The organism is Mesorhizobium muleiense, assembly GCF_900099905.1.
In the GTDB taxonomy this organism is placed as follows: domain Bacteria; phylum Pseudomonadota; class Alphaproteobacteria; order Rhizobiales; family Rhizobiaceae; genus Mesorhizobium; species Mesorhizobium muleiense.
Genome location: NZ_FNEE01000013.1, coordinates 1 through 54,233, shown reverse-complemented (window position 1 = coordinate 54,233; position 54,233 = coordinate 1). Strand labels below are relative to the sequence as shown.

At 62.9% G+C, this 54,233-nt stretch carries 61 protein-coding genes and 1 tRNA gene; 21 read left to right on the top strand and 41 right to left on the bottom strand.

From position 1 onward, the window contains the following. Positions 1-70 precede the first annotated feature (70 nt). The 4 genes from BLT09_RS21325 (at position 71) to BLT09_RS21310 (ending at position 2,680) form a co-directional block, all read left to right on the top strand. A complete protein-coding gene (locus BLT09_RS21325) occupies positions 71-868 on the top strand; it encodes a transporter substrate-binding domain-containing protein (RefSeq protein ID WP_091596308.1) in 798 nt (265 codons plus the stop codon). Between the two features lie 21 nt (positions 869-889). Next, on the top strand, positions 890-1,558 hold the full coding sequence (locus BLT09_RS21320) for an amino acid ABC transporter permease (protein ID WP_091596306.1): 669 nt from the start codon (positions 890-892) through the stop codon (positions 1,556-1,558). Then, entirely contained in the window at positions 1,555-2,202 is a 648-nt protein-coding gene (locus BLT09_RS21315) for an amino acid ABC transporter permease (protein WP_027152165.1), read from the top strand. Before BLT09_RS21320 ends, BLT09_RS21315 begins: the two co-directional genes overlap by 4 nt. A gap of 112 nt (positions 2,203-2,314) precedes the next feature. Next, entirely contained in the window at positions 2,315-2,680 is a 366-nt protein-coding gene (locus BLT09_RS21310; RefSeq protein WP_091596518.1) for a hypothetical protein, read from the top strand. Positions 2,681-2,714: 34 nt separating this feature from the next. On the opposite strand, the gene BLT09_RS21305 is transcribed toward BLT09_RS21310, so the two are convergent. After that, positions 2,715-4,118, bottom strand: a complete 1,404-nt coding sequence (locus BLT09_RS21305) for an MATE family efflux transporter (RefSeq protein WP_091596304.1) — start codon at positions 4,116-4,118, stop codon at positions 2,715-2,717. Between the two features lie 246 nt (positions 4,119-4,364). Between BLT09_RS21305 and BLT09_RS21300 the strand changes: the two genes are divergently transcribed. Continuing rightward, positions 4,365-4,943 (top strand): histidine phosphatase family protein, encoded by a 579-nt coding sequence (locus tag BLT09_RS21300; protein WP_091596302.1) that lies wholly within the window; start codon positions 4,365-4,367, stop codon positions 4,941-4,943. Between the two features lie 25 nt (positions 4,944-4,968). Here BLT09_RS21300 and BLT09_RS21295 read toward each other — a convergent pair whose 3' ends face one another. Genes BLT09_RS21295 through BLT09_RS21285 form a run of 3 tightly spaced genes read right to left on the bottom strand, consistent with a single transcriptional unit; the run spans position 4,969 to position 8,754 of the window. After that, positions 4,969-6,555: an FGGY-family carbohydrate kinase gene (locus BLT09_RS21295; RefSeq protein ID WP_091596300.1), complete on the bottom strand. Its 1,587-nt coding sequence runs from the start codon at positions 6,553-6,555 to the stop codon at positions 4,969-4,971. Continuing rightward, positions 6,552-7,235 (bottom strand): HAD-IA family hydrolase, encoded by a 684-nt coding sequence (locus tag BLT09_RS21290; protein ID WP_091596298.1) that lies wholly within the window; start codon positions 7,233-7,235, stop codon positions 6,552-6,554. Before BLT09_RS21290 ends, BLT09_RS21295 begins: the two co-directional genes overlap by 4 nt. A 40-nt stretch (positions 7,236-7,275) precedes the next feature. Further along, on the bottom strand, positions 7,276-8,754 hold the full coding sequence (locus tag BLT09_RS21285) for a mannitol dehydrogenase family protein (RefSeq protein ID WP_091596296.1): 1,479 nt from the start codon (positions 8,752-8,754) through the stop codon (positions 7,276-7,278). Positions 8,755-9,050: 296 nt separating this feature from the next. Here BLT09_RS21285 and BLT09_RS21280 point away from each other — a divergent pair, with 296 nt between their 5' ends. Next, entirely contained in the window at positions 9,051-10,031 is a 981-nt protein-coding gene (locus tag BLT09_RS21280; protein WP_167366490.1) for an IS5 family transposase, read from the top strand. 164 nt (positions 10,032-10,195) lie between these two features. Here BLT09_RS21280 and BLT09_RS21275 read toward each other — a convergent pair whose 3' ends face one another. The 6 genes from BLT09_RS21275 to gcvA all read right to left on the bottom strand — a co-directional run bounded on the left by BLT09_RS21275 (position 10,196) and on the right by gcvA (position 16,454). Next, positions 10,196-10,966, bottom strand: a complete 771-nt coding sequence (locus BLT09_RS21275; protein WP_091596292.1) for an L-iditol 2-dehydrogenase — start codon at positions 10,964-10,966, stop codon at positions 10,196-10,198. Beyond that, on the bottom strand, positions 10,963-11,967 hold the full coding sequence (locus BLT09_RS21270) for an ABC transporter ATP-binding protein (RefSeq protein WP_091596290.1): 1,005 nt from the start codon (positions 11,965-11,967) through the stop codon (positions 10,963-10,965). The genes BLT09_RS21275 and BLT09_RS21270 overlap by 4 nt, the downstream gene beginning before the upstream one ends. Positions 11,968-12,017: 50 nt before the next feature. Continuing rightward, positions 12,018-12,842: a carbohydrate ABC transporter permease gene (locus BLT09_RS21265; RefSeq protein ID WP_023801521.1), complete on the bottom strand. Its 825-nt coding sequence runs from the start codon at positions 12,840-12,842 to the stop codon at positions 12,018-12,020. A 208-nt stretch (positions 12,843-13,050) separates the two neighbouring features. Continuing rightward, complete coding sequence (locus BLT09_RS21260; protein WP_091596287.1) at positions 13,051-13,923, bottom strand: carbohydrate ABC transporter permease; 873 nt, start codon at positions 13,921-13,923, stop codon at positions 13,051-13,053. 121 nt (positions 13,924-14,044) lie between these two features. Further along, positions 14,045-15,355, bottom strand: coding sequence for an ABC transporter substrate-binding protein (locus BLT09_RS21255; RefSeq protein WP_023801519.1), 1,311 nt, complete (start codon positions 15,353-15,355; stop codon positions 14,045-14,047). Positions 15,356-15,545: 190 nt separating this feature from the next. Beyond that, complete coding sequence (gcvA, locus tag BLT09_RS21250) at positions 15,546-16,454, bottom strand: transcriptional regulator GcvA (RefSeq protein ID WP_091596285.1); 909 nt, start codon at positions 16,452-16,454, stop codon at positions 15,546-15,548. A 214-nt stretch (positions 16,455-16,668) separates the two neighbouring features. Here gcvA and BLT09_RS21245 point away from each other — a divergent pair, with 214 nt between their 5' ends. Further along, complete coding sequence (locus BLT09_RS21245) at positions 16,669-16,854, top strand: hypothetical protein (protein WP_027152175.1); 186 nt, start codon at positions 16,669-16,671, stop codon at positions 16,852-16,854. Between the two features lie 21 nt (positions 16,855-16,875). Here the strand turns inward: BLT09_RS21245 and BLT09_RS21240 are convergent, their stop codons facing one another. Continuing rightward, a complete protein-coding gene (locus BLT09_RS21240; RefSeq protein WP_091596283.1) occupies positions 16,876-17,832 on the bottom strand; it encodes a sugar-binding transcriptional regulator in 957 nt (318 codons plus the stop codon). A 225-nt stretch (positions 17,833-18,057) separates the two neighbouring features. On the opposite strand from BLT09_RS21240, the gene BLT09_RS21235 reads away from it, so the two are divergent. Next, the gene (locus tag BLT09_RS21235) at positions 18,058-18,690 is read left to right on the top strand and encodes an HAD family hydrolase (protein WP_091596281.1); all 633 of its coding nucleotides are present in this window, start codon (positions 18,058-18,060) and stop codon (positions 18,688-18,690) included. A gap of 41 nt (positions 18,691-18,731) precedes the next feature. Here the strand turns inward: BLT09_RS21235 and BLT09_RS21230 are convergent, their stop codons facing one another. The 7 genes from BLT09_RS21230 to ureC all read right to left on the bottom strand — a co-directional run bounded on the left by BLT09_RS21230 (position 18,732) and on the right by ureC (position 24,358). Then, on the bottom strand, positions 18,732-19,499 hold the full coding sequence (locus tag BLT09_RS21230) for a class II aldolase and adducin N-terminal domain-containing protein (protein WP_023801516.1): 768 nt from the start codon (positions 19,497-19,499) through the stop codon (positions 18,732-18,734). An 86-nt stretch (positions 19,500-19,585) separates the two neighbouring features. Beyond that, a complete protein-coding gene (gene ureG, locus BLT09_RS21225; protein ID WP_091596279.1) occupies positions 19,586-20,227 on the bottom strand; it encodes an urease accessory protein UreG in 642 nt (213 codons plus the stop codon). Next, positions 20,224-20,664, bottom strand: a complete 441-nt coding sequence (locus tag BLT09_RS21220) for a DUF3995 domain-containing protein (protein WP_091596277.1) — start codon at positions 20,662-20,664, stop codon at positions 20,224-20,226. Before BLT09_RS21220 ends, ureG begins: the two co-directional genes overlap by 4 nt. Then, on the bottom strand, positions 20,661-21,332 hold the full coding sequence (locus BLT09_RS21215; RefSeq protein WP_091596275.1) for an urease accessory protein UreF: 672 nt from the start codon (positions 21,330-21,332) through the stop codon (positions 20,661-20,663). Before BLT09_RS21215 ends, BLT09_RS21220 begins: the two co-directional genes overlap by 4 nt. Then, a complete protein-coding gene (locus BLT09_RS21210) occupies positions 21,325-21,894 on the bottom strand; it encodes an urease accessory protein UreE (RefSeq protein WP_091596273.1) in 570 nt (189 codons plus the stop codon). The genes BLT09_RS21215 and BLT09_RS21210 overlap by 8 nt, the downstream gene beginning before the upstream one ends. A gap of 157 nt (positions 21,895-22,051) precedes the next feature. Further along, entirely contained in the window at positions 22,052-22,540 is a 489-nt protein-coding gene (locus BLT09_RS21200; RefSeq protein ID WP_091596515.1) for a DUF29 domain-containing protein, read from the bottom strand. 105 nt (positions 22,541-22,645) lie between these two features. Continuing rightward, positions 22,646-24,358: an urease subunit alpha gene (gene ureC / locus BLT09_RS21195; RefSeq protein WP_091596512.1), complete on the bottom strand. Its 1,713-nt coding sequence runs from the start codon at positions 24,356-24,358 to the stop codon at positions 22,646-22,648. Positions 24,359-24,537: 179 nt separating this feature from the next. Between ureC and BLT09_RS21190 the strand changes: the two genes are divergently transcribed. After that, on the top strand, positions 24,538-24,921 hold the full coding sequence (locus tag BLT09_RS21190) for a hypothetical protein (protein WP_091596271.1): 384 nt from the start codon (positions 24,538-24,540) through the stop codon (positions 24,919-24,921). Positions 24,922-25,047: 126 nt separating this feature from the next. Next, complete coding sequence (locus BLT09_RS21185) at positions 25,048-25,542, top strand: hypothetical protein (RefSeq protein WP_091596269.1); 495 nt, start codon at positions 25,048-25,050, stop codon at positions 25,540-25,542. A 68-nt stretch (positions 25,543-25,610) separates the two neighbouring features. Here the strand turns inward: BLT09_RS21185 and BLT09_RS21180 are convergent, their stop codons facing one another. The 4 genes from BLT09_RS21180 to BLT09_RS21165 all read right to left on the bottom strand — a co-directional run bounded on the left by BLT09_RS21180 (position 25,611) and on the right by BLT09_RS21165 (position 27,494). Further along, positions 25,611-25,916 (bottom strand): urease subunit beta, encoded by a 306-nt coding sequence (locus BLT09_RS21180; RefSeq protein WP_091596267.1) that lies wholly within the window; start codon positions 25,914-25,916, stop codon positions 25,611-25,613. Between the two features lie 114 nt (positions 25,917-26,030). Beyond that, positions 26,031-26,288: a DUF1272 domain-containing protein gene (locus BLT09_RS21175; RefSeq protein ID WP_091596265.1), complete on the bottom strand. Its 258-nt coding sequence runs from the start codon at positions 26,286-26,288 to the stop codon at positions 26,031-26,033. Positions 26,289-26,306: 18 nt separating this feature from the next. Next, positions 26,307-26,609: an urease subunit gamma gene (locus BLT09_RS21170; protein ID WP_023801505.1), complete on the bottom strand. Its 303-nt coding sequence runs from the start codon at positions 26,607-26,609 to the stop codon at positions 26,307-26,309. Between the two features lie 42 nt (positions 26,610-26,651). Next, positions 26,652-27,494, bottom strand: a complete 843-nt coding sequence (locus BLT09_RS21165; RefSeq protein WP_091596263.1) for an urease accessory protein UreD — start codon at positions 27,492-27,494, stop codon at positions 26,652-26,654. Between the two features lie 198 nt (positions 27,495-27,692). On the opposite strand from BLT09_RS21165, the gene BLT09_RS21160 reads away from it, so the two are divergent. From BLT09_RS21160 to BLT09_RS34350, 4 genes are all read left to right on the top strand, one after another. Next, a complete protein-coding gene (locus tag BLT09_RS21160) occupies positions 27,693-27,950 on the top strand; it encodes an acyl carrier protein (RefSeq protein WP_023801503.1) in 258 nt (85 codons plus the stop codon). Next, complete coding sequence (locus BLT09_RS21155) at positions 27,951-29,159, top strand: beta-ketoacyl-[acyl-carrier-protein] synthase family protein (RefSeq protein ID WP_091596261.1); 1,209 nt, start codon at positions 27,951-27,953, stop codon at positions 29,157-29,159. Between the two features lie 80 nt (positions 29,160-29,239). Further along, complete coding sequence (locus BLT09_RS21150; RefSeq protein ID WP_091596259.1) at positions 29,240-29,944, top strand: glutathione S-transferase family protein; 705 nt, start codon at positions 29,240-29,242, stop codon at positions 29,942-29,944. A 15-nt stretch (positions 29,945-29,959) separates the two neighbouring features. Further along, positions 29,960-30,415, top strand: a complete 456-nt coding sequence (locus BLT09_RS34350; protein ID WP_167366489.1) for a hypothetical protein — start codon at positions 29,960-29,962, stop codon at positions 30,413-30,415. Between the two features lie 50 nt (positions 30,416-30,465). Here the strand turns inward: BLT09_RS34350 and BLT09_RS21140 are convergent, their stop codons facing one another. After that, complete coding sequence (locus BLT09_RS21140; protein WP_091596255.1) at positions 30,466-31,086, bottom strand: nucleoside triphosphate hydrolase; 621 nt, start codon at positions 31,084-31,086, stop codon at positions 30,466-30,468. A gap of 310 nt (positions 31,087-31,396) precedes the next feature. Continuing rightward, a complete protein-coding gene (locus tag BLT09_RS21135; RefSeq protein ID WP_091596253.1) occupies positions 31,397-32,497 on the bottom strand; it encodes a hypothetical protein in 1,101 nt (366 codons plus the stop codon). A gap of 457 nt (positions 32,498-32,954) precedes the next feature. Between BLT09_RS21135 and BLT09_RS21130 the strand changes: the two genes are divergently transcribed. The 5 genes from BLT09_RS21130 to BLT09_RS21110 all read left to right on the top strand — a co-directional run bounded on the left by BLT09_RS21130 (position 32,955) and on the right by BLT09_RS21110 (position 36,010). Further along, the gene (locus BLT09_RS21130) at positions 32,955-33,839 is read left to right on the top strand and encodes a D-alanyl-D-alanine carboxypeptidase family protein (RefSeq protein WP_091596251.1); all 885 of its coding nucleotides are present in this window, start codon (positions 32,955-32,957) and stop codon (positions 33,837-33,839) included. Positions 33,840-34,050: 211 nt separating this feature from the next. Continuing rightward, a tRNA-Arg gene (locus BLT09_RS21125) sits at positions 34,051-34,127 on the top strand. Positions 34,128-34,461: 334 nt separating this feature from the next. Beyond that, complete coding sequence (locus BLT09_RS21120; RefSeq protein WP_091596249.1) at positions 34,462-35,025, top strand: hypothetical protein; 564 nt, start codon at positions 34,462-34,464, stop codon at positions 35,023-35,025. Between the two features lie 446 nt (positions 35,026-35,471). Beyond that, positions 35,472-35,603 carry a hypothetical protein gene (locus BLT09_RS35530; RefSeq protein WP_268931486.1) on the top strand — a complete coding sequence of 44 codons (132 nt, stop codon included), beginning with the start codon at positions 35,472-35,474 and terminating at the stop codon, positions 35,601-35,603. After that, on the top strand, positions 35,585-36,010 hold the full coding sequence (locus BLT09_RS21110) for a recombinase family protein (protein WP_091596245.1): 426 nt from the start codon (positions 35,585-35,587) through the stop codon (positions 36,008-36,010). Before BLT09_RS35530 ends, BLT09_RS21110 begins: the two co-directional genes overlap by 19 nt. Before the next feature lie 305 nt (positions 36,011-36,315). Here the strand turns inward: BLT09_RS21110 and BLT09_RS21105 are convergent, their stop codons facing one another. The 4 genes from BLT09_RS21105 to BLT09_RS21090 are packed head-to-tail and all read right to left on the bottom strand — an operon-like array spanning position 36,316 to position 40,414. After that, positions 36,316-37,668 (bottom strand): 5-methylcytosine restriction system specificity protein McrC, encoded by a 1,353-nt coding sequence (locus BLT09_RS21105; protein ID WP_091596244.1) that lies wholly within the window; start codon positions 37,666-37,668, stop codon positions 36,316-36,318. A gap of 2 nt (positions 37,669-37,670) precedes the next feature. Further along, on the bottom strand, positions 37,671-38,651 hold the full coding sequence (locus BLT09_RS21100) for an McrB family protein (protein WP_091596241.1): 981 nt from the start codon (positions 38,649-38,651) through the stop codon (positions 37,671-37,673). Continuing rightward, the gene (locus tag BLT09_RS21095) at positions 38,644-39,297 is read right to left on the bottom strand and encodes a hypothetical protein (RefSeq protein WP_091596239.1); all 654 of its coding nucleotides are present in this window, start codon (positions 39,295-39,297) and stop codon (positions 38,644-38,646) included. Before BLT09_RS21095 ends, BLT09_RS21100 begins: the two co-directional genes overlap by 8 nt. Beyond that, positions 39,281-40,414, bottom strand: a complete 1,134-nt coding sequence (locus tag BLT09_RS21090) for a DNA-methyltransferase (RefSeq protein ID WP_091596237.1) — start codon at positions 40,412-40,414, stop codon at positions 39,281-39,283. Before BLT09_RS21090 ends, BLT09_RS21095 begins: the two co-directional genes overlap by 17 nt. Positions 40,415-40,941: 527 nt before the next feature. Between BLT09_RS21090 and BLT09_RS21085 the strand changes: the two genes are divergently transcribed. Continuing rightward, entirely contained in the window at positions 40,942-41,175 is a 234-nt protein-coding gene (locus BLT09_RS21085) for a hypothetical protein (RefSeq protein WP_091596235.1), read from the top strand. 156 nt (positions 41,176-41,331) lie between these two features. On the opposite strand, the gene BLT09_RS21080 is transcribed toward BLT09_RS21085, so the two are convergent. The 5 genes from BLT09_RS21080 to BLT09_RS21060 form a co-directional block, all read right to left on the bottom strand. After that, positions 41,332-41,658 (bottom strand): helix-turn-helix domain-containing transcriptional regulator, encoded by a 327-nt coding sequence (locus BLT09_RS21080; RefSeq protein ID WP_091596233.1) that lies wholly within the window; start codon positions 41,656-41,658, stop codon positions 41,332-41,334. 2 nt (positions 41,659-41,660) lie between these two features. Then, the gene (locus tag BLT09_RS21075) at positions 41,661-41,855 is read right to left on the bottom strand and encodes a type II toxin-antitoxin system RelE/ParE family toxin (protein WP_236473623.1); all 195 of its coding nucleotides are present in this window, start codon (positions 41,853-41,855) and stop codon (positions 41,661-41,663) included. Between the two features lie 180 nt (positions 41,856-42,035). Then, positions 42,036-42,869 (bottom strand): protein NO VEIN domain-containing protein, encoded by an 834-nt coding sequence (locus BLT09_RS21070; RefSeq protein ID WP_091596509.1) that lies wholly within the window; start codon positions 42,867-42,869, stop codon positions 42,036-42,038. Positions 42,870-43,356: 487 nt separating this feature from the next. Then, complete coding sequence (locus BLT09_RS21065; RefSeq protein ID WP_091596231.1) at positions 43,357-43,668, bottom strand: hypothetical protein; 312 nt, start codon at positions 43,666-43,668, stop codon at positions 43,357-43,359. 182 nt (positions 43,669-43,850) lie between these two features. Then, positions 43,851-44,354, bottom strand: a complete 504-nt coding sequence (locus BLT09_RS21060; RefSeq protein WP_091596230.1) for a MarR family winged helix-turn-helix transcriptional regulator — start codon at positions 44,352-44,354, stop codon at positions 43,851-43,853. A gap of 131 nt (positions 44,355-44,485) precedes the next feature. On the opposite strand from BLT09_RS21060, the gene BLT09_RS21055 reads away from it, so the two are divergent. Continuing rightward, positions 44,486-44,974 carry a methyltransferase family protein gene (locus BLT09_RS21055; protein WP_091596228.1) on the top strand — a complete coding sequence of 163 codons (489 nt, stop codon included), beginning with the start codon at positions 44,486-44,488 and terminating at the stop codon, positions 44,972-44,974. Between the two features lie 30 nt (positions 44,975-45,004). Here the strand turns inward: BLT09_RS21055 and BLT09_RS21050 are convergent, their stop codons facing one another. From BLT09_RS21050 to BLT09_RS21010, 8 genes are all read right to left on the bottom strand, one after another. After that, positions 45,005-46,837: an ABC transporter ATP-binding protein gene (locus BLT09_RS21050; RefSeq protein ID WP_091596225.1), complete on the bottom strand. Its 1,833-nt coding sequence runs from the start codon at positions 46,835-46,837 to the stop codon at positions 45,005-45,007. Then, on the bottom strand, positions 46,834-47,778 hold the full coding sequence (locus BLT09_RS21045; RefSeq protein WP_091596223.1) for an acetamidase/formamidase family protein: 945 nt from the start codon (positions 47,776-47,778) through the stop codon (positions 46,834-46,836). The genes BLT09_RS21050 and BLT09_RS21045 overlap by 4 nt, the downstream gene beginning before the upstream one ends. Continuing rightward, on the bottom strand, positions 47,768-49,354 hold the full coding sequence (locus BLT09_RS21040) for an ABC transporter substrate-binding protein (protein WP_413468422.1): 1,587 nt from the start codon (positions 49,352-49,354) through the stop codon (positions 47,768-47,770). The genes BLT09_RS21045 and BLT09_RS21040 overlap by 11 nt, the downstream gene beginning before the upstream one ends. Positions 49,355-49,455: 101 nt before the next feature. Then, the gene (locus tag BLT09_RS21035; protein WP_091596221.1) at positions 49,456-50,376 is read right to left on the bottom strand and encodes an ABC transporter permease; all 921 of its coding nucleotides are present in this window, start codon (positions 50,374-50,376) and stop codon (positions 49,456-49,458) included. Next, positions 50,373-51,281, bottom strand: coding sequence for an ABC transporter permease (locus BLT09_RS21030; protein ID WP_091596219.1), 909 nt, complete (start codon positions 51,279-51,281; stop codon positions 50,373-50,375). Before BLT09_RS21030 ends, BLT09_RS21035 begins: the two co-directional genes overlap by 4 nt. Next, positions 51,259-51,858 (bottom strand): ANTAR domain-containing response regulator, encoded by a 600-nt coding sequence (locus BLT09_RS21025; RefSeq protein ID WP_091596217.1) that lies wholly within the window; start codon positions 51,856-51,858, stop codon positions 51,259-51,261. The genes BLT09_RS21030 and BLT09_RS21025 overlap by 23 nt, the downstream gene beginning before the upstream one ends. After that, complete coding sequence (locus tag BLT09_RS21020; protein WP_091596215.1) at positions 51,855-52,982, bottom strand: transporter substrate-binding protein; 1,128 nt, start codon at positions 52,980-52,982, stop codon at positions 51,855-51,857. Before BLT09_RS21020 ends, BLT09_RS21025 begins: the two co-directional genes overlap by 4 nt. Before the next feature lie 975 nt (positions 52,983-53,957). After that, positions 53,958-54,233, bottom strand: a 276-nt coding sequence (locus tag BLT09_RS21010) for a group II intron maturase-specific domain-containing protein (RefSeq protein WP_280141205.1), incomplete at its 5' end; no start/stop codon positions are given.

The window sequence follows — 54,233 nt, the reverse complement described above, 5'->3', positions numbered from 1 at the left end:
CCAAGGCGAGCGCCGCGCTGGAGCCGGCGGCCGCATTCAAACAAAACAAGCTTCCAGCAGGGGAACGACAATGGCACTTCACATGAAATCATCCATCGCCGCCGTGCTGATGCTCGCCGGCCTCGGTCTTGCCACCCAGGCCGCGAATGCCGACGCGCTCGACGACATCACCAAGGCCGGCGCGATCAATGTCGGCATTTTCTCCGACTTTCCGCCCTTCTCCTCGGCCAGTGCCGATATGAGCATCAAGGGCTATGACATCGACGTGGCGCAGTTCATCGCCGACCAGCTCAAGGTCAATCTCAACTTGGTCAGCGTGACCGGGCAGAATCGCATCCCGTATCTTACCGACAAGCGCGTCGATATCCTGATGAGCGTCGGCTACTCCAAGGAGCGCGAGCAGGTGATCGATTTCGCCGCCGCCTACGCGCCCTATTATATCGCCGTCATCGGCCCGGCCGCGCTCAAGGTCGAAGGCAAGGACGATCTCGCCGACAAGTCGATCGCCGTCAACCGCGGCACGCTGGAAGATACGTCACTGACCGAGGCAGCACCCGCCTCGGCCGACATCCGCCGTTTCGACAACTACAACTCCGTCATACAGGCCTTCATCTCGGGTCAGACCCAGCTGATGGTCGTCGGCAACGATGTCGGCGCCCAGGTGCTCGCCCGCCAGGAGGCACTGAAGCCGGAGCAGAAGTTCCAGCTTCTCACCTCGCCCTCGCATATCGGCCTCAACAAGAACGAGGACCGCCTGAAGCAGGCGGTCAACGACGCGGTCGCCAAGATGCTGGCCGACGGCAAGCTGGACGAAAGCTCGAAAGCCTGGCTCAAAACACCGCTCAATCCCGACAACCTCAAGGATTGATCTCCGAGGTAAGGACCTATCATGGGCTACAGCCTCGACTTCGGCTGGCTTGCCGATGCGACAGGTGCGATCGCGCGCGGGGCGGCCATGACGATCCTTTTGATCGCCGTGACCACGCTGGCGGGAACGTTCCTCAGCATCCTCGGCGCAGCAGGGCGGCGAAACGGCCCCTTGCTGCTCAAGCGGGCAATCGGCGTCTATGTCGAAATTATCAGGAACACGCCGTTCCTTGTGCAGCTGTTCTTCATCTTCTTCGGGTTGCCCAGCATCGGCGTGAGGCTCGATCCGCTGCTGGCCGCCATCCTGGCAATGACGCTCAACATGGCGGCCTACACGATCGAGATCGTCGGCGCCGGGCTCGACGCGGTGCCGCGCGGGCAGACGGAAGCAGCCCTTGCGCTTGGGCTCAGGCTGCGTCAGGTCTTCGTCAAGATCGTGCTGCCGCAAGCGCTCAAGGTGATCTTTCCGGCGCTGACCAGCCAGATCATCATCATGATGCTGGAGTCCGCCGTGGTGTCGCAGATCGCGGTGCGCGAACTGACCTACGAGGCCGACATGCTGCAGGCGCGCACCTTCCGTGCTTTCGAGACCTATTTCGTGGTGACGATGGTCTATCTCGTCCTGTCGATGGGGCTGCGCCGGCTGCTGGTCAGCGGCGGCCGCCGCGCTCTGGGAGCCGGCGTGTCATGATCGAATTCACCTTCTGGGATATCGTCCGCAACCTCCTGCTCGCCGCGCGCTGGACGGTGCTTCTGTCACTGGCGGCCTTCGTCGGCGGCGGCGTGGTCGGCATGCTCGTGCTGTTCTTCCGGATCGCCAAGAATAAATGGGCGCGGCGGCTGGCCTCGGGCTACATTGCGCTTTTCCAGGGCACGCCGCTGCTCATGCAGCTCTTCCTGATGTTCTTCGGCCTGCCGATGCTGGGCTTGCGCATCGAGCCGTGGACCGCTGCAGCGCTTGGCCTGACCTTCTTCGCCAGCGCCTATCTCGCCGAGATCTGGCGCGGCGGCGTCGATGCGCTGCCGCGCGGCCAGTGGGACGCCGGCGCCAGCCTCGGCCTTCACTATCTGCAGGAACTCAGGCTGATCATCCTGCCGCAGGCGTTTTCGATCACCCGCGCCCCGACCGTCGGTTTCCTGGTGCAGCTGATCAAGTCGACCGCGCTGACCTCGATCATCGGTTTCGAGGAACTGGTCAGGACATCCAACGCCATCAACAATGCGACCTTCGAGCCGTTCACCGTCTATGGGCTGGTCGCCTTGATCTTCTTCGTCATGTGCTTCCCGCTGACGCAATATGCACGTTCGCTTGAACGACGGGCGACTTCAAACTAGCAAGCCGCCTCTGCGCTTGGCGTTCGAACGCCTTCTTCACTTCTTCGGAGCTATCTCCTTGTTGGAAGAAGAGTTCTGTGTACTCTCACAATGCGTTATCAAGGGCTTGGGGATGAGAATTGCAATGTTCGTCGCGTTGGCCGCGACAGCGGCTGGATGCGCGACCTCTCCGGTCGACTATGGAGCGTCGCTTTCGAAGCAGGACCGGAAATGGGCGTCGCCGGAATGCCAGCAAGCCCGCATGGAGGCTTCGGACTACGACGCTCGCGAAAAAAAGCAGCCGGGCTGGGGGACCGGCGTCTTTCTTGGCCCGTACGGATTAGGGCTCGCAGCAGCCATCAAGGAGCACCAGCAGAAGCAACGAAAATTGTTCGCCCGCGCGGTGCACTTGCGGTGCTCAAGCCTTCCCCTGCCAAAGCAGTTGCAAAGCGACTTAAGCCCGCAGGCCGCGCGTGCAAATCAGACGAAATATCCATAGACGACTCGCCCTCCTCGGGACGAAGCCGCTTTCGTCAATGCCCAAAGGTGAGCGGCGGCGCGATCCTGTCGCGCCGCAGCCAGCGCGCCAGGAGCAGCACCGCCACCACCGCCAGCCCCAACGACAGGCCGATCCAGATGCCGACGCCGTCGAGCCCGGAATGGAAGGCGAGCAGCACGCCGAGCGGCAGGCCGATGCCCCAATAGCCGATCGCGGCATAGATCATCGGCACCTGGGTGTCGTGCAGGCCGCGCAGCATGCCGGCGGCCACGGCCTGGGCGCCATCGAAAATCTGGAACAGCGCGGCAAAGGCCAGGAACGACACGGCAAGCCCGATCACAGTGGCATTGGCCGGGTCGCCGAGATCGATGAAGGCGCTGATCAGCAATTGCGGCCACAGGATCATCACCAGCCCCATCAGCGCCATGAACGAGACGCCGATGACAAAAGCGGTCCAGCCGGCACGGGAAACCCCTTCCGGATTGCCGGCGCCATGGGCGAGCCCGACGCGTACCGTCGCCGCCTGGTTGAGGCCGAGCGGCACCATGAAGCTGATCGAAGCGATCTGGATGGCGATCGCATGCGCCGCGAGCGAGGCGGCGTCGATCAGCCCCATGAGAAGGGCCGCCGCGTTGAAGATCGTCACCTCGAAGGCAAGCAGGCCGGCGATCGGCAGGCCGAGCCGCAGCAGGCCCTTGAAGCGCGGCCAGTCGGCCCGCCAGAAGCGCCCGAACAGCTGGTAGCGGCGAAATTTTTGCTCAAGCATCACCACCGCCGCCATGCCGGCGAACATCAGCATGCTGGACAGCGTGGTGGCGAGACCCGAGCCGGCGATACCCATCGAAGGGGCGCCGAGATTGCCGAACATGAACACCCAGTTGAAGAACACATTGCAGGCGACGGCAACGAAGACGATGACCAACGCCCAACCCGGCCGCTCCAGCGCCGAGATGAACGAGCGCAGGACGATATAGCCGTAGAACGGCAGCACCGCCCATTCGAGCCAGCGCAGGTAGATGCCGGCCTGATGCGCCAGCGCCGGTTCCTGGCCCATGGCCAGCAACACGGCCTCGCCGTACCAGAGAAATATCCAGATCGGGATTGAGATGAGGATCGCCAGCCACAGCCCCTGCCGCACGGTGCGACGCAGATCGCGCACCGAGTGGCGACGGCGGCCGAGTTCCGTGGCGATCATCGGCGAGGTCGCCAGCATCAGGCCGAGCCCGAAGATCAGCGGCATGAAATAGAGGTTGGCCCCGAGCGCGCCGCTGGCCAGCGTGTCCGGACCCAGCCGCCCCATCATCATGACATCGGTGGCGGTCATCGCGGTCTGGCCGAGATTGGTGAGCACCATCGGCCAGGCGAGCGCCAGCGTCGCCTTGATTTCCCGACGCCAAAGATTTTCCGGCGCGCGCGCGCCGGCTTCGATCGCAGACATTATTTCGCCTATCCGATTGCGGCGCGTCGGCAAAAAGGGCCGGAAGCCGCGTCTCAGCGCGGAAAATGGCCGTGATCGGCCCGCATTCCGCATTATCCGCACGGCTTGTCCACGAAATGGGCAGCTATGGCAAGGGGGCTGGCTCAGGGGAAGAGTTGAGCCAGAGAGCGCAGAAGCCGCTATGATCGCGTCGTTGCCCGATCTCACGAGCGGGCATCACATCGGATTCCATCGAAAGGCATGCGGATGAGCGCGTTTCCCGAAATCTACCTGGTTCGGCATGGCGAGACGGAATGGAGCGCGTCGGGAAAGCACACCGGCCTGACCGACATACCATTGACGCCAGCCGGCGAGGCGGCCGCCGGGCGGGTCGCCGAGCGGTTGCAGGGGCTTTCGTTCCAGGCTGTCTGGTCGAGCCCGTCGCAGCGCGCCTTCAAGACTTGTACACTGGCCGGCTTCGGTTCGGCCGGCGTGAAGAAGGCCGATCTGGCGGAATGGGATTACGGCGCCTACGAGGGACTGACCACGAAGCAGATCCTCATCGAGCGCCCCGGCTGGCGTCTGTTTCGCGACGGCTGCCCTGACGGCGAGATGGCAGAGGATGTCGGCGCGAGGGCCGATCGGATCGTCAATGAATTGCGCGCCGTCAACGGCAATGTCCTGGTGTTTTCAAGCTCGCATTTCCTGCGGGTGCTGGCCGCGCGCTGGCTCGGCCTGCCGCCGCAAGATGGCGCCTTGTTCGTGCTGGACACCGCCAGCACAAGCGTGCTCGGTTATGAGCACGACCTTGGCGAGCCAATTATCCGGCGATGGAATCAGAGATAGCAGACGCATTGCAGGCCATTCGAGACTACCTGATCGCATCCAGCGCCTGCCGCTGCCGGTGCATCTCCAAAAACACCCGGTAGTCGCGGTCGAACCGGCCGGCGGCCGTCGAATTGGGCTCTCGCGTCTTGCCGCCTTGCTGCATGGCGACGCAGGCGGCGTTCAAATCGGGAAAAAGTCCGGCGGCGGTGGCGGCGATCATGCCGGTGCCGAGCAGCACCGCCTCATCGGCCAGCGGCTCGACCACCGTGCAGCCGGTGGCGTCGGCATAAAGCTCCATCAGCAGCGGGTTCTTGGTGTGACCGCCGGTGACATGCAGCGTGTCGATCAGATAGCCGTTCTCGTTCAGCGCTTCCAGCACATGGCGCACGCCCAGCGCAATGCTGACGGCGGTGCGCCAATACAGCTTGCACAGGCTGTCGAAGGAGGAATCCAGCGTCAGCCCGCTGATGACGCCGACGGCATGCGGGTCGGCGAGCGGCGAGCGGTTGCCGTGGAAATCCGGCAGCACATGCAGCCTTCCGGCCAGATTTTCTCCCTCTATGGCGCGCAACTCGACAACGCGCCGGGCAATCCTGGCGTGCATGGCGGCGTCCGGCTCGCCGCCGGCGCCGTGCCAGCGGATGATGTGATCGAGCAGCGCGCCGGTGGCCGACTGGCCGCCTTCCGACAGCCAAAGCCGGGGAAGCGCCGCGCCATAATACGGGCCCCAGACACCGGCAAAGGGCTGCGGGTCGGCCGACATCGCCATGACGCAGCTCGAAGTGCCGGCGATCAGCGCCAGATGCCGGCCGATGTTGGTTTCGTCGCCGGCGAAGCCGCCGAGCACACCGAGCGCGCCGGCATAGGCGTCGATGACGCCGGCGCCGACCCGGCATTGTTCGGTCAGGCCAAGCTCGGCTGCGGCTTGCTTGCTCAGCCGGCCGATATCGGCGCCGACCGGGCTGGCCTTGTCAGGCAGATTGCCATGCTCGAAAAGATCGCCGAGCCCGACGGCTTTGAAGAAGTCGCGCCGCCAGCCGGTCTCTTCATGCGCCAGATAGGTCCATTTGGCGGTCAGCGTGCATTGCGAGCGGGCAAGCGAACCGGTTGCCTTCCAACTGAGAAAGTCGGCGAGGTCGAATAGATAGCCGGCTTCGTTCCATGTCGCGGGCAGGTTGCGCTTCAGCCACATCAGCTTCGGCGTCTCCATTTCCGGCGACATGACGCCGCCGATATAGTCGAGCACGGCGTGGCCGCTTTCGGTGCATTCATCGGCCTCGGCAATGGCGCGGTGATCGAGCCAGACGATGGTGTCCCAGCGCCTTTCGCCTGATACCGAGACGCTGACCTGGCCACCATCCTTGCCCCGCACCACCAGCGAGCAGGTGGCGTCGAAGGAGATGCCGACGATGTCCTGCGCTGCCACGCCGGCTTTTTCATTGGCCGCGCGCACCGCAATGCAGACCGCCGACCAGATATCCTGCGAATCGTGCTCGGCGTGATCGGCCTTCGGCCGGTTCATGAGGATCGGATGCTCGGCGCGGCCGAGCAAGGTGCCTCCGGTGTCGAGAATGCCCGCACGGGCGCTCCCGGTGCCGACATCGACCGCGCAAACGAAACTGTTCGTCAAGATGTTCTTACTCTCGCTCCCAGGCCTGCAATCAGATCGGGCAGTTGCAGCATGTCAGCGAATATAAAGTCCGGTTCACTCGACGCAAGCCGCGCTTTCAGTGCCGGGTTGCCGGCATGCGAGCCGCCGGTGAAGGCGAGGACACGCATTCCCGCCGCCCGTGCCGCCGCGACGCCGACGGGGCTGTCTTCGACGACGACGCAATTTTGCGGGATCGCTCCCATTTTGGCGGCTGCGTGGAGAAAAAGGTCCGGCGCCGGCTTGCCCCGCGCCACCATGGCGGCGCTGAACAGATGCGGCTCGAGCAGCCCGAGCAGCCCGGTGACGTCGAGCGCATAGCGGATGCGATCCAGCGTGCCGGAGGAAGCAACGCAGCATGGCACGGTAAGCCTCGGCAGAACCTGGCCGATGCCGGGGATCGGCTTCAGCTCGTCGCGAAATTTGCGCATCAGCCCGACGCGCATCGCGCTCAGGTGCTGGTCGGTGATATCAAGTCGGAAGTCGCGACCGAGGATTTCGCGAACGCTTTTCATGCTTTTGCCGAGGAAATGCTCATAAGCGGCATCCTCGCTGACACTGCCGCCGGCAAGCGTGATCATGCTAAGCAGCGCCGAAACGGACAGCCCCTCGCTGTCGACCAGCACGCCGTCGCAGTCGAAAATGACCAGGTCAGGCGTCATTGCAGGGCCCTCATCGGCGGGGACATGCATTGAGCCGATCTTAGAGATTGCCGGCGAGGTAGCGCGTCAGCGTCGTACGTGCGCCATCGGCCCAGAGCGCCTCGAGCGCCTTGGCAAAGGCCTCGACAAACGGCGTCGAGCGGCCGACCTCGCCATAGATATCCTCCATGGCTAGCCAGGCGGCAGGCGCAGCCTTTGCCGCCCTGGCGGTCGTCTGCAGCCGGTCCCAGCTTGGATCATTGGGCTCGATGACCGCGCCTGAATCCGTGGTGCCGAAGCAATAGCGGCACCAGAGCGCCGATTCCAGCGCCAGGCCGGCCACGCCCTTGCCGGCCTTCAGCCGGTCGGCGATGGTCGGGATGATGAATTTCGGCTGCCGGTTGGAGCCGTCGAGGCAAAGCCTGCGAATGGTGTCGCCGATCTTCGGATTGGAGAAGCGGTGCTCGATGAGCTGGTAATAGTCCTCCAGCACGGTACCCGGCACCGGCGGCACCGTCGGGATGATCTCGTCGTGCTCAAGCCTGTCGAGAAAGCCGCGCACCAGTGGCTCCTGCATCGCCTCGTCGACGAAATGGATGTCCATCAGCCCGGCCGGATAGGCGATGGTCGCATGGCCGCCATTGAGGATGCGGATCTTCATCAGCTCATAGGGCGCGACATCGCTGACGAACTGCACGCCGACCTTTTCCAGCGGCGGGCGGCCGTTGGTGAAATGGTCCTCCAGCACCCATTGCCTGAACGGCTCGCAAAATACCGGCCAATTGTCTTCGAGCCCGAACTCGCTCGACAGAATGCCGCGCTCGCGGTCGGTGGTGGCCGGCGTGATGCGGTCGACCATGCCGTTGGGAAAGGCAACGTTCTCGCTCACCCAGGTCGCCAGTTTCTCGTCGATCAGCCGCGCGAGCCCTATGACGCCATCGGCGGTGACATGGCCGTTGTGGGGGATGTTGTCGCAGGACATGATCGTGAAGGGCACGATGCCGTCGTCGCGGCGGCGCATCAGCCCGGCAAGAATGATGCCGAAGACAGTCTTCGGCAATGCTCCCGGCTGCGCGTCGGCGACAATGTCGGGATGGGTCGGGTTGAACACGCCCGATGCCGGATCGATGAAATAGCCGCCCTCGGTTATGGTCAGCGAAACGATCCTTATCGCCGGGTCGGCAAGCCGCGCTATGATCGCGGCCGCGTCGCCCGGCATCAGGAAGTCGATCATGACACCGGTGACGCGGGCGCTCATGTGGCCAGAATCCTGCTCGACCACGGTGCTCAGCCACTCCTGTTCCTGCAACTTGCCGCGGCCGACCTTTTCGCCCTCAAAAACGCCGGCGCCGACCAGTGCCCAGTCGTGGCCGACGCCCGCATTGAACAGGTCGTCGAGATAGACGGCCTGGTGCGAGCGATGGAAATTGCCGACGCCGAAATGCACGATGCCGGCCCTGAGCGCGGCGCGATCGTATTTCGGGCCGACGACTTTTTCCGGCAGGCGGGACAGTGCCGCCGATGAGAGTTTTACGGTCATTTTAACAAACGCCTTCTCATTGCGGCGCCTGCGCCTGCCTGACCTTCTCCCCTTGTGAGGGCTTTGCACGGGGGCCGAAGTTTGGCGCAGATGGCGCATGGGGCGTTTTTTGTTTCGGCTCGGAGAAGGTGGATCGGCGCGCAGCGCCGAGACGGTTGAGGGGTGCTGGACGAAGTGCTGCATCAGAACACCCCCCGTCCACCCTCGTTTCACTCGGCACCTTCTCCCCCAAGGAGGCCTTTGCACAGAATCGGATTGATGATTCCGGGGGTAAGGAAGAGAGGGAGATGATTCGGATGGTCGATCGTGTTGTTGGTCAACTGAGCCTGGCGGATGCGCTGGCGCTGTCGGATACGACGCAGCTCGACCAGATCGCGACGGTCATCGACTGGATGCCGATCCGGGCACTTCTTGGTCAGCGCAGCGGGCCGGGCAAGGGCAACACCAGCTATCCAGCCGAGACATTGCTGCGCTGTCTGTTTTTGGGCGTGTGGAACAATCTCAGCGACCCCGCCCTTGAGATGCAACTGCGCGACCGGCTGTCGTTCCGCCGCTTTGCCGGCTTCAGCCTGTCGGACCGCACGCCGGACCATTCGACGCTGTGGCGCTTCCGCGAAGAGCTGAAGCGCGACGGGCTGATTGATCGGGTGTTCGATGAGATCACCCGGCAGTTTGAGCAGAAGGGCCTGATCCTCAAGCAGGGCACGCTGATTGATGCATCGTTCATGCAGGCCGCCGCCCGCCCGCCGGCGAAGCCGAAGAAGGGTGAGGAGACGTCGGCGCGGCCATCGGCCGACCCCGATGCGCGTTGGGGACGCAAGGGCAAAAAGACGGTGTTCGGCTATAAGGTGCACAACGGCGTCGACGATGCTCACACGCTGATCCGGCGGATGCACTTCACCGATGCTTCGATCACCGACACCGAGCCGGCCGACATGCTGATCTGCGGCGACGAGGAGGCGGCCTATGGCGACCAGGCCTATTACACCCATGCCCGGCACGCCCGGCTTAAGCAGGCCGGCATCAAGGACCGGCTGATGCATCGGCCCAACAAGCACCATCCGCTGACGCCGCGCCAGAAGCAGCGCAACCGGCTGATCTCCAAGGTGCGGGCGGCGGTGGAGCGGCCGTTTGCGGTGTTCAAGCAGCACTACGGCATGCGGCGGCTGCGCTTCTTCAACCTGGCGACCAACCGGACGCAGTGCGTGCTTGCCGGCTGCGGCTACAATCTGCAACGGGCGGCCGCCGTCCTCTTCGCGGTGAGGAAGCCGGCATGAGGGGGCGGAGTCTGCCCAAAATCCGCCGAGGGGGGGCCCAATTGGGCCCCCGAGGCCTGCAACCGGGCCAATGTGGCCTGATTGCGTTTCAAAAAACGCCCCATGCGCCATCTGCGCCAAACTTCGGCCCCCGTGCAAAGCCCTCCCAAGGGGAGAAGGAAAGTTCAACTCATCCACTGGCCGCCATCGACATTGTAGGTCTGGGCGACGATGTATTCGGCGTCATCGCTGGCCAGGAACACCGCCATGCCGGTGAGGTCTTGCGCCGTGCCCATGCGGCCGTAAGGCACGGCTTCGCCGACCAGCCGCTTCTTCTCGCCCTTCGGCCGATTTTCGTATCTGGCGAACAGCGCATCGACATGGTCCCAGTGCTCGCCGTCGACGACGCCGGGCGCGATGGCGTTGACGTTGATGCGGTGCTTGATCAGGTCGAGCCCGGCCGACTGGGTGAGTGAGATGACGGCTGCCTTGCTAGCGCAGTAGACGGCAACCAGGGCCTCGCCGCGGCGCCCGGCCTGGCTCGCCATGTTGATGATCTTGCCGCCCCGGCCCGCCGCGATCATCGAGCGGGCGGCAGCCTGCAACATGAACAGCATGCCGGCGACATTGACGGAAAACAGCCTGTCGTAGCTTGCCTTCGATATCTCGACGATCGGCGCCAGGTCGAACAAAGCGGCGTTATTGACCAGGATGTCCAGGCCGCCGGCCCTTGTCTCGACCGCTTTGACCGCCGCCTCGATCGAAGCGAGATCGGTGACGTCCAGTTTCACGGCGTAAGCCTTGCCGCCGATCTCCGAAGCGGTCTTTTCCGCAGCTTCGAGATTGATGTCGCCGATGGCGACCGTGGCGCCCTCGCGAACATAGGCTTCGGCGAACGCCCGGCCGATGCCGCGCGCCGATCCGGTGATCAGCGCCGATTTACCCTCGAGCCTCATTGCAACATCGCCTTTCCGTCGGCGCCGAAGCGGTGCAGCTTGGTCTGGTCCGGCGTCAGATAGATCGTGTCGCCGTGATGGGCGGCCAGTTCGCCGTCGGCGCGCACCGTCAGCGGCCCGACACCGTCGGCCTGAACGTGCAGAAACGTGTCGGAGCCGAGATGCTCGGCAACACCGACCGTGGCTTTCCATTCGCCTGAAGTCGTCGAGATGTTCATATGCTCGGGACGGATGCCGACGGTCTTGGCGCCATGTTTGGCCGCCGGCGCGCCTTCGATCAGGTTCATCCTGGGCGAACCGATGAAGCCGGCGACGAACAGGTTCTTCGGCGTCTTGTAGAGCTCCATCGGCGAGCCGACCTGTTCGATGTTGCCGGCGTTGAGCACGACGATCTTGTCGGCCATGGTCATCGCCTCGACCTGGTCGTGGGTGACGTAGATCATCGTCGTCTTGAGCTGATGATGCAGCTCGCTGATCTCCAGCCGCATGGTGCCGCGCAGTGCTGCGTCGAGATTGGACAGAGGTTCGTCGAACAGGAAAGCCGATGGCTGGCGCACGATGGCGCGGCCGATGGCGACACGCTGGCGCTGACCGCCGGAGAGCTGGCCGGGGCGGCGATCGAGATAGTTGGTGAGGTTCAGGATGCGTGCCGCGTCCTTGACCTTCCGATCGATGGTCGCCTGGTCCTCGCCCGCCATCTTCAGCGGGAAGGCGATATTCTTGGCCACGGTCATGTGCGGGTAGAGCGCATAGGACTGGAACACCATGGCCAGCTTGCGCTTGGCCGGCGCCTCGCCGGTGACGTCGCGGCCGTCGATGTTGATGGTGCCGGCGGTGGTGTCCTCCAGCCCGGCGATCAGTCGCAGCAGCGTGGACTTGCCGCAGCCCGACGGGCCGACGAAGACGACGAACTCGCCGTTTTCGATGACCAGGTCGATGCCCGGAATGATGATCGTCGACCCGAACGACTTGGAGACGTGCTTGAGCGTGATGTTTCCCATGATTTCCTCCCCGAGGGGTTATTGTCCGTCGTTCATCGCTTGCGGCGGTGTTACTTCACGGCGCCAAACGTCAGGCCGCGCACCAGCTGCTTCTGGCTGAACCAGCCCATGATCAGGATCGGCGCGATCGCCAGCGTCGAGGCCGCCGAAAGCTTGGCCCAGAACAGCCCTTGCGGGCTTGAGAAGGAACTGATGAAGGCAGTAAGCGGCGCGGCCTCGGTGGTGGTCAGCCGGATCGTCCAGAACGCCTCGTTCCACGCCAAGATGATGTTGAGCAGCATCGTCGAGGCGATGCCCGGCACCGCCATCGGCGTCAGCACATAGACGATCTCGTTCCAGAGCGATGCGCCGTCCATGCGCGCCGCTTCCAGGATCTCGCCGGGGATCTCGCGAAAATAGGTGTAGAGCATCCACACCACGATCGGCAGGTTGATCAGCATCAGCATGATCATCAGGCCGATGCGGCTGTCGAGCAATCCGGTATCGCGGAAGATCAGGTAGATCGGGAACAGCACGGCGACCGCCGGCATCATCTTGGTGGAAAGCATCCACATCAGGATGTCCTTGGTCCACTTGCCCGGCGAGAACGCCATCGACCAGGCCGCCGGTATGGCGACGAGCAAGGCCAGGATGGTCGAGCCGACCGACAGGAACACCGAGTTGAGGAAGAACTTGAAGTAGCCGCTCTGCGCCTCGACCGCGGTGTAGCTTTCCGTGGTTCCCGACGGAAACAGGTTGAAGCCCTGGATGGCCTCCTGCTCCGACTTGAACGAGGTGATGATCGTATAAAGGATCGGGAAGAAGATCAGCAGGGCGACGATCCAGGCGGCCGCGGTCGCGATCGTCTTGTGCTGGGTGCTGACTGCACGTGCCATGGTCAGGTCCTCCCGTATCGGCGACGTTGGCGGCAGGGTCGACCCCCACTCCGGTTTGCTGCGCAAACCACCTCTCCCCCGATCGACGGGGTAGAGGAAGGGCGCGGCTTCGATGCAGGCGTTTCCTCTCCCCCGGGCAGGGGGAGAGGTGTCCCGCGCAGCGGGACGGAGTGGGGGTGGTTCAGCGCCCGTGCCATCGTTTCCTCCCTTATTTGTCCAGGTTCTTGCCGACCGCGCGCATGGCGAAGAAGGCGACGATGTTGGCTAAAATGACGGCAATGATACCGCCGGCGGATGCCTGGCCGATTTTGAACTCCAGCAACGCCTTCTGGTAGACGAGGAAGGGCAGGTTGGTGGAGGCGTAACCCGGGCCGCCATTGGTGGTGACGAGGATCTCGGCATAGACCGACAGAAGGAAGATCGTCTGGATCAGGATGACGACGGTTATGGCGCGCGACATATGCGGCAGCGTCAGATAGATGAAGCGGCTGACGAAACCGGCGCCGTCCATCTCGGCGGCTTCCTTCTGCTCGCCGTCGAGCGACTGCAGGGAGGTCAACAGGATCAGCGTCGCAAACGGCAGCCATTGCCAGGCGACGATGATGATGATCGCCAGCATCGGGTATTGGCCAAACCAGTCGATCGGCTGCCCGCCGAAGAAGCGCGCAATGTCGGCAAAGACGCCGTATTGCGGATGCATGATCATGTTCTTCCAGACCAGCGCGGCGACCGGCGGCATAACGAAGAACGGAGAGATGACGAGGATGCGGACGATGCCCTGTCCCCACATCGGCTGATCGATCAGCAGCGCCAGCAGGATGCCGCCGATCACCGTGATCAAAAGCACGCTGGCCACGAGGATAAGCGTATTGAGGATCGACTGCAGGAATGCCGGATTGGAATAGAAAAGCGCGTAGTTCGAGAAGCCGACGAACCCGTCGCGGATCGGGTTGAGCGGATTGTACTGCTGGAAGGAGAACCACAGGGTGAATGCCAGCGGCACGATCATCCAGACGAACAGCAGCACCACGGATGGCGCCATCATGAAGCGGGCAAGCGAACGGGTCTGCTGAGTAGCCATGACGGTCACCCTTCAAAGGTCAGCCAAATTTTTCAGTGTTGTGAAGGTGGCCGCCCGAACTGGGATTCGGGCGGCCCCTGCCGGTTAAGATGGGCAACCGGCTTTCGGCACCGGGAGGAGCCTACTGGATATAACCGCCCTCGGTCATCGTCGCGGTGGCGGCGTCCTGGGCCTGCTTCAGAGCGTCGTCGACGCTGGTCTGGCCGGCGAGTGCCGCCGAAAACAGCTGGCCGACGGTGGTGCCAAGGCCCTGGAACTCGGGGATGGCAACGAACTGGACACCGACATAGGGCACCGGCTTGACGGTCGGATGCGTCGGATCGGCGGCGTTGATCGAGTCCAGCGTCATCTTGGCGAACGGCGCCGCCTTCTGGTACTCGGGGTTGGCGTAGAGCGAGGTGCGCGTTCCCGGCGGAACATTGGCCCAGCCTTCCTTCGCTGCGACGAGCTCGAGATAGGCCTTGCTGGTTGCCCAGGATACGAATTTTTGGGCGGCGTCAGCCTTTTGCGTGCCGGCGGGAATGGCCAGCGACCACGCCCACAGCCAGTTGCCGCGCTTGCCCAGGCCATTGTCGGGCGCCAGCGCATAACCGACCTTGTCGGCGACCGTGGAGTTCTTCGGGTCGGAGACGAAGGAGGCAGCGACGGTGGCGTCGATCCACATGCCGCACTTGCCCTGCTGGAACAGCGCCAGGTTTTCGTTGAAGCCGTTCGAAGATGCGCCCTCCGGGCCATTGGCCTTCATCAGGTCGACATAGAACTGCAGCGTGTTCTTCCACTCGGGCTGGTCGAACTGCGGCTTCCAGTTCTCATCGAACCAGCGTGCGCCGAAGGAGTTCGACATGGCGGTCAGGAAGGCCATGTTCTCGCCCCAGCCGGCCTTGCCGCGCAGGCAGACGCCGTTCACGCCATTGGCGCGATCGGTCATCTTCTCGGCGGCCTGCTTGACGAAGTCCCAGGTCGGCGCGTCGGGCATGGTCAGCCCGGCCTTCTCCATCAGGTCCTTGCGGTACATGACGAACGAGCTTTCGCCATAGAACGGTGCTGCATAAAGCGTGCCATCGACCGACAGGCCACCGGCAATGGCCGGGATGATGTCCTTGACGTCATAGTCGTCGCCGAGCTTGTCGAGCGGCAGCAGCCAGCTCTGCTTGGCCCAGATCGGAACTTCGTAAGTGCCGATGGTCATCACGTCGTACTGGCCACCCTTGGTGGCGATGTCGGTGGTGACGCGCTCGCGCAGCACGTTCTCCTCGAGCGTGACCCACTGCAGCTGGATATCGGGGTTCTTGGCGGTGAAATCGTCGGTCAGCGTCTGCATGCGGACCATATCGCCATTGTTGACGGTGGCGATGGTGATGGATTCGGCATGCGCGGCGAACGCGAGGGTGCTGGCCGACAACAGACCCAGGGTGAGCGTGCGAAGTTTCATCAAAATTCCTCCCATGGACCAAGCTGAGCATTTGCTTTGGCTGTGAGCAATTACTCACCTCGCATGAATTATGTCAAGCCGGATTCGTTGCTGCAGCGCAGCACGCAGCCTCGTGCGGATCTTGCTCCGGAGGATTTTTGCGCGCGAACAGGCCGGATGTCGGTGCCCGCTTGACCGGGTGGATTATCGACTATTGGCCGGCAATCTCAGCCAGGATCCATTCGCGAAAAGCGCGGATCTTCGGCACGTTGCGCCGCGCCTGGGGATAGACCAGCCAATAGGCGTGGCCGTCGTCGCCGACCAGATCGAAAGGCTGGATCAGGCGGCCATCGGCAAGCTCGGCCTTGAAGAGAGCGGCCGTCACGATCGCCACGCCCTGCCCGGCGATCGCGGCGTTGGCCTCATAGGCCTGCGCACCCATGCTGGAGCCGGGGCGCTTGGCCAGTTCCTCGACCGGCAGGCCGGCGGCGATAAACCAGTCCCGCCACCAGACGTCGCCAGGGTCGAGGATCGGCAGGCGCAACAGATCGGCCGGCTCGTTCACCCCGCCGATGGTCGCCGCGAGTTTCGGGCTCAGCATCGGCGTGAAGTCCGCATTGAAAAGCTTGTGCACCTCGACGCCCGGCCAGTTTCCGCCGCCCGAACGGATGGCGATGTCGATGTCTTCGCGGGCGAAGTCGACGAGGCGGTTCGATGTATCGAGACGCACCGCCAGCGACGGATGCGCGACCTGGAACGAACCGAGATGCTGCGCCAGCCAGTTCGAGGCAAAGGTCAACAGCGTCGAGACACAAAGTACTCCGTCGGCGCCGCTGCGCGCCGCGGCATAGGCTCCACCCAACAAGGCGAACGCCTCGCTGACCGCAGGCGCCATGCGTTGTCCCGCCTCGGTCAGCACGATCTGCCTTGGCCGGCGCAGGAACAAAGGCGCACCGACGCGCTCTTCCAAAAGCTTGATCTGATAGCTCGCCGCCGCCTGCGTCATGCCAAGCTCGCCGGCTGCCTTGGTGAAGGAAAGATGCCGCGCCACCGCCTCGAACACCCGGATCGCCTGAAGCGGAGGGAGTTGTGAGACCTGCCGTAACTTGAGTTCAGGCATAAGTCCTCCTTATGGGCCGTGATTGACGTTTGATTGGCAGCAAGGGCCGATCCGGCCGATATTTGAGGTCGACGATCACTCTCGTCTACAGCGCCGCGCGTCCTTTTGGACGCGCAAAGAACGCTGTAGCCATTTTGATTTTGCGCATGATCCTTTCCAAAAATCGATATCGATTTTCGGGGTCATGCGCCAGACATAACAAAGGCTGACGATCATGACCATTGTACAGGAAAAGCTATTTCTGACGCCGGGCCAAGGCTGGTTTTTGCGACTGGCGCGGGGATTGGCGCGGCACGGAGCCAGGAAACGGGCTTATCTCGACATCAGGGAATTGCCGCCGCATCTGCAGCGCGACATGGGTTTTCTCGACGGCAACGATCCTTACGGCCGGCGCAAATAGCCTTGCTGCATTTATCGCAAATCAGCTGGCGCCCAGCAAGGCGGCGGCGGTCCGCTCGTCGGTGATGAGGCCGTTGACCAGCCGCCGGTTCACAGCCGCAAGGATGCCCGGCAGCTTCCGCTCGCCCATGGCGAGCGCGATCACCAGTGATTTTTCGCGCGACGGCAACGATGCCGACGATACCCTGTCATTGGTGATGCCCTCGATCATCCGGCCTTCGCGATCGAACACCCAGCCGACGATCTCGGCGACGCCGCCGGCCTTTTGCAGCGCTTTCAATTCACTCTCCGAAATGAAGCCGTCCTCGTAAAGCGGCGCCTTGGGGCCGAGATCGCCGATGCCGACGAAGGTGACGTCGGCTTCCGCGGCAAGCGCCAGCGTCGGTTGGATCATCGGCTGGCTGAGCAGCATCTCGCGCTCCTGTGGCGAGGAGGCGATGACCGGCAGCGGCATCGGGAAGGAGCGAGCCTTGACCCTGTCGGCCATGGTGAAGATGACGTTGTAGAAGGCGGCCGAACCGTCGGGCGAGATGTTGCCGGTCAGCGACACCACCTTGTGCTGCGGGCATTCCATCGGCGGCAGCTGCTCGATTGCCGCCTTCAGCGTGCGGCCGGTGCCGATCGCCATGACGATCGGCGTCGGCGAGCGCAGCCGTTTCTCGATCTCGGCGGCCGCCGCCACGGCGACGCCGATGGTGGAGGAGGAAGCGGGATCGCTCGGCACCACCTCGACCAGATCGAGCGCGAAGCGCGATTTCAGTCGGGCCGCGAGGTCGAGGCAATTGGCGATCGGGTGGTCGACACGCACCTTGATCAGCCCTTCCGAGACCGCCAGCGACACCAGCCGCTGCGCCGTCTGCCGTGAGATGCCGAGCGTCGAGGCGATCTGGTCCTGCGTGTTGCCGGCGACATAATAGAGCCAGCCGGCGCGCGCCGCGTCGTCCAGCCTGTTGCTGCCGCTGTCCTGCCGGGAATTCAACTTGCTGCCTCCCTGCCCCCAGCACCGAGTGGGAGCGCCTTGGTTTTACCGGGGAATGCGTCTGTAAGCAATTGCCTGCAGACAGGGCAATTGCTTAGGTAAGCTCCCGGGGTGCCTGCAGTGTTCCGAGTGAATGATTATAGCCCGCAACGTCGATGCAGCCAGGCGCGGCAGTTTATCTCGCGAGGCAAACCCTTTAAGGGATTTCGGACAAAGGAGCCTCGCATGACGCCGAAAGCGGTTTTCTGGGACATGGACGGCACGCTGGTCGACAGCGAGCCGTTGCACGAGGCGGCGCTGATAGCGGCGCTGCACAGCGTCGGCATCGCGGCGCCGGCCAACCTGCATGAGCGCGTGCTCGGCATCGCCGCATGGCCGGTCTACGAGATGCTGCGCGACGAGTTCGGCCTCGGCCTGGCCTTCGACGACTGGATCGTGCGCAAATACGACCACTATCTGCCGATGGCCGAGACGCTGAAGCCGCGCCCCGGCGCCATCGAGATCTACAACGAGCTGCGCGCGCTTGGCGTGGCGCAAGCGGTGGTGTCCAATTCCGACCGGCTGGTCGTCGACGCCAATCTGCGCATGGTCGGTCTTTTCTATCCCGGCATGAAGACGATCAGCCGCAACGACGTGCGCGAAGGCAAGCCGCACGCCGAACCGTTTCTGCGCGCCGCATGGCTGGCCGGTGTCGGTCCAGCTGATGCCATGGCCGTCGAGGACAGCGTGACCGGCGCCACGGCAGGGCTGGCGGCGGGGATGAGGACGATCTTCTGGCCGGAAGCGCCCATGGCAGGGCCGCCCGGCGCGATCGTCATCAACAGCGCCGACGAATTGCGGACAGAACTCGGGCTTTAAGAGGGTCCTTCTCCCCGTATAGTGACGGGGAGAAGGAGGCATCAGTTCCGGTAGACCGGCTCCTGCTCGTCGAGGATCGCCTTCAATTCGGACAGGTGCCGTTCGGCCTGACCGGGATAATCTTCCTGCTCCGCTGCTGCCTTCTCGGCGATTTCGTCCGACAGGATCCGCAGCGGACGGCCGGTCCACAGCGCCTTGATGTAGGTCTCGGCGGCGCGTTCGAAATAGAACATGCGGTTGAAGGTGTCGGCGACGGTATCGCCGATGACCAGCACGCCATGGTTGCCCATGACCATCACCTTGACCTTCGGATCGGTGAGCAGCTGCGAGCAGCGTTCGCCCTCTTCCTCGAAGGCGAGCCCACCATAATGGCCGTCGACGACGTGGCGGTTGAAGAAGATCGCCGCGTTCTGATCGATCGGCGGCAACGTCGAGTCGGCCAGCGAAGCGAGCACCGTGGCGTGGATCGAGTGCACATGCATGACGCAGCGCGCATGACGGACATTGCGATGGATGGCGCCGTGCAGCCCCCATGCCGTCGGGTCGGGCGCATCCGGGCCGGAGAGCGTATCGGGATCGTTGGCGTCGATCAGCAGCAGGTCGCTCGCCTTGATGCGCGAGAAATGCACCTGGTTGGGATTCATCAGGAATTGCGAGCCGTCATCGTTGACCGCCAGCGAGAAATGATTGGCCACCGCTTCATGCATGTTGAGCCGCGCCGTCCAGCGGAAGGCGCAAGCCAGATCGACGCGCTCCTCGTAGAAGGGCAGGTTGGTCAGCATTTCCTTCTGCAGGCGGGCGATGCTCATCGAAAGACCTCCGTGAAAGAAGCAAGGATGCCGCGCGCCGCAGATGCGCGCAACCGGTTTCGTTTGGTGCAGGCGAGGGCTTCGGCTTACGCCGCAGTGCTTCTGGCGGCGTCGATGCGCAGCCCGCCATGCTCGACGATAAAATCGATCACCTGCTGCAGGCCCTTGCCGCGCGACAGATCGGTAAATCCGAACGGCCGCTTGCCGCGCATGCGGGCCGCGTCGCGCTCCATGACGTCGAGATTGACGTTCACATAGGGAGCGAGATCGCTCTTGTTGATGACCAGGAAATCGGACCGGGTGATCGCCGGCCCACCCTTGCGCGGGATTTCTTCGCCCTGGCAGACCGAGATGACATAGAGCGTCAGATCGGCGAGGTCCGGGGAGAAAGTAGCGGCAAGGTTGTCGCCGCCCGATTCGATGAAGACGATGTCGAGATCCGGGAATTTCCTGGTCATCTCGGCGATCGCCTGCAGATTGATCGAGGCGTCCTCGCGGATGGCGGTGTGCGGGCAGCCGCCGGTCTCGACGCCGACGATGCGATCCTCGGGCAGCGCCTGCAGCCGGGCCAGCATCATGGCGTCTTCCTTGGTGTAGATGTCATTGGTGACCACGGCGATCGAGAACTCGTCGCGCAGCGCCTTGCAGAGCTTTTCGGTGAGCGTCGTCTTGCCGGAGCCGACGGGGCCGCCGATGCCGACGCGAAGGGGACCATTGGCTTGTGTCATGCGACGAACTCCGTGATGGCTAGCACTGCAAAGCCGAGCCCTACAACCAGGCAGAGCGGCGAATAATAGCTGACATCGAGCCGCGCGAAAGGCTGTTCGGGCGCCAGCCGGCGCCACCACGGCGTGAAGCCGGCAATGCCGCGCCCCAGGAAGACCAGCGCGATGAGCAGCGCTGTCGCGGCAAGCCCGGCCTTGGGAAAGGGCGTGGCAAACACGCCTTCGAGCGCCAGCGGCCACAGTGTCGCCAGGCCGAGACAGGCGGCGACGGCGAAGCTGGCGAAGGGCGCCGGCATTTCGTCGACGCCGCGAAAGCCGACCACCGCGCGGGCGCAGGAGCCAGCGTCGCTGCCCGGCCAGATCCCGCCGATGCCCCAATAGACATGCAGGGTGGTGATCAGCAGCAGGACGAACGAGAGCGCGAAGGCGAGGACGATCATGAGCGGAAAAGCCGCGAATATTGCGTTTCGTGCTTCATCGCCATGACATCCGAGACAAACGCGCAGCCGCCGAGATCATTCAGCGTCGAGCCGGCGGCGCGAGCGGCAGTTTCCAAGGCCAGCGGCTCGAAGCCGGCGAGCAGCGCCGTGGCGCCGGTCTGGCCGACGACGCCGAGCCGGATCGCGGCCTGGACGAGGTTGGAAAAGAAGCTGTGCAGGAAGGCCGACAGTGCGTCGTGCAGGGCAATGGCATTGCCACCGGCAGTTGCACCGACGGCGACGCAATAGGCGCACTCGGCCGGCAGACGGTCGAGCACCTGACACGGCCAGGCCGATGCCGCCTTCAGGAAGGCGGCGCCCTGCAGCATGGTCTCGCTGTGGCGCTCGCGCGAGCCGGCCAAGGCCTCGGCGAGGGCTGCGATTTCGGCGAGATCGCCGGCTTGGCGGGCGCGCCGCCAGCTTTCGGCAAACAGCACGGCATCGTTCCAGCCCGAGCCCATCTCGACCAGCGTCTCCAGCCATGCGGCGAGGTCTTTGCTGTCGGCGACCAGGCCGGCATGCACGGCTTGTTCGAGACCATGGCTGTAGGAAAAACCGCCGACCGGGAAGGCAGGCGACAGCCACGCCATCAGACGCAACAAAGCGACGTTGGAAGGCTGGTCAGTCATGGTCGTGCGAATGGCTGTGGGTATGCGATTCGCTATGGGCATGGGAATGCGACCCGCTGTGCGCATGCGCCTCGGCATGGGCATGACCGTGACTGTGCCCGGAATAGGCGCCGCGCAGCGGCTTGAACGGCTCTGAAACGTCGCTCATCGTGGCGCCCAGCCCTTCCAGCATCGCCTTGATAACGTGATCGCGCAGGATGAGGATGCGGTTAGCCTCGATGGCGGCGGCAAGATGGCGGTTGCCGATATGCCAGGCAAGCTCGGCCAGATGGACAGGGCCGCTGGCACGGATATCGTAGAGCGGTTCCTCGGCCGCGACGATCTCGATATGACGGCCATCCTCCAGCACCAGGCGGTCGCCATCGTTCAAGGCCACCGATTCGGGCAGGTCGACCAGCACTCTATCGCTACGGGCCGTTTCTATGGCGCGGCGGCGCAGATGCCGCTCGTCATGGGCAAGCACCGCACGATCGTAGGGCGCGACCGCTCCTGCCTCGCCGGCGCTCAGAACCGAGACGGCACGCGGGAATTTGGTGAAATCGGTGCGGATGTCGAGCTTCATGTAAAACTTCCTCTCCCAAAAAGCGTAGCCTATCGCGTGCGCCGCCCCAATGGTGCTCAAACGATCGTGTCGAAGAGCCGCAGGATGAACGATATCTGGTAGACCAGGGCGGCGGCGACAAAGGCGATGTGAAAGCGACGGTCGCCGAAGAAGCCAGCTAATCCCGCAGGAAATCGCCCATCGAGAGTGGATTGCCCGGCCAAAATCGTTCATCGAGCGCCTGCTTGCATGTGAATGGAGGTTCGCCTGGAAAGTGAGATTTCCTGAGACCCGTTTCCCTGACCGCGACAAGCAAAGCGTCTTTATATGCCTCGTCGAAAATCTGAGCGGGATATCGGCGAAGACTCGGGCTGTCCTTGATGATGTTTCCGATCCAGATGCGCTGTTCGGAAATTGACGACTGCCAACTATGACTTCGATGGCCGGGTTGGAATTCCCATTTCAGGAGATGTGCAAGCAGCACCTCCATCCGACTGCGAATTTCTCGTTTGTCACGTCTCCCCAAGCTCTCGACCTCCTCGGCAAGATTCTCACGATCGAGGTCGGAGAAACGAGCTTCGCGCAACAATGCGCCTTGCTCGGCGCACCACTGGACGTAGTCCGCTTCGTAGGGAGTGAGGGCCCTGAGACGATCAATCCTGTTCATGAGGCCCATCATGCCGCAATTTCGAGACAATCGCAAAACGGCACGTCAGAGCTTGGACAACTGAGCACCGAATTTGACGCCCCGCCAACAGGGCATTTGTAGGGATCAAAACAAAAAATATCTCTGCGCCATCGGCAGCACGGTGGCCGGTTCGCAGGTGAGCAATTCGCCGTCGGCGCGGACTTCGTAGGTTTCGGGATCGACCTCGACATGTGGGGTGGCGTCGTTGAGCACCATCGAATGCTTGCCGATGCCGCCGCGGGTGTTCTCGACGGCGACCATCTGCTTGTCGACGCCGAGCCGGCCGCGCAGGCCGGCGTCGAGCGCGGCTTTCGAGACAAAGGTCACCGACGAATTGGTCATCGCCTTGCCATAGGCGCCGAACATCGGCCGGTAGTGCATCGGCTGCGGTGTCGGGATCGAGGCGTTGGGATCGCCCATCGGGGCGGCGGCGATCATGCCGCCGACCAGCACCATGTCCGGCTTGACGCCGAAGAAGGCCGGGTTCCACAGCACCAGATCGGCGCGCTTGCCGACCGCCACCGAGCCGATCTCGTTCGACAGGCCGTGCGCGATGGCCGGGTTGATGGTGTATTTGGCGATGTAGCGGCGGACGCGGAAATTGTCGTTGTCGCCGGTCTCCTGCGGCAGCGAGCCGCGCTGGCGCTTCATCTTGTCGGCGGTCTGCCAGGTGCGGATCGCCACTTCGCCGACGCGACCCATCGCCTGGCTGTCCGACGAGATGATCGAGAAGGCGCCGATGTCGTGCAAAATGTCTTCGGCGGCGATGGTCTCCTTGCGGATGCGGCTTTCGGCAAAGGCGATGTCTTCGGGGATCGACGGCGACAGATGATGGCAGACCATCAGCATGTCGAGATGCTCGGCCAGCGTGTTGACGGTGTAGGGCCGCGTCGGATTGGTCGACGACGGGATGACGTTGGGCAGGCCGCAAACCTTGATGATGTCGGGCGCATGGCCGCCGCCGGCCCCTTCGGTGTGGAAGGCGTGGATGGTGCGGCCCTTGATCGCCGCCACCGTGTTCTCGACAAAGCCGGATTCGTTCAGCGTGTCGGTGTGGATCATCACCTGGACGTCATAGTTGTCGGCGACCGACAGGCAGCAGTCGATTGCCGCCGGTGTCGTGCCCCAGTCCTCGTGCAACTTAAGCGAGCAGGCACCACCCAGCACCATTTCTTCAAGCGCGGCCGGCAACGACGCGTTGCCCTTGCCCGACAGGCCGATATTCATCGGGAAGGCGTCGAAGGACTGGATCATGCGCGCCAGATGCCACGGCCCCGGCGTGCAGGTCGTCGCCAGCGTGCCATGCGCCGGTCCGGTGCCGCCGCCGAGCATGGTGGTGATGCCTGACATCAGCGCCTCCTCGATCTGCTGCGGGCAGATGAAATGGATATGCGCGTCGAAGCCACCGGCGGTGAGGATCTTGCCCTCGCCGGCGATGATCTCGGTGCCGGGACCGATGATGATGGTGACGCCGTCTTGCATGTCGGGATTGCCGGCCTTGCCGATCGCGGCAATGCGGCCGTCGCTGAGGCCGATATCGGCCTTGAAGATGCCGTCCGAAGCATCGACGACCAGCGCATTGGTGATGACGGTGTCGACCGCGCCCTGGGCGCGGGACACCTGGCTCTGGCCCATGCCGTCGCGGATGACCTTGCCGCCGCCGAATTTCACCTCTTCGCCATGCAGTGTGAAATCCTTCTCGACCTCGATGAACAGCTCGGTATCGGCAAGCCGCACCTTGTCGCCGACGGTCGGGCCGTACATCTGGGCATAGGCGGCGCGGGTGATTCTAGCCATCAGCAATTGCTCCCGAAATGCGGCCCAAAGATACAGCCGGTCGAAGCCCGGCTCCACATTGTCGCCATCCTATGGTCACGCAATGACCCGCTCGGCGACACCTTCCGATCCCATTTAACCTTTGAGGTGGCGAGGTCACCCCAAAACGACCGTTTGCCAATCGATGGAAAGGAAGTTTTATGCGCAAAACGATCTCTCTCGCCGCCGCCGCCACCCTGCTGCTCGCGACCGCTGCCAGCGCCCAGCAACAGCCTGCGCCGCAGCCTGCCGAGCCGCCGGCTTCGCCCGCTCCCGCGACACCCGGCGCTCAGCCGCAAGCCCCGGCGATCCAGACCGTCAACGTCGTCGACATCGAGGAACTGCCCAAGGAAACGCAGACCAAGGTCAACGAAGTGATCGCCAAGCGCGGCGAGGACGGCCTGCAGAAATTGCGCAGCTCGATCGACGCGACCCCCCAAGTCAAATCCGCGCTCGAAGCCAAGGGACTCACCTCGGCGCAAGTGATCGCCGCCAGCATGGACGCCAACGGCTCGCTGACCTTGATCACCAAGAAGGCGAGCTGACGACGCGCTGTGGCGGGCCGGCACGAGGTCGGCCTGCCGCATCGGGGAGGGAACCTTCGCAGGGCGGAATACGTTTCGACTTTTTGGCCTAGAAACGGGTCTCGAAAGAGGCTTTGAGAGCGAGCGATGGCGATCACCACCTTCCCCGACACCAGATGGCTGCATATGCTGGCCGCAACTGCGTTTCTTGCGGCGAGCGCTCCCCAGGCCGGGCTGAATGCGCAGGGCCTTGAAGGCCCAGAAACCGTGAACAAGATCATCGGCTCGGAGGTTGGCCAGGAAGAGACCAACACCGCTGTCGAGGCCGGTAAAGTCACTACCGCGATCGACCGGACGCGTGAAAACATCGGCGCGGTGCGCAAGACATCCAAGCTCGACAAGGTCGATATCGTGTTCCTTACCGACGCCGCGCGCACGGAAGGCGGGTTGCCGCCGGCGATCGAAAGCAAGGTCGAGCAGCATCAGGAGGAGATTGCGGAACTCCGCGACGAGATCGAGGCGAACGCATTGCTGTTCAACGCCATCGACTCTCGACGCGTGCAGACCGAAGACGTTCTCGCCGTGGAATTCGACGATCCTGGCAAGGTCGTCATCTACGCGGCGGCCAAGCCGCCCAGCTGAGCCGAAACCGCTGGACGCTCTGGATCGCACAACGCGACCAGGGGATCGCACAACGCGACCAGGGGATCTCACAGCGCGCCCATGATCTTCTGCTGGAACCCGTAGACCTCGCGCTTGCCGCCGAGCGGCACCAAGGTGACGTCGCGCTCCTGGCCGGGCTCGAAGCGCATCGCCGTGCCGGCAGCAATGTCGAGGCGCATGCCGCGCGCCTTGTCACGATCGAATTTCAGCCCCTCATTGGTCTCGAAGAAATGATAGTGGCTGCCGACCTGGATCGGCCGGTCGCCGCTGTTGGCCACTTTCATGGTGATTGTCGGCTGGCCCTTGTTGAGTTCGATCTCGCCGCTTGCCGTGATGATTTCGCCGGGGATCATCGCCAGCCTCACAAGTCGCCGTAGACGAGGCCGGCGGCGAGCAGCAGGATCGCCGAGAGGGACGTGCGTTTGATCGGAACCATCGATATGCCTTCCGTTGTCAGGATCGTGCCGTCACGCGGCGTTGCGGGCCGGGCCGCAGCCTTCGGCCTTGAGGACGCGCTTTGTCGAGGCGGGATATTTGTTCAGCATCGCTGCCGGGCGGATCGGGCGCGCTGAAAAATTGCCGCCACAATTCGGGCAGACGCCGCCCAGCACATTGGCCGCGCAGTCGGCGCAGAAGGTGCACTCGAAGGTGCAGATCAGCGCATCCGTCGCCTCAGGCGGCAGGTCCTTGTCGCAGCATTCGCAGTTGGGGCGCAGCTCAAGCATTTTTTCTCCTATCGGCCCTCACCTTATCGGCTCGTGCACGGTCACCAGCTTGGTGCCGTCGGGAAACGTCGCCTCGACCTGGACGTCGTGAATCATCTCGGCGATGCCCTCCATCACCTGCGCGCGGGTGACGACGTGGGCGCCGGCCTCCATCAGCTCGGCGACCTGGCGGCCGTCGCGGGCACCCTCGACGACGAAGTCGGTGATCAGCGCGATCGCCTCCGGGTGATTGAGCTTGACGCCGCGTTCGAGCCGCTTGCGCGCCACGATCGCCGCCATGGCAATGAGCAGCTTGTCCTTTTCCCGTGGCGTCAGGTTCATGCGTTTCCCCGCAACAGCATAGTCAGGATGACATAATCGGAATCAGAGTGACCATAATTTGGGCAGACCGGCCAGTCCGTTCAGCAATTCGACGAGCGGAACCAGCCGCTTGCGGAGCTGGTAGCCGTCCTCGGCAAACAGCCTCGCAAGAAGCTTGCCAGATTTCTTCACGCTCCAGACGCTGGCGTCGCCCTGGCCGCCGATGATGTCCCGGGCCGGATCGAGCAAAGCCTCGACCCGCGGCGAGATCATCAGCACCGTCGCCATGGCAATGGCGCCGCCGGCCACGGCCGAACCGCCCAGAATCGCGGCTATGTCCGGCCCGATGCGGAAATCCTCGGCATGAACCAGCGCTCCGTCCTGACTGACCCGCCAGCGGTCGTGGAAATTGCCGTGCGCCGCGCGTTCGCCCATGGCGAGGCGGCCGAAGACGGTCGCCTCGAGCACCAGCGCCTCGGCACCGGCGGCAAGCTCCAGGTCGAGCCGGCGGGCAAAGGCCGATCGATCGAAGACGATGGTTTCCTGCGGCAGCCAGGCGATGCGGCCGCCGGCGCCGACGGTCAGCTTCACCCGCACCTCGGCACGATCGGTCGCGGCGCGGTAGACCTTCTCGCAGGCCTGGGTGGTTATGCTGGCGGAGGCGCCGGCGCCGACATCGACCTCCCAGCCGAGGCGGTCGCCGCCGGTCAGCCCGCCGGCGGTGTTGATCAGCACGGCTTCGAGCGGATCGGCCGAGACGGCCGGCATGCGGATCTTGGCGGAACCATCCTGATAAAGCCGCCGAAGACGCGTGCGGCCGCCATTCCTGTCACAGCCGAGCCGCGCCGTTCCGGCGACGCGTTGGGCCGGCGGCACAAAGGTCAGGCCAGGTTCGATCATATCCATGGTGCCAACGATAACCGCAGCACCGGCTTTGTCGACATATAAGCTTGTTGCTTGACAACGTTTCGGTTTCTATAGAGGAGCCGTCTTGGTACACAGCGCCTGGCGGGATAAAAGGCGATGATGACAATTTGAGCCTGGGGAAAAACAGGCGCCGATCCGTTGGCGTCGGGGAACGACAAGGGTTGGGGAAGGAACCGAATGGCTGACCAGCTGGCAACGGACATCATCGAGAAGATCAAGGCCCATGCCGAGCCGGGTGGCGAAGAAATCACCACCAGCACCGAACTGACCTCACTTGGCATCCATTCGCTGGAACTGACGGAGATCATCTTCGACCTCGAGGAACAGTATGGCATCGAGATCGAGATGAACACGGTCGATGCCTGGAGCAATTTGAAGAACGTCGGCGACATGGTCGAGGCGGTTCGCGCACTGATCGCGAAAAAGCCTGACTGAATGCACAAGCGCGTCGTCATTACCGGCATCGGCGGCTTATGCGGGCTCGGCACCAATGTGCCGGCGATCTGGGACGAGATGCGCACCGGCCGCTCGGCCATCGGCCCGATCGTCAATTCGGAGCTGCATGACCTGAAAATCAGGGTCGGCTGCGAAATCAGGACGCTTCCCGAGCACGGCATCGACCGCAAGCAGGTCGTGTCGATGGACCGTTTCAGCCTGTTGGCGACGATCGCCGCGCGCGAGGCCGCGCAACAGGCCGGGCTAAGCTTGCACGCGGCCAACACCTACCGGATGGGCGCCATCGTCGGCGTCGGCGTCTGCGGCTGGGAGGCGATCGAAGAGAGCTATCGCGCCATCCTGCTCGAAGGCAAGAACCGCACCGGCATCTTCACCGTGCCGAAAGTGATGCCCGGCGCCGCGGCCGGCCATGTCAGCATGAATCTCGGCCTGCGCGGGCCGGTCTTCGGCATCACCTCGGCCTGCTCCTCGTCCAACCACGCCATTGCCTCGGCGGTCGACCAGATCAGGCTCGGCCGCGCCGACGTCATGCTCGCCGGCGGCACCGATGCGCCGCTGGTCTGGGGCATCCTGAAAGGCTGGGAGGCGTTGCGGGTGCTGGCGCCCGACACCTGCCGGCCGTTTTCGGCCGATCGCCAGGGCCTGGTGCTCGGCGAAGGCGCCGGCATGGTCGTGCTGGAAACTTTTGAGCATGCCATGGCGCGCGGCGCCACTATACTTGCCGAAATTGCCGGCGCCGGTCTTTCCGGCGATGCCTCCGACATCGTCGCGCCGACCATCGAAGGGCCGGAGGCAGCGATGCGCTTCTGCCTCGTCGATGCCAGGCTCAACCCGGAGGACATCGACTACATCAATGCGCATGGCACCGGCACCAAGGCCAACGACCAGATCGAGACGGCGGCGATCAAGCGCGTCTTCGGCGACCATGCCCACAGGCTTTCGATCTCCTCGACCAAATCGATGCATGCCCACTGCCTCGGCGCGTCGGGCGCGCTGGAGCTGATCGCCTGCGTGATGGCGATCCGCGAAGGCATCGTGCCGCCAACGGCCAATTTTCGCGAAACCGACGCCGATTGCGATCTCGACATCACGCCGAATGTGGCGCGCGAGCGCAAGGTGCGCGCGGCGATCAGCAACGGTTTTGCGTTCGGCGGCACCAATGCGGTGCTGGCGTTCAAGGCGGTCTGACGGATCCCCAGCTACGGCGAGACGCGTCTTGCCACGCGCCACGACGGCGCGCTTGCGCGAAAAAAATCCCAGGAGTTTCGATGACCGACCTGTCCGCCTTTCCGATCGCCACGCGCTGGCCGGCCAGCCATCCCGACCGCATCCAGCTCTATTCGTTCCCGACGCCGAACGGGGTAAAAGTGTCGATCGCGCTGGAGGAACTCGGCCTGCCATACGAGGCGCATGCGGTGAACATCGGCAAGGACGAAAGCTGGACGCCGGAATTCCTGTCGCTGAACCCGAACGGCAAGATCCCGGCGATGATCGATCCGGACGGCCCGGGCGGCAAGCCGATCGGGCTGTTCGAATCCGGCGCCATCCTGCTCTACCTCACCGACAAGACCGGCCGGCTGATCCCGGCCGACCCGGCGCGGCGTTACGAAACGATCCAGTGGGTGTTCTTCCAGATGGCCTCGATCGGGCCGATGTTCGGGCAAGTCGGTTTTTTCCACAAATTCGCCGGACGCGAGATCGCCGACAAGCGACCGCTGGCGCGCTATCGCGACGAATCACGGCGGCTGATCGGTGTGCTCGAGACGAGGCTGACGGGCCGCAACTGGATCATGGACGACGATTACACCATCGCCGATATCTCGATGCTGGGCTGGGTACGCAATCTGATCGGTTTTTACGAGGCAAGGGAACTTGTCGGCTTCGACGATTTTTCCCATGTCGCGGCATGGCTGGAGCGCGGCCTTGCCCGGCCGGCGGTGCAGCGGGGTCTCAACATCCCCGCCCGGCGTTAGCTCAATCGGCGGCTGGTGCCGAGAACCGACTACTTTGTCTTGGCTTTGTGTTTTGAGCCGCCCTTGCCCATGACGGAAGCGGCAAGCGATGCAGCGCCCCTGGCGGTGGCGACAACCGCGCCGGCCGCGACATTGGCCGTCGTCTTGACCGTGCGCATTGCGCTGCCTGCCATCGAGCCACCGCTTTCCGATTTCCTCGACCTGGCCGGTTTTGCCGTGGCCTTGGCTGCGGTCGGCGTCACTTTCTTCGGTGCTGCCTTGCCAAAACTGGGTTTTGCATCCTTGGAGCGGGCGGCGACAGCCGGGCCAGCACCGGTCTTCGATTCAGTTGCCTTCGATTCAGTAGCCTTGGATCCAGTTGCCCTGGATCGAGTTGCCCTGCCCTTGCCGGGCGCAGGCTTTCTTGCCTTGGTTGCCATCGGAGTAGCCATCGGACAGTCTTCCTCATGTCAGCATCATTGCCGTATCTGACACAACGGCCGGAAAGTCCTAAGGTTCCAGGCGCGGCTGGCCCTTGCAAATCAGGCGTGATCGCCGATCACCAGATCGGCGGGGCGGCGGCGGGCAAGCACGCGGTCGATGTTGGGCATGTCGTTGGAGGCGATCCAGGCGCGGGCGTCGTCGTCGGAGCGGCCATGCTCGTGCCATCGCTCGAGCAGCCGGCGCTCGAGCTCGGCGCGCGGCACATCGACAAAGATCGAGAAATCGAACAGCGGCGCCAGCCGCGACCACGGTTCCTCGTCAAGCAGCAAATAATTGCCTTCGACCAGGATGAACTTGGTGTCTGCGGCGATGATCGAAGCGGCCGCGCGCGACAGCTCCATGCTGCGGTCGAACACCGGAATGGCGATGTCGGGCTCGGCCGCGCGGATGCGCTTCAGCAAGGTTTCGAAGCCGGCAAAGTCAAAGGTCTCCGGAGCGCCCTTTCGCGCCCGCAGGCCGCGCTGCTCGAGCACGGCATCGTCGTAATGGAAGCCATCCATCGGCACGATTTCGGCCGCGCCTTCCGGCAGCAGCTCATGCAGGCGGGCCGACAGCGTCGACTTGCCGGCGCCCGGAGGACCGGCAATGGCAACGACAAAGCGCCGCGCCTTGCCGGCGCGCTTGAAGATGGTGGCGGCGAGGTGGGCGATCTCGGACATCGGAGCCTTTCTGGCTGGGTGTTTTGGATCGCATCTTGGCTATAGTTGGCGGGATTTTCAAACCCGGGATTGAAGACCGCCCAATTGTCGAGGTCGCCGCCGCCCCTCATTGCCCGCGACGTCGGCGCCGCCTTTCCCTTCTCCCCTTGTGGGAGAAGGTGGATCGGCGCGCAGCGCCGAGACGGATGAGGGGTGTTGGACGGAATGAGACGTTGGTGTTCCCTGGAACACCCCTCATCCGACCTCGCTTCGCGAGGCCACCTTCTCCCACAAGGGGAGAAGGGGAAGGCTGCACGCGGCCGCTCGCCAATCAACCAGAACCCGACCTGCCAATCCGCAGGAAATCGCCATCGAAAGCGACATCCCGCGTCGAACCGTCCGCCGCCGCAATGCGCATATGCCCCTGCGCGGTGGCGATATCGCGCGGCGGCTCGCCGTCGAATAAGGGCAGTGCGCCGATGACGTGGCGGAACGAGACATTGCCGCCAAGGGCAAAGGCGGTCGCCACCCCTTCCCGCTTCAGCCAGTTGTCGCCCAGCGACGCGGCGTGGCCGAGCGCCGTGCGGCCGTCCTCGATGCCGAGCACGCCGCGATGGCGGCCGCTCCACGGCGCGTAGTCGCGCCCGCCATTGCTGATCCACAGCATGGTGACCGGTAGCTCGGCCGGGTTTTTCAGCACCACAACGAGATCGGCTTCCGCCTTTCGCGCCAGCGCGGTCCAGCCTGGCCCGCCATGGTCGGCCTCGACCAGCGTGACGAAATCCTCTCGGCTGTGGTCGATGCGATAGTCGGTCAGGTCGAGCGTGCCGCCATCGGCGGCGGGAAAGCGCGTCAGGTCGGCGGAACGCGCCGGATAAGCGAGCAGGAAACGGCCGCGGGCCGGATCGGGCTCGAGCGGGTCGTCCGGCGTTGCCGCAAACCGCTTCGGCGAAAAGGCCAGCCTGCCGCCGTCCGTCATCACCGTCATCGGATGATGGGCGACGGAAATGCCGCCCGAACCGCCGGAAAAGACATGTTCCTGGTAGAGAAAGGGATGGTCGTCGCGCAGGGTCAGGATTTTTTCGACCGTGGCGCCCAAAACCTTGTGCTGCAGCCGGAAAACGGCGCGCCAGCCATCGACTGTCGCCGCGGAGGCAACGACATCCCATGGGCTGTTGGCCGGCCAGCCGTGCAAGGGCGCTTCCTCGACATCGCTGCGCGAAAACGGCGCGCATAAAAAATCGCCGGACAGCCTAACGGTGCCCTCGGGCAGGTCTTGCGGCAGCGCCGCGCGCGGCTCGTCGATCCACGGCGCGCGATGCAGCGGTTTTAGCCGGCGCCCGTCGCTATCGACGGTCATGTCGGCGAGATGGCCGACGGTGAGATCGACCGTTACCGAAATGCCCTTTGCCTTGATCGTCAGCGTATCCATGGCGCACCTGCTGATTCTGCCGGCGCCAGCAAACCCGCTCGGTGGCGGTTGCGCAAGCTGGGTGGGCGGCATTTCATGTCGGAGGCGCATTTGCCCGGTGACGCGCTCCTAGCCCGAGGCTTTCGCCCTACGATCGACCCCCACCCCTAACCCCTCCCCACAGGGGGGAGGGAGACTTCCGTTGGCACTGACCTCGGCAACTTGCCTGCCTTTCGGCGCCAAAGGAGAGAAGTGAAGGCGGCGGCAGCGTTCCCTCCCCCTTGTGGGGAGGGTTAGGGTGGGGGTCCATCGTAGAGCGAAAGCCTCGGCTTCCGTCGTGCCACAAGCGAGGGGCAGCGCCAACGCCCAGGGAATTCAAACCCGAAGCGATTGCCGTGAACACCGGCATTAACCAAATGGACGGCACCATTGGGTTAGGCTAGTTTCCCACTCGTCTCAGCAACAGCTTACCTTCAGAATGTCCAAACCGCGCTTCTTTCCGCTCATCAAAAAATTTGTCGCGGCGTTTGCGCTGCTGCTGCTGGTTGCCGGCTGCGCGACGACGCCGACGGAGACCATGCTGGCGGTGCCGGCGCCGGCGCAGAAATATGCGGCTATGGTCATCGATGGCAGCGGCAGGACGCTGTTCGAGGCCAATTCGACGGCGCCGCGCTATCCGGCGTCGCTGACCAAGATGATGACGCTCTACCTGCTGTTCGAGGCGCTGGAGCAGGGCCGCGTCAGCAAGACGACGCTGATCCCGGTCTCGGCCAACGCCGCCAGGCAGCCGCCGACCAAGCTGCGCTTCCGGCGCGGCGAGACGATCGACGTCGATTCGGCGATCCGGGCGATCACCGTCAAATCGGCCAATGACGTGGCGGTCGCCGTTGCCGAATATCTCGGCGGCAGCGAAGACGCGTTTGCCGCGATGATGACCGCCAAAGCGCGCCAGATCGGCATGCGCAGCACCGTCTTCCGCAACGCTTCCGGCCTGCCGGACGCCGGCCAGCAGACGACGGCGCGCGACATGGCGGTGCTCGGCATGGCGCTGCGCGCCCGCTTCCCGCAGCATTTCCACTATTTTTCCGAAAGCGATTTCATGTTCCGCGGCAGGCTGGTGCGCGGCCACAACGACATGCTCGGCCGCGTCCGCGGCGTCAACGGCATCAAGACCGGCTATATCCGAGCCTCAGGCTTCAACATCGTCACCTCCTACGATGCCGACGGCCGCCGGCTGATCCTCGTGGTGATGGGCGCCGACAGCGCGCGCCAGCGCAACGACCACGTCGAGGCGCTGATCCAGCGCAACCTGTCGCCGGCATCGAACACGACGACACGGCTGCTGTATGCCGGGGAGCAGTGAGGGGCGGACGAAATGCCAGGGCATTTCGAATGACGAATGCGCTGAACCTGCGAGGCCACGCAGCGACCGAATGTGGCGCGAACCGATCGCCCAGAGGCGCCGGGACAACTTTACGGCGCCTTGCCCGTTGAAGCCCGTCCCCGCATCAGATAAGAAGCCGTGGCTGGCCGGTTACCCGGCTGCTTCGTTTTCCGGATCGCCGATCCTGAAAGCACCCGTAGCTCAGCTGGATAGAGCGCTGCCCTCCGAAGGCAGAGGTCACAGGTTCGAATCCTGTCGGGTGCGCCAACAAACTCAAATAGTTACAGTTCTTGAAGGCAGGGGCCATCGGTTCAAGTGAACCGAAATGCCTGATGGTGGAGCGGAAGCGCGAAGGGACGTACAGGGGCCGCGTCTTACCGCTCGCCGCAGGGCTGCCGCCGTTGTGCACCTCAAGCTCACGGCAGATGCCTTGCCACGCAACTCGGGATGGGTGGAGCAGGCGCGTTCCGCTTCGCGAGGAGTTCAGACTAGAAATAGCTAGAACAAAGAATTTTTCGCTATTGATGTTGACAATGCCACTCAAAGGGCGCATTTCAGGCGTAGACTAGTTAAGCCTAGAAATCGAGTAAAGGAGCCAGAAGTGTCTAAATCTGACGTATTCATCCCGTTCGATCGGGAATTGTACTCGGACATTGTCTATCTATCCGACGGCAAGATCGACCCTAGCGGGCTTGCTGAAGGCCTCGTGCGCGACTGGATCGAAAATACAATCCGAGACGGTCGGTGGCCGGAGGAGCATCTCGAAGCGGTGGCCGAGAAGTATGCGCCTGAAGTGTACGCGCAGTGGATGGAGGAGGACTTTCGCACGTATACGCGCCGAGAAGAAGCAGCGCCCCTGGTGTGGAAGGAGGTTACGCTTCGCCCAGGTGCGGAAGTACGCATGGCCTACGGCGGCAAGCATCATTACGCCAAGGTTGAGAAGGGGAGGATCGTCGATGCGGATGGCTCCTACTCTCCCTCAGAGTGGGCGTCCAAGGTTGCGGAGGGCACGTCCAGGAATGCTTGGCGCGACCTGTGGTTCAGGGAGCCGCCGTCCTTCACGTGGGTTCCCGCACAGCTTTTGCGGCAACAGGCCGTGGAAGAACTTAGTCGGCGTTCCAATCCCAACCCTGCGGGAGGCAATGATGAGCAAGCATCGACGTGACTGTGTGAAGCTCTGCAGGGAGGCAGGGCTCCATCCGCTCGAAACCGAAGATCGCGGTAAACACTGGGCGGTAGTCTGTGTCGAGGGCCGGGTCTTCTGTCCCTCTACGCCGTCAGACAATCGGTGGCGCAGGAATCTCTACGCCGTCGCCCGGCGACTGGGAGCAATGCCGTAGTCGCCTGCTAATCTTCCACTCCTATACTCGCGTGGAGCCAGTGTCAGTTCCGCGCCTGGTTCAGATCAGAGACAGAAATTGACCAGCCAACAGGGAAACCCCACGACGTGGTTCACCGCTGACCGAACCGACCGCAAAAGCCTTACCCAACTCCGCAAACAGCGGAACCAATCCCAACCATGCAACCTCAAGGGCTGCTCTCATAAAGGCCAAGCGCGTCCGTGAGGCATGGGGACGGAAGAAGGTGGCCGCCGCTGCGGAAGGTAGGCCGATGACCGAAAGGCTCCCCGCGTGGCTTTCAATGAACCCCGACCGCTTAGGCTTCTCTGTGATCGAGGAGCGCGCGGCCATTGTGCGCCGCATGTTCAAGGATGCTGACAGGGCATCGGGCAGCACACCATAGCCCATCGGCTCAACGCGGAAGCCGTCGAGACTTTCGGGGATGGTGGGCGCAAGGCCGCATTCTGGCACCGCTCTTACATTGCCAAGATACTCAAGAACGCTGCGGTTATCGGGACAATGACGCCGCATGAAACGAGGATAGTGGACGGGAAGAAGAAGCGCGATCCGCTCGCCCCTATTCCGGACTACTACCCTGCCATCGTGCCGGTAGCATTGTTTAGCAGTGCCAGCCTTACAGCCATGAACTTGGCTCTACGAGATGCTTTCACCCAATGCGTGGTCGATTTCAGGACCGGGGATTTGCGCTTCTATTGGCGGCAGGGCGGAGACCCCACGGTGGTTGCCTATATCGTCGCGCTGATCGAAGCGAAGGAAGCCGAATACGCTGGTGCCAGGCTTCCGAGTTGACGATAGCGTCGATGGCAATCATTCTCTACGATACAAGGGTCACTGCCATCTAATCGGACAGGAGCCGCCGGTTCAATTGAACCGGTAGCTGTGAACGGGACGGGCACAAACACCCCTCGACCGTGGTTTCGCCGATAGCAATACCGCAGAAACGTACCACTTTGGCGGAGGATTTGCGCCCTCCGAAGGCAGAGGTCACAGGTTCGAATCCTGTCGGGTGCGCCAAAGGGCAAAATAGACGCCGCACCCATTCCGAAAACAGCTCACGAAGGCCGCTTGTCGTCTCGTAGGGAGGCGACGAGAAGTCAGAGCAACAGTCTAACTGCCTCCACAAGGTTGGTTTCCTCAGTCTCGATAGGCTCCGCGTTCAAATCGACCATGCCGTTGTAGACTTGGAAATCGCCTACCTGCCCGCATAGTTCGGTCGGCTGGCGTTCTGCCTTGCGGCCGGCGTGCAAAAGCATCACACGATGAGCGCCATAGCGGGCACCATAAAGGACGACCTGATTAACGTCATCACGTTCCGGCACTTTCGGGGCCGGTTTATATTTCGCATCGATAACCAACTTGGTCTTACCTTCGACATCGATCACAATGTCGGGGGTCACCCCGGGGTTCTTTAGGCCCTCCGCAATCGGATCAAAAAGGTCGAGCTTCGCACCACCCTCACCCCCCTTGTTTCCATCCTTGACCTCGATACGCTCGTCTTCGCGCAGGCCGTCCGCTAAGACGCGACGAACATAGTTCTCGAACACCTTGGCCATGTCGATCAGAATGGAGGGTAAGATCGCAACCCCACCGTTCCCTCGAATTGACAGGCCAATATCGAAGATGATGAGCTGTGCCACCATTAACGCATCCGCGTAGTATTCGTGCTGCGACGGCAACCTGTGAACGAACCCCGCGATGGCTTCCGGCGAAACCTCCGACAATAGCGGACGTCCGACACCAACGAGACGATTGACGGCTTGTCTTAGGCGTAGAACACGCGCACGTTGAGCGTCTTCCCTAATACCAATGTACCGCGCAAGCAGCTTCTCGAACGCGTGCCGCAAGACACGGTTCGGCCCGAAATCCGGGCTCCGGTGGAAGGCCGACGACACCGCGACAGGACGGCCGGATTTGGCTGACAACCATTGGCTTTGAAAGGGCATGATGCGACCCACCGGTGCAGATCCCACGCGCTGCACACGGCCATATGTCTTCATCAGGCCGCCTTCCCACACGTGATCGAAGGCGTCGAGCAACTGGTCCGTAAGTATGTCAAATAGGGACGCAGGACGGTCAACGGCGTGAGCGAACTGCCGAGTGTATTTCCGCAGGATGTCTGGCGTATACCCTACTGCCATGCCGACGAGACGCTCGAGATTTCCAACCGGAACCCGAGTGCTTACCTCAAGGGCGAAAGAATCGTTGAGGGGGATATACCCCACCCAACCCGAGCACTGGATCGCTGGTCGATTCTTGGAGTAGGTTGGTCGAAAGAGCTTCAGGACGTCATCATAGACATCTAGCGATCCGTCCGTCCTGACCAATTCCGGCGGAAGCAGGATGGTATCCTGTTCGACAGCAGCTATTGGTTTTCGCGCGAGGCGTCCGGCGCTTGCGAAGCCGCGCCCATCGATCGCTTCGCCCAACGCCGCCAAATTAACAGCCATTCTTACGTCGCCTGGCCCGGTTGCAGCTGTGTATCTTCGACTGTGGGAAGAATTGCGCCGCCATCCCCGATACCTCCCTCCGGCGGAAATGACCTAAGCCACATGCGTATGATTTCGCTGAGCATGTCCTTGTCCAACCTGCAAGCTTTCTTGAAGAACGGGAAGAGGCGGAAATCCCAGGCACGGCGGGCACTGGCCTCATCTATGCAGTTGTTAAAATAGGCATGTCCAAGACGGACCATCTCGTCATCTAATTTTTGCACGCCCTCGAAAAAGGCTGCGACGCGGTCGATCAAAGCGCGATCGGCGCCTTTGTCAGCGAGAATGGCCCTCAAGGCGAGGACGTCCGGCAACATGTCGATCTGGGCGAACCGACGTTCCAGCGCGACATCAAGTTCATCGACGCCTTTGTCCCAAGGATTCATGGTTGCGAGGATCACCAAATTGCGCGGAACCACTAGGGAACTGCCGGAGGCCAAGGTGAATTCGAGCCCTCGCTTGTCAACTTCCATGTAGGTTAGTGCTTCTCCGAACACTCGTGCGACGTCGCAACGGCTGATCTCGTCAATCAGTAGGACGTGTATGATATCGGGGCGCTCAGTGGCATCTTCGCATAACAGTGGGAAGGACTTCTTCTGCAGCTCGAAACCGCCGCCGTCCTTAGGCGCGAAGCCTTCCATAAAGTCTTCGTATTGGTAGGATGTGTGGAACTGCACAATCCTGATCGCCTCTGGTTCGCCTGCAATGGTATGTGCAATGCGCTTTGCGTACCAGCTCTTGCCTGTGCCAGGAGGACCGGACAGTATGACCCCTGCAAATCCCATTTCCAGTGCAGCTCGGACTTTTGTCAGCACCTCGTTGTCGTCGGGCAGTCGTTCGATCTCTTCCTCTGCTGGGAGCGAAACTGTCTCCATCCCAATGGGCGTGACGCCTAAGTCTTCTAACGACAGCGGGCGAACCCTATTGCTTGTCATGCTATTCATTCTGAGCCGCCTCCGTCTTCAAAAGTTCGAGGTCTCCGAGTTTGAACGTCCCTAAGTCATCGGCGAACAGGATATCAAAGATCCTTTTCTGACTTCCGACGCCGGCAGCAAGGCCGAACTCGCTGCGAAATAGCGCCACGACACTCTGGATGTTCGGAGGATCGATCCGGAAACCGTAGTCGCGATAGAGGAATGCAGTCAAAGCGCCGATTGGTACTTTGCGCCCCTTTAGCAAGCGATCCAAGGCCAGTGAAGCGTGGCCATCGCGTAGCGTATAGGTTGCACTTTGGCGTTCGCCGACAACCTTGATGACCTCTATGAGCTTGCCTTTGGATCTTAACGAACCAGGCGCGTACGATCCGGCCACATTCGAATTGAAGGCTTCCAGGCCTTGGCCTCGCGACTTGAAGGGTCGGACATAGGGCGCCCTGTCCGAAGCTCCTATTACCCTAAGATATTTCTCATGGAATTCGGCGATGTCTCCAAAGTGAATTGGGAGGCCTTGATTTCCCTGCTGCGCCCTAAGGATCGCCAGGTATCCGGCGAAGTGTTCGTGGATGGGATTCTGCTCCAGCTTCCCGATGGAACGAAGCACCACTTCTTTTTTGAAGACGTAGGTATTTAACGCGTTAGTCGGATCCGCCACGTTGCGCAGGCCTTTTCGAATCAGGTTTCTGCGCCAAATCTACACCAACAGCACTGCGGCCGACATCGATTGCGGCGCGCAAGGTAGTTCCGGTACCCATGAAGGGATCAAGCACTATGCCCGGGCGAAAGGGACCGGCACATCCACAGTCAGTCCACCCCGTGGTCTCACGTTTGGCGAAGGTGAATTCACGAAAGTACCCACCCAATACAGCCTTTGCTTCGGCGGCAAGAACCTTTACATCGGCTGAATTTCGGCCAGTGCCAGTTTGGACGCGCATCGCTTTGCCTGCATCCGAGATGCCCGTCGCCTGAATAGCGGCAATATGAGCCGCAGTCAGGCCATGTTCGTTAGCCAATTCCATAGCGCGCTTGGCTTGGGGGCGCGAAGGGTCAAGCCGTCCCGTGCGGTTGACAATACGTCGGCGTGGCCTGCCACAGCACGTACAAACCTGTTCCGGGCAAGCCAGGGTTAGGATACGATCGACCAATTCAGTTGGGTAAGGAGCGAGATGGTTGCTGGTATCGCGCCTCAAGCCGATTTGCCACACGTCGCTGGGGCCGGTGCCGTTACCATATTTCGCGGCATACCCGAACTGGTCGTAGTAGTAATCGCGTCGGCGTATCGAAAAATGGATGATGTATTCGTGCCGGCTCTTGAGCCGATCCTTGGCCGGATCGGGCATCCCGGCATCCTTAACCCAAATGATTCTATTTCGGACGGTCCAGCCAGCATTCTGCGCAGCGATCTCCAAGCGACCGGGCGTATTCGCCAGCGAGCCTTTATAGTAGGTGTCTCCGATGTTAATGAAGACCGAACCCCATACGGGCAGGATGGTCTTCCAGTTTTCCATGCAGCCAACAAGGCTTTCCACAAATGCGTCTGCAGTCGGCTCCTGGCCGATCTGGCCTTCGACTCCATAATCGCGCTTCATCCAATACGGCGGTGACGTCACAACCATATCAGCTTCGCCAGCCTTCAGGTGAACATTGCGGGCATCACCGAAGAGTTTCTTCAAAAATGGCTGCTGAACTGGGCGTTTAGTATTTGAAAGCCGGCCCTCTTGGACCGGCGGTCGTTCTTCCCATTCACTTGGCGGGGTGACCTGGAAATTCATAGAGCCCTCCGTTCGAATATCTGGATCGTCAGCAGGCAACGCCAACTAAAATCGGTTCTTGACTTTCGCGACACACGCCGGAATTCCATCTGTATTAACTCATTCACATGGACTCGTCGAGGGGGCTGGAACATTATTCGCAGCGAGTGACGTAGGTTGTCAACTTATGCGGGTAATCTGAATTCGACGCCAGAACATAAAGAGAACATAGCATGTACAGAAGTGAAAGAAAAGCCCGTCTCGCCAGATTCTTCAACTCCTGGTTACATTGGAGGCTTGAGCGAACCGTCATGGTGCCGGCCGACTGCGGCCATTCCGGGTTTCGAGATGGGGATAACGCCTGCGGCCGGGCTGGGCGGATCTCGCGCAAGAACAAGGGGGCTCTCTGAAAGGGCGTAACTACGCCATCCAAATAATCTCGAAAGCCGAGCGTCGAATTCAGTCCCTGGCCCGCCCATCATCCGTGTTCTGGAACCCAATCGGCCTCAAACGACTTGTTCTTGGCTGGATCTCGAAAGGAGACCCCATTGTCCGCACCGAAGGAAATGGATGTCGTCCTCGAAAAGCTGCCTTTGAGGATCGGCGCCTACATACCCGACGACTTGCTGGAAGACTGGTTCGCGCCGGGAACGGGCATGAACCCGGTCAGCCCGGCAGCGCTGGCGGCCGCCAAGACTTACGGATGGCGCTTCGAATGCGAGTTCAAGCACTATCCCGAACGGATGGAGGGCGTGTTCTGGAAGTGGGTGCCGGCGATCTGATCCGCAGAATTTGCATCGGCCCCTTGGCGCTTCAATGATCGCGGTTGCCGCGGCGCGTGATCGCCCGCCTGGCGCTCAGCCGCGCCTCATAGACGGGCGGAAACTCGGCAGCAAGGAAAGTGAAATTTCGACATGGCTGCCGACGGCAGACTTTCGTCAGGCCGCGTCGGCCACGGTATGCACCGTCAGACGCACCCCGGTTTCGATCTGCAGGGCGCGGATGACGCCGAGAAGGTTCTCCGCCGTAGGGTTGCCGCTTGGTCCGAACATGCGCATGAGGCTCTTCGGCGACTTGCCGACGATTTGACCCAGCCGCTCGAAGCCGATCGTGGCGTTGATCGCCTCGCGCATCGCCGCGCGGCCGCCAGCAGCATCGCCATCGAGCAGACCCTGCACCGCTTGGCGCAACAACGCCTCCCGAAAAAGCGAATCGCGCTCAGCCCGTGCGCGCACCGTCTCGCGAAAATCCCTCGTCAACGGCATGACTATCTATCCTTCCTGCTGCCCGCGCGCTTGCGCGCCCTGTAATCGCACGAGTGTCTCAGCGCGTCGTGTTTGTCGTCCTGCTGCCGTCTCTTCGTTCCACCGCCCAGCAGGATCACCAGCGTCGTGCCGTCCCAGCCGAAATAGATCCGATAGCCGGGTCCGCGATCGATCCCGAAGTTCCGCCGCACCTTCACCGATCGGCTTCGCGGTCGACGTATTGCCGTCGTGGCGAGCCGCGTCCTGACAAGCGCCGCTGCTTGGCCGTCGAGCGCCTTTGCGGAAGGGGGATTTCATCCTTTTCGGTCTCTTCAATACGGACAATATGGTCCCGTTTATGTTACCAAATTGCAAGCAGTTTCAAATACTGCGAGGCATCAGAAATGCGCCCGCCACGTCGCCGCCTTCAGCAGCACGGATCTGTCCAGCGGTGGCGTGAGCTCGAAGGCGCGCGGTTGGTGCACGAAGTCGAATAGCCGGACCAGCCGGAACGCATCCGGCCGCTCCTCCGAGAAGGCCCGTTCGTTCTCAGAAAGCAGGAACGGGGTCTGCTTGTGACCGGTGGTGGTCTTCACCTCGATCAGCCGCTCGCTGCCGGCCGGACCGAATGAGCGGATGTCATAGCCGGCGCCGTCGCCATCCTCCACTGATACCCACCGCACCTTCCGGGCAAGATCGTCGCGTCCTGCCGCGCGCAAGCCCGACTGCTCGGCGAAGAAGACGCGTTCCTCGCCGCTCTGGCCCAGCTGTCGGTTGCGGGCGTCCCGCAGTGCCGGATCAAACTTCCGCACGATTCGCTCCAGCACGGGCGGAATAGCCTCGAAAGCCGCGACAGGTGGCGCTTCGAAGAAAAGCGGCTGGGGCTCTTGCAAGCCGGGTGCTGCTGCCGGCGGTATCGGATTCTCAAAGAGCGCCGGATTGCTGGCGATATGGCGCTCGACGCCGTCGACCAGGGCGCGCTGGTAGTTCGCCATCGGCTTGTATCCGGCAATCGGCCGCATGCTGAGCCGATAGAGCACCGCACTTATGTTCTGGTGCTTGAATTCGATCGAGCCGCGGCTGCGGCCGGTAAGTTCTTGCAGCGCCGCGTTACGCTGCGCCTTAACAAAGGGGCGGCCCGCCAGTTCCAGCGACAGCATGTCGAAGTAATCCGCAACGATCAGGTCGATCTCGCGGTCGTTCCAATCAGTGCCGGCCGGTGCGTCGGACATGATCAAAGCTGGCCAGAGAAGGCGCGGGGTTGGAGGAGGAGAGGAGTGAGCTGGTGTCTCGTTTATCCAATCGCATGCGTTGATCTCCGACTGATGTTAGAGCGGTCGTGTAGCGATCCTGGCTGTCGGCGTCCGGGATAAGAATGGAGATTGAGACCATTTCCTTCGCGTTGATGTTTGCCACGATGCTCTTTGCCGATCGGACGCGCAAGGCACGCCTAACACTTCGAATCTGCGCATGATCCTATCAGAAAATCGATTCCAGTTTTCGGGATCATGCGCCAGGGCGGTTCAGCTTTTGATCGAACCGCCGAATTGCTCCAACTATTTGTTGTTACCCGTGCAGGTGCAGGTTGGGGCATAGGGACATTTTGGTGCATAAAAACTGGGGAGCCGCCTGGCGGCCCCCCACCCCATCGGCCATCGGCCCAAACTCCTGCATTCAGTGATCGAATTGCCGCAAAACGGGGTCGCTGTCCTGACCGCCTCAGCCGCCGCCGATCGGCGTCGGCGTCTTTCCGGTTCCGCCGCATTCGGGGCAGGTGCGGCCGTCGATCATGCCTGTCCCGGCGCAGCGGCGGCAGATAATCACGCCGGCGCTGGGAATGCCTGGCGCGTCGGGATTGGCTTGATTTTCCGCAAATTGCCCAGGTTTGCCTTCCAGCTGCTTTTTCACCCGGGCGGCAGCCTCGTCGACTTCAAGCGGCATGCTGCTGTCATCAGGTTCGCCGGATGGGCCTATGGTTTCGTTGCGCGGCCGGTCGTTCGTGCCTGTCGTTATCTTTGCCTTCTGAGCCATTGCAGTACTCGTCTTGCGGTGGCGCAGCTCTCAGCTTTTGCGCTTCGAACGCCTCAGCTCCGCAGAGGTTCCGGTTGGCAATTGTTCGCCGGCGGGGCGGAGGGAAGCGGCAAAACGGCCGGCGAGCTTATCGCTCAAGCATCGGAGATCCCTTCAATGGCGCGCCGCTTTTTGGGCCAGCGCTAGGACAGCTGCTCCGAGCGCAGTTTCACATCGTCGCTCAGCTGCCGCACGACTTCTGCGGTCTTGCGGATGTCGGCTTCGTCGAGAGCGGCGCCCATGGTCGAGGCGATCGCCAGGAGCTGGGCGTTCAGCTCGCCGTAGCGCGCGGCGCCTTTGCGCGTCAGCTGCACAAGCTTCGAGCGCCGGTGTTTTGGATTGTCGATGAATTCGACCAGCCCCTCGGCCGCAAGCTCATCCGCCAGCCGCTGCATGCGCTGACGGCTGGTGGGTCGCATCTGGGCGATCTGCGGCACGGTGAGCGGGCCAAGCAGCGCAAGGCTTCGCATGAAGCCGAACGCACCGCCGCCCCAACTGGTGATGAGCCCTGTCTTCTGGCCGAGAGCACGTATTCTGAAGAAGCACTGGGCCACTTCGAGCATCAGCTCGGCGATCGCCTCGGCTTTGCCGTCAGCGATGGGGTCCGTCCCCGTCGTTCGGTCAGTCCCGTATCGTGCCGACGCCATCGCTTTCTTTCTCCTATTTCGTGCCAATTTCTGCGATTGACACCACGGTTGTCAACTTTTAGAATGACACCTTGGTTGTCGTTTCTAGGCGGCTATGGGCTTCGTAGCCCTAGCCATCTGCGGGAGCAGACATGGCAATGGACCAGGCTGGGCAAACCGACAGCGGAACCGCAGGCGTCATCGCGAGACCGCCGCTGCTCTTTCTCGCTGCTTTCCTGATTGGCTTCGTGCTGGATCGCCTGCTGCGCTTGCCGTTCCCGATTCCGGGGCTGGTCACCTGGATCATCGGCGGCGCGCTGATCCTGATCGGTTTTGCGCTTTTCGCCGCGGGCATTCGCAATTTCTCCCGCGCGGCGACGCCGGTGCCGACGAATGAGCCGACGCGCGTGCTGGTGACGACCGGCATCCACGGCTGGACGCGCAATCCGATCTACCTTGGCATGTTCCTCATCTATGGCGGCATCGGCGTGGCCGCGCAAAATAGTTGGATCCTTGTCCTCACGCTGCCGCTGGCGATCCTGATCCGCTACGGCGTCGTCGCCCGTGAGGAGGCCTATCTCGAGCGGCGGTTCGGCGATGCGTATCGCGGCTACCGGCAAACCGTGCGGCGGTGGCTCTGAGCCTCGCAAGAATGCCGACAGTTGCGCACGTCAGGAAACCGCAACAAGATGACCGTTGCCAAGATCCTTCAGGGCCAGTTTCGGCGGCTCTTCGCCAATTTTTCGGGTCGGGCTCGGGATCTCCTGATCGAGACGCGCGAAACGCGGCCGGCGTCTTGCCGGATCGGGCACCGGCACGGCCTCGATCAAGCGCTTGGTGTACGGGTGGCGCGGGTTCGAAAAGACCTGGTCGCGGGTGCCCATTTCGACGATCTGGCCGAGATACATGACGGCGACACGATCGGAAATGTTCTCGACCACCGCCATGTCGTGCGAGATGAAAAGATAGGCGATGCCGAATTCGCGCTGCAGTTCCTTCAGCAGGTCGAGCACGCGGGCCTGCACCGACACGTCGAGCGCCGAAACGCTCTCGTCGGCGATGATCAGTTTGGGCCTGAGCGCCAGAGCGCGCGCGATGCAGATGCGCTGGCGCTGGCCGCCCGAGAATTCGTGTGGATAGAGCTCCATCTGGTCGGCCGACAGGCCGACGCGCTCGAACAGCGCCGCCACAAGCTGGCTGCGCTCTTCCTTCGAACCGATGCCATGGATCAACAGCGGCTCGGCAACGAGGTCGCCGACGCGCATGCGCGGGTCAAGCGAGGCATAGGGATCCTGAAAAATCATCTGCACATCGCGGCGAACCGCCTTGCGCTGGTCACGGCCAAGGCCCGCCAGATTGCGCCCGCCGATGACGATATCGCCGTGGTAGGGCACAAGCCCGGCCAGCGCCTTGGCGGTGGTCGACTTGCCGCAGCCGGATTCGCCGACCAGCGCCAGCGTCTCGCGCGGCGCGATCGAAAAGCTGATGCCTTCGACGGCGTGGACACGGCGGTTCACTTGGCCGAAGAAGCCACCGCGCAGGTCGAAGCGGACATGCAGATCGTTGACCACCGCCACGCTTCCGGGCATTTCCGCTTCGACCGATTTTTGTTCGGCGGATTTTTGGCGGCCGACGCCGGTACCAATGCGCGGCACGGCAGCGAGCAGCTCGCGCGTGTAGTCGGCTTGCGGGCGCGAAAAGATATCGGCGGCTGTTCCCTGCTCGACCATGCGGCCGTGCCGCATGATGACGACGCGATCGGCCATTTCGGCAACCACGCCCATGTCGTGGGTGATGAGGATGACGCTGGTGCCGTGTTCGCGCTGCAGATCGCGCAAAAGTTCCAGCACCTCGCCTTGCACGGTGACATCTAGCGCCGTCGTCGGCTCGTCGGCGATCAGCACATCCGGTTTCAGCGCCAGCGCCATGGCGATCATCACGCGCTGGCGCATGCCGCCGGACAGTTCATGCGGAAACTGTTTTAGCCGGCTTTCGGCTTCCGAGATGCGGACGGCCTTCAGCGCCTCGACGGCGCGCCGGCGGGCCTCGGCACGCGACAGGCCGGTATGGGCCTCGATGGACTCGACCAGCTGCCGGCCGATCGACAGCACCGGATTGAGCGAGGTCATCGGCTCCTGGAAGATCATCGCGATGCGGGCGCCGCGAATACGGCGCATCCGACGCTCATCGAGCACCGCCAGATCGATGTCGCCTCGATCCATGTCGTGAAGCCGGATCATGCCTGACGATATGCGGGCGGCAGGCTGCGGCAAGAGCTGCATGATCGCCAGTGCGGTCATCGATTTGCCGGAACCGGATTCACCGGCAATGCAAAGCGTCTCGCCGCGCGCAAGCGAGAACGACAGATCTGATACCACCGGCCGCTCGCCGTCTTCGCCGCGCACGCTGACGGTCAGGTCGGAGATTTCCAGCACCGGACCAGCCGTGACCGAAACGGCCGGGGCGGGAGCCCCGGTCCGCTTGCTGGTTGCGCCTTTGCTCATTCGAAGACGCAGCGCGGGAAGTAGAACGACACCACCCAGTTCGGCATGTCGACGATCTCGCTGATCCGGAGATCGCCGCAGACCGAAACCAGCATGTAGGCCTCGACCGGGTCCATTCCGTAGCGGCCGGCAAGCAGGTCGATCATTTGCGAGACCGCTTCCCTGGCGCCCGTCATCAGGTCCGGTCCGATGCCGGTCGTCACCTCATAGCCCTTGGCGTCGAGATGGCGCGTCACCGGGCCCGGTGTGGTGAAGCGCGGTGTCTTCAACCGCGCATCCTTGACCAGGTCGAGCTTGAGCACGACATCCATCGGGCTTTCGATCGCCGTGCCGCACACTTCACCGTCGCCCTGCGCGGCATGCGTGTCGCCGACCGAAAACAGCGCACCGGCGACCTCCACCGGCAGATAGAGCGTGGTGCCCGCCGCGAGATCGCGGATGTCGAGATTGCCGCCGACGCGCCTTGGCGGCACCACCGAGTGGAGACCCATTTCAGCCGGCGCGTTGCCGATGGTGCCGGCAAAGGGTTTTAGCGGCACCCGCGCATGCTTGCCGAACAGCGCCGGCTCGAGCGAGGCGGCGTCGTATGTCCAGATGTTCAGCGCCGGCTCCGGAAAATCGTCGGCGAGCAGCCCGAACCCCGGAATGTTCGCCGTCCAGCCGAAGCCGGACGGCTTGAACATCTCAATTGTGATCTTCAGCGCGTCGCCCGGCTCAGCCCCGTCGACATAGATGGGCCCGGTGACGGGATTCACCTTGGCGAAGTCGAGCAAAGCGACGTCGGCAACGGTGCTGTCGGGCTGAAGCTGGCCACCCGACGAATCGAGGCACTGGAACTCGATCGTCGAACCGGGCGCCACCCGCTCAGTCGGGACAAAGGAATTGTCCCAGCCGAAATGGTGATGGCGCCCGTGGATGGTGTAGTCGCAGTTATTGCACATCGGTCACATACACATTGTCGTAGTTGATCGGGATATGGACAGGGTCGACATAGAGATTGTCGGCGCCGCCCATCCGGGGCGATTTCATGGTGAAACGCTGCTCGTTGAAGACCGGCACCCAGGGCGCGTCTTCCATGATCTTGCCGTAGATCGCGCTCCACATCCTGGCACGTTCGGCTGATTTGGCCGGATCGACGATCGAGTCAGCCTCCGCCGCCTTGGCGTCGAGGTCCTTGTTGCAGTACCACGACCAGTTCCAGCCGCCCGGAACCGCGCCGGCGCAGCTGAGGATCGGCCCGTAGAAATTCGACGGATCGGGGAAATCGGCGATCCAGGCCATGCCGCCGGACCAGATCATCGGCGCGCCGGCCTTGTCGCCGCCGGCCGCGATGACATTGGCTTGCGCCAGCGACTGGATGCTGGCCTTGATGCCGACTGCCGCCAGGTCCTGCTGGATCGCCTGGGCAATGCGCGGGTTGGGATCGGTGTTCATGGCGAACAGCTGGGTGTCGAAACCATCGGGATGCCCGGCCTCGGCAAGCAAAGCCTTGGCCTTGGCCACGTCATAGGGATAGCCCTTGAATTCCTTGTCGTAGCCGGGCATCGACGGCGGCAGCGGCTGGTTGGCCGGCACCCCGCGGTTGTTGATCAGCTGGACGATACGGTCCTTGTTGACCGCCATGTTGACCGCTTGCCGCACCTTCACATTGTCGAAAGGCGCCATGGTGGTGTTCATGGTGATGTAGCCGGTGTGCAACTGGCCGCCCTCGACGACACGGGCCTTCTGCTCGGGATCGGCCATCACCTCCTGGAACTTGGCCGGCGGAATAACGTCGCCGAGCACGTCGATCTCGCCCTTCTGCAGCCGCAGCAGCGCCACGATCGGCTCCTGCCCGATCTCGAAGGTGACCTTGTCGAGATGCGGCAGGCCCTTGTGCCAGTAATCCGGGTTGCGCTCGAAGACGACGCGCTGGCCGAGCGTCCATTCGGCGAACTTGAAAGCCCCGGTGCCGACCGGATGCTTGCCAAAATCCGCGCCGTATTTCTCGACCTCCTCCTTCGGCACGACATGCGAGAAGTTGATGGCCATGACATGCAGGAAGGTGGCGTCCGGCCGGGTCAGCTCGAACTTGATGGTGTAGGGGTCGATGACGGTGACGCCCGCCAGGCTTTCCGCCTTGCCTGCAGTTACATCCTCATGGCCCTTGATCGAGCCGAAGAAGCCGGCGCCCGGGCTCTGCGTCTTCGGATTGGTGACGCGATCGAGCGAATATTTCACGTCGTCGGCAGTCATCTCGCGGCCATTGTGGAACTTCACCCCCTGGCGCAGCTTGAAGGTGAAGGTCTTGCCGTCGGGCGCAATCTCGTAGCTCTCGGCGAGGTCGGGCCGCAGATTGGTGGTGCCCGGCTCGTAGTCCATCAGCCCGTCGAACAGGGTCTTGATCATCGACCAGTTCTGCCAGTCATAGCCGATGGCCGGATCGAGCGTGGCGACGTCGTCCTTGTAGGTAATGGTGATCGCGCCGCCCGGCTTGGCGTTCGGATCGACGACGTGTTCGGCGCGGGCGCTAGTCATGCCGAGCATCAGCGCGAGCGCCGATACCGCAACGGTTGAGGTCAAGAATTTCTTCATCTCATGTTCCCTTTCTCTGGTTGTTACCGGTCTTTTTTTGGTTTTCATCTGAGCTTGATGCGCGGGTCGATGAACGGTGCGACGGTGTCGGCCAGGAGATTGCCAAGCACGATGGCGAAGGCCGAAACCAGGGTGACGCCCATGATGATCGGAATGTCGACGCGCTGGATGGCCTGCCAGGCAAGCTGGCCGATGCCGGGCCAGCCGAACACGCTTTCGACCACTACGATGCCGCCCATGAAGATGCCGATGTCGATGCCGATCATGGCGATGACCGGCAGGATGGCGTTGGGCAGTGCATGGCGGAAAATGATGGCGCCGCGCGCAAGACCCTTGGCGCGGGCGGTCCGCATATAGTCCTGGCGCAGCACGTCGATCATCGACGAGCGCATCATTCGGGCGTACCAGCCGGCGCCGAGGATCCCCATGGTCAGCGAGGGCAGCACCAGATGGCGCCAGGTGCCGTAACCGCCGATCGGAAACCAGCCGAGCTGCACGGCGAATACATAAAGGAGCAGCAGGCCGACGACGAATTGCGGCGCCGAGACGCCGACAAAGGAAGCGACCATCAGCGTCTGGTCGGTGGCGGTGCCGCGCCTGACGGCGGCAAGCAGGCCCATCGTCAGGCCGATCGCCAGCTCGCAAAGGATGGCGCCGACCATCAGCAGCAGGCTTGCCGGCAGCCGCGAGACGATGAGCTCCGTGACCTCTGAACGCTGGATGTAGGAGCGGCCGAGATCGCCGCTGAGCAGGCTGATCAGATAGTGCCAGTACTGGATGAAGAAGGGCTGATCGAGGCCGAGCTGCCGGCGGATGTTCTCGACCGTTTCGGGCGTGGCACTGCGGCCGGCGATCTGGCGGACGGGGTCGGCGGGCAGCAGGTAGAGCAGTGCAAAGGTGATCAATGAGACGCCGAGCAGGATGAGCACGGACTGGATAACGCGGCGCCCAAGATAGGCGATCATGCCCGGCCCCTTTGCGTCGGATCGAGGATGTCGCGCAGCGCATCGCCGATGAGGTTGAAGGCCAGCGCCAGCGCCAGGATCGCCGCACCAGGAAAGAAGACCAGCCAGGGCGCTGCCTGAAAATATGTCTGGTTCTCGAAAATGATGTTGCCCCAGGATGCGGTCGGCGGCTGCACGCCGATGCCGAGATAGCTGAGCGTTGCTTCGAGCAGCACCGTGGTCGAGATGCCGAGCGTGCCCCAGACGATGATCGTCGGCAGCAGATGCGGCAGGATATGGCGAAACAGGATGCGTGGCGCGCTGGCCCCGATGGTGCGCTCGGCGTCGATGAACTCGCGCTCGGCGAGCGAGCTGGTCTCGGTGTAGATAACCCGCGCGGTCTGCACCCAGTTCACCAGTGCGATCACCATGGCGACGATCCACAGGCTCGGCTGGAGCACGGCCGCCAGGCAGATGGCGAGCAGCAGCGCCGGAAAGGCCATCATCAGATCGGTGAAGCGCATCAGCGCGCCACCGATCCAGCCGCGGAAATAGCCCGCGGTGACGCCGACCAGCGTGCCGATCAGAAGCGCCACGCCGTTGGCGACGATGCCGATGATCAGCGAGGTGCGTGCGCCGAAAAGGATGCGGGTCAGCAGATCGCGGCCGAGCAGATCCGTGCCCAGCCAGAAGCTGGCATTCGGCGGCAGGGGCGCGCCTTCAAGCGTCAGCCCGTCGAACATCTGCTCGTTCGGATCGTAGCCGGTCAGCCACGGCGCCAGGATGGCGCCGGCCACGACGACGGCAACGATCACCAGGCCGATCAATGCCAGGGGACGCTTGACCAGGCGCCGCCAGACGCCAGCGCGTGGCTTGACCGGGATGCGCCCGGTTGCCGGAAGATCAGGCGCGATGGGACTGGTCATCGCCGCCTTCTTCCGTCATCGCCACGATCCTGCGCGCGGCCTCCTCGACACTGATCTGCCAGCTCATCGCCAGCGACCGCAGCTGCGCATAGGCGCGGCCGTCCTCGGCACCTTTCGACAAGGCCTCCACCGCGCGCACGATGGTCTGGCGCTCCGCGACGCGCAGGCGAAGCGACGATATCTCGCCTGCCAAAAGCTTGCGCGCCTCGAAACTCTGCCGTGCGATCAACAGGGCGCTGTAGACGCCGGCATTGCCGACCGGCTTCAGCAACTGGGCGTCGGCCTTGTGTGACAGCGCCCACTCGATGCGGCCCGGCGCTTCGGAGCCGATCAGCGCGACCAGCGGCATCGGCGCCTCGCCCGGTGTCCAGGGGAATTGTTCATCGAAGCCGAGATCCGCATCGAAGAAAACGAAGTCCGCCGCGAGCGCCTCGGCCGGCAGTTCCGGCCAGCAGCCGACCGTCTCGAGGCCAATGGCCGACAATTGCCGCGTGATAGCTAGCACCGTCGGATGCGGACGATGCAGGACAAAGGCCCTGGCGCCGCCGAGATTCGGGATGCGCGGGACCTTGCTCACGAGACCACCCTCAAGCGTGGCCGGCCGAATGTCTCGGTCCGGTCATAGCGGGACAGATAGGGATCGGGCGCCACACCCTTGGTCAGCGTGACGGTCTTGAATGCGGTCCCCTCGATGCGCCCGATCTGCACCGGCAAGGTGGCGTGCTGGGTTTGCGGATCGATGGAGATGTCGCCGAGCGGGGTTCGAAACGAGGTTCCGGCAAAGGCCCGGGGCAGCTCCGGCCATTGTGCGCCGGGATTGCGGGCGAGGATTTCGGCAAGCGTCCGCACCGAGGCATAGGCGGCCGCCTCGAAGGACGAGGCAGGCATGATGGAGGGCGCCGAATCGCCCTGGCGATCCGCTGCCGCGATATCGTGAAAGTACGGCCCGACGGAAAGGTGACCATTGCCCGCCCCGTTGAGCGCCGGCAACTCGCATTCGGTGAGATTGCAGGACAGGATCGGGCAGCGCTCCGGCCTGAAATGCGGGTCGCGTTCGGCGAGCTCGGCATAGGCAGTGATAAAGGCGTAGGACGACGAGCCGATCAGGTTGTTCAGGACGAAATCCGGCCGGGTCGCATGGATCTCGGCGATCAGCCTGGAGACATCGACCTCGCCGAGCGGCAGATAACGTTCGCCCAAAACCTTGCCGCCGGCGTCGGCGATCAGGTCGCGCGCGACACGATTGGTCTCCCAGCCCCAGATGTAGTTCGAGCCGAGCAGGAAACCGTTGGCGCCGAAGCGCGGCACGACATGGGCCAGCAGCGGAACGAGATGCTGGTTCGGGCAAGCATGCATGTAGACGACATGCTCGTTCGCTTCGAAGCCCTCATAGGGACAGGCATACCAGAGCGTGCCGCCCGCGCGCTCGAGGATCGGGATGACCTCCTTGCGGCTCCATGACGTAATGCAGCCAATGATGTGGCGCGCGCCGCTGCTGGCGAGAATGTCGGCGCATCCCGTCGCGTAGCCATCGATGTTGCCCTGAGGGTCGCGTTCGACCGGAACGAATTCGATCGGGATGGCGGGATCGGCATTGACATCGGCGATGGCCGTCATCGCACCGGAACGGCAGGATTCGGACAGCAGGCGGTAGTTGCCCGACCGCGAGTAAAGGATGCCGATCTCGATGCGCCGTCCCAAGCAAATCCCCAAAATAACAATGCCCCGCAGCCGCCGCCGCGGAAGGCGAGGCATACGAGGCATTTTTGCCGCCCGGCGGTCGGAGCCGGTATTTTCGCCATTAGCGTATTCGGTACGGCGGGTCAGTCAAGCGGGAAAGTGGAGGCCGGGAAAGTGACCGCGTTGCGTCTGGTTGCGCGAGGGGTCTCGCAGAGAAACTCGTCCTATCCGGAAATGGCGTGTCCCGCCTGCGCGACGCACCTGCGCTAACGGGCGGGTTTTGCTTTGAATCTTACCTCGGCGGCTGGCTGGAGCCACAGCTAGACTACGCTTTCAGCCTCGCCCCGTCAGGATCGAAGAACGGCATCGCCGACACCACCGCGCGTGTCGGCATGTGCGTGAACGGCAGCCGCAGATGCGCGGTTACCAGCACCGTCCCCAGCGAATAGCCGTGGTCACTGTAGGTGACGACGCCGGCATCCTCGCCGCCTTCACGGTGACATTGGTGACGCTGATCGGCACCTCTGCGACGGCCGGCGCAGGTTACATGTGCGTGCGTTGTATACCTTGGCGATTGGCGGAAACGCCTGTCGCTTCGGCGTCCTGGGGCGGAGCAAGGAGCGAAGCGACGCGGGCGCAGACCCCGGGATTTATCCCGGACATCAGCCCAAGAATGCAGCGGACCAGGATAAATGCAGATCTGTAGTGATCCTTCGCGCCCCCCTCTGTCCTGCCGGACATCTCCCCCACTTGGGGGGAGATCGGCAGTTTTGGCGCACCGCTCGCTCTTGCAACGGTGGCGGTTCGCGAAGGCGGTGGTGGCGGCCAATCTCCCCCCTTGTGGGGGAGATGTCCGGCAGGACAGAGGGGGGCGCCTCGCTCCGCCATCAAAGGTTCTGTACCGCCGTGACGCTCTGAGGGCACGATCGGGTGGGAGGGAGCCTTGCGGCGTCCCCCCTCCCACACCACCGTGCGTACGGTTCCGTACACGGCGGTTCATGAAGCGTGGTTTAGGCGTCGAAGCTCGTTTTGAAGCGAGATCAGCCCGAGCTTGTTGAAGAAGGCATTGCGGAAGGCATCGCTCATATGACTGGCCCCGGCATTCCACCACGGGCCGCGGCCGTTTGAGGCCCCGTCACGCGCACGCTGCTCCGTCAATCCTCGCTGCATCAGCCGCATGAACCGGGTGCATGGCCGTTTCCATTGCCGCCACAGGATGCAGCGCAACCTGCGCCGTACCCAGCGATCCAGTTCCTCGAGAACCCCCTTGCC

What these genes read in the sequence shown, in the direction of transcription:
- BLT09_RS21280 (WP_167366490.1), top strand. Translation starts at nt 9,051, where the DNA reads ATGGTCGATCGTGTTGTTGGTCAACTGAGCCTGGCGGATGCGCTGGCG.
- BLT09_RS21300 (WP_091596302.1), top strand. Translation starts at nt 4,365, where the DNA reads ATGAGCGCGTTTCCCGAAATCTACCTGGTTCGGCATGGCGAGACGGAA.
- BLT09_RS21080 (WP_091596233.1), bottom strand. Translation starts at nt 41,658, where the DNA reads ATGCCGTTGACGAGGGATTTTCGCGAGACGGTGCGCGCACGGGCTGAG.
- BLT09_RS21190 (WP_091596271.1), top strand. Translation starts at nt 24,538, where the DNA reads ATGCGCAAAACGATCTCTCTCGCCGCCGCCGCCACCCTGCTGCTCGCG.
- BLT09_RS21285 (WP_091596296.1), bottom strand. Translation starts at nt 8,754, where the DNA reads ATGACCGTAAAACTCTCATCGGCGGCACTGTCCCGCCTGCCGGAAAAA.
- BLT09_RS21165 (WP_091596263.1), bottom strand. Translation starts at nt 27,494, where the DNA reads ATGGATATGATCGAACCTGGCCTGACCTTTGTGCCGCCGGCCCAACGC.
- BLT09_RS21220 (WP_091596277.1), bottom strand. Translation starts at nt 20,664, where the DNA reads ATGATCGTCCTCGCCTTCGCGCTCTCGTTCGTCCTGCTGCTGATCACC.
- BLT09_RS21090 (WP_091596237.1), bottom strand. Translation starts at nt 40,414, where the DNA reads ATGAATTTCCAGGTCACCCCGCCAAGTGAATGGGAAGAACGACCGCCG.
- ureG (WP_091596279.1), bottom strand. Translation starts at nt 20,227, where the DNA reads ATGACACAAGCCAATGGTCCCCTTCGCGTCGGCATCGGCGGCCCCGTC.
- BLT09_RS21105 (WP_091596244.1), bottom strand. Translation starts at nt 37,668, where the DNA reads ATGGCTGTTAATTTGGCGGCGTTGGGCGAAGCGATCGATGGGCGCGGC.
- BLT09_RS21050 (WP_091596225.1), bottom strand. Translation starts at nt 46,837, where the DNA reads ATGAGCAAAGGCGCAACCAGCAAGCGGACCGGGGCTCCCGCCCCGGCC.
- BLT09_RS21200 (WP_091596515.1), bottom strand. Translation starts at nt 22,540, where the DNA reads ATGAACAGGATTGATCGTCTCAGGGCCCTCACTCCCTACGAAGCGGAC.
- BLT09_RS21305 (WP_091596304.1), bottom strand. Translation starts at nt 4,118, where the DNA reads ATGTCTGCGATCGAAGCCGGCGCGCGCGCGCCGGAAAATCTTTGGCGT.
- BLT09_RS21150 (WP_091596259.1), top strand. Translation starts at nt 29,240, where the DNA reads ATGACCGACCTGTCCGCCTTTCCGATCGCCACGCGCTGGCCGGCCAGC.
- BLT09_RS21185 (WP_091596269.1), top strand. Translation starts at nt 25,048, where the DNA reads ATGGCGATCACCACCTTCCCCGACACCAGATGGCTGCATATGCTGGCC.
- BLT09_RS21055 (WP_091596228.1), top strand. Translation starts at nt 44,486, where the DNA reads ATGGCAATGGACCAGGCTGGGCAAACCGACAGCGGAACCGCAGGCGTC.
- BLT09_RS21230 (WP_023801516.1), bottom strand. Translation starts at nt 19,499, where the DNA reads ATGAGCATCGCCCGCCTGCAGAAGGAAATGCTGACCAACCTGCCCTTC.
- BLT09_RS21170 (WP_023801505.1), bottom strand. Translation starts at nt 26,609, where the DNA reads ATGAACCTGACGCCACGGGAAAAGGACAAGCTGCTCATTGCCATGGCG.
- BLT09_RS21260 (WP_091596287.1), bottom strand. Translation starts at nt 13,923, where the DNA reads ATGGCTACTCAGCAGACCCGTTCGCTTGCCCGCTTCATGATGGCGCCA.
- BLT09_RS21135 (WP_091596253.1), bottom strand. Translation starts at nt 32,497, where the DNA reads ATGGATACGCTGACGATCAAGGCAAAGGGCATTTCGGTAACGGTCGAT.
- ureC (WP_091596512.1), bottom strand. Translation starts at nt 24,358, where the DNA reads ATGGCTAGAATCACCCGCGCCGCCTATGCCCAGATGTACGGCCCGACC.
- BLT09_RS21140 (WP_091596255.1), bottom strand. Translation starts at nt 31,086, where the DNA reads ATGTCCGAGATCGCCCACCTCGCCGCCACCATCTTCAAGCGCGCCGGC.
- BLT09_RS21270 (WP_091596290.1), bottom strand. Translation starts at nt 11,967, where the DNA reads ATGGGAAACATCACGCTCAAGCACGTCTCCAAGTCGTTCGGGTCGACG.
- BLT09_RS21290 (WP_091596298.1), bottom strand. Translation starts at nt 7,235, where the DNA reads ATGACGCCTGACCTGGTCATTTTCGACTGCGACGGCGTGCTGGTCGAC.
- BLT09_RS21035 (WP_091596221.1), bottom strand. Translation starts at nt 50,376, where the DNA reads ATGATCGCCTATCTTGGGCGCCGCGTTATCCAGTCCGTGCTCATCCTG.
- BLT09_RS21235 (WP_091596281.1), top strand. Translation starts at nt 18,058, where the DNA reads ATGACGCCGAAAGCGGTTTTCTGGGACATGGACGGCACGCTGGTCGAC.
- BLT09_RS21040 (WP_413468422.1), bottom strand. Translation starts at nt 49,354, where the DNA reads ATGACTAGCGCCCGCGCCGAACACGTCGTCGATCCGAACGCCAAGCCG.
- BLT09_RS21320 (WP_091596306.1), top strand. Translation starts at nt 890, where the DNA reads ATGGGCTACAGCCTCGACTTCGGCTGGCTTGCCGATGCGACAGGTGCG.
- BLT09_RS21175 (WP_091596265.1), bottom strand. Translation starts at nt 26,288, where the DNA reads ATGCTTGAGCTGCGCCCCAACTGCGAATGCTGCGACAAGGACCTGCCG.
- gcvA (WP_091596285.1), bottom strand. Translation starts at nt 16,454, where the DNA reads ATGCCTGAACTCAAGTTACGGCAGGTCTCACAACTCCCTCCGCTTCAG.
- BLT09_RS21070 (WP_091596509.1), bottom strand. Translation starts at nt 42,869, where the DNA reads ATGTCCGACGCACCGGCCGGCACTGATTGGAACGACCGCGAGATCGAC.
- BLT09_RS21045 (WP_091596223.1), bottom strand. Translation starts at nt 47,778, where the DNA reads ATGTGCAATAACTGCGACTACACCATCCACGGGCGCCATCACCATTTC.
- BLT09_RS21265 (WP_023801521.1), bottom strand. Translation starts at nt 12,842, where the DNA reads ATGGCACGTGCAGTCAGCACCCAGCACAAGACGATCGCGACCGCGGCC.
- BLT09_RS21155 (WP_091596261.1), top strand. Translation starts at nt 27,951, where the DNA reads ATGCACAAGCGCGTCGTCATTACCGGCATCGGCGGCTTATGCGGGCTC.
- BLT09_RS21030 (WP_091596219.1), bottom strand. Translation starts at nt 51,281, where the DNA reads ATGACCAGTCCCATCGCGCCTGATCTTCCGGCAACCGGGCGCATCCCG.
- BLT09_RS35530 (WP_268931486.1), top strand. Translation starts at nt 35,472, where the DNA reads ATGACCGAAAGGCTCCCCGCGTGGCTTTCAATGAACCCCGACCGCTTA.
- BLT09_RS21215 (WP_091596275.1), bottom strand. Translation starts at nt 21,332, where the DNA reads ATGACTGACCAGCCTTCCAACGTCGCTTTGTTGCGTCTGATGGCGTGG.
- BLT09_RS21100 (WP_091596241.1), bottom strand. Translation starts at nt 38,651, where the DNA reads ATGAATAGCATGACAAGCAATAGGGTTCGCCCGCTGTCGTTAGAAGAC.
- BLT09_RS21275 (WP_091596292.1), bottom strand. Translation starts at nt 10,966, where the DNA reads ATGAGGCTCGAGGGTAAATCGGCGCTGATCACCGGATCGGCGCGCGGC.
- BLT09_RS21160 (WP_023801503.1), top strand. Translation starts at nt 27,693, where the DNA reads ATGGCTGACCAGCTGGCAACGGACATCATCGAGAAGATCAAGGCCCAT.
- BLT09_RS21130 (WP_091596251.1), top strand. Translation starts at nt 32,955, where the DNA reads ATGTCCAAACCGCGCTTCTTTCCGCTCATCAAAAAATTTGTCGCGGCG.
- BLT09_RS21065 (WP_091596231.1), bottom strand. Translation starts at nt 43,668, where the DNA reads ATGGCTCAGAAGGCAAAGATAACGACAGGCACGAACGACCGGCCGCGC.
- BLT09_RS21210 (WP_091596273.1), bottom strand. Translation starts at nt 21,894, where the DNA reads ATGAAGCTCGACATCCGCACCGATTTCACCAAATTCCCGCGTGCCGTC.
- BLT09_RS21310 (WP_091596518.1), top strand. Translation starts at nt 2,315, where the DNA reads ATGAGAATTGCAATGTTCGTCGCGTTGGCCGCGACAGCGGCTGGATGC.
- BLT09_RS21325 (WP_091596308.1), top strand. Translation starts at nt 71, where the DNA reads ATGGCACTTCACATGAAATCATCCATCGCCGCCGTGCTGATGCTCGCC.
- BLT09_RS21315 (WP_027152165.1), top strand. Translation starts at nt 1,555, where the DNA reads ATGATCGAATTCACCTTCTGGGATATCGTCCGCAACCTCCTGCTCGCC.
- BLT09_RS21060 (WP_091596230.1), bottom strand. Translation starts at nt 44,354, where the DNA reads ATGGCGTCGGCACGATACGGGACTGACCGAACGACGGGGACGGACCCC.
- BLT09_RS21245 (WP_027152175.1), top strand. Translation starts at nt 16,669, where the DNA reads ATGACCATTGTACAGGAAAAGCTATTTCTGACGCCGGGCCAAGGCTGG.
- BLT09_RS21255 (WP_023801519.1), bottom strand. Translation starts at nt 15,355, where the DNA reads ATGAAACTTCGCACGCTCACCCTGGGTCTGTTGTCGGCCAGCACCCTC.
- BLT09_RS21180 (WP_091596267.1), bottom strand. Translation starts at nt 25,916, where the DNA reads ATGATCCCCGGCGAAATCATCACGGCAAGCGGCGAGATCGAACTCAAC.